A 55,136-nucleotide genomic window follows, 5' to 3' on the forward strand; every position below is an offset into this window, starting at 1 on the left:
AGCAGCGGTAGCGGTACACGCCCTTGTGGGCAATGGCCGGCACCATCAGCGTGGGTTCGCCCACGATGCAGGCCAGGGGCTGGATCTGCGCGTCACGCAGGTCGGCGATCAACTCCTTCACCCCCAGGCAACCCACTTCTTCATCAAAACTCAGCGCCAGATGGATGGCGAACGGGGCCGGGCTGTCCAGAAAGTGCTGGGCCTGGGCCAGGGCGATGCCGATGAAGGCCTTCATGTCGGCCGAGCCCCGCCCATACAGGCGGCCATCGCGCACCATGGCCGACAGCGGGTCTGCGCTCCAGGCCTGGCCGTCCCAGGGCACCGTGTCGGTGTGGCCCGACAGAATCACCCCGGCCGGCTTGCCCTCACCCAGGGTGGCAAACAGATTGGCCTTGGTCTTGTCGGCGTTCCAGGTCAGGCGGCTGGCCACACCCAGGCGCAACAGCTCGTCGCGCACGAAGTGGATCAGTTCCAGGTTGGAGTTTCGGCTCACCGTGTCCATCCGGACCAGGGTCTGTGCCAATGCAAGGGCTCGATCGGAAATCATGGTTGGCATTGTGGATGATGTGCGCAGATGGCGCAGAACTTGCGGCAAAGCCCTGCCCATTGCTAGACTGATTCATTCAGCGCCCACTACATCACCATGCAAATCCTTGATTCCATCGTGGCCCAGGCGGCCGGCATCGCGGCTGTGCGCCGCGACATCCATGCTCACCCCGAGTTGTGTTTTGAAGAGCTGCGCACCGCCGACCTGATCGCGGCCAAGCTCACCGAATGGGGCATCCCGGTGCACCGCGGCCTGGGCAAGACCGGTGTCGTCGGCATCGTCAAGGGCGGTGACAGCCCGCGCGCCATCGGCCTTCGGGCCGACATGGACGCGCTGCCCATGCAGGAGTTCAACACCTTTGCCCATGCCAGCCGGCACGCCGGCAAGATGCACGCCTGCGGTCACGATGGCCACGTGGCCATGCTGCTGGCGGCGGCCCAGCACCTGGCCCGCCACCGTGATTTCGATGGCACGGTCTACCTGATCTTCCAGCCGGCCGAAGAGGGCGGTGGCGGCGCCCGCGAGATGGTCAACGACGGCCTGTTCGAGCAGTTTCCCATGCAGGCCGTGTTCGGCATGCACAACTGGCCCGGCATGCCGGTGGGCACCATGGCGGTCAGCCCCGGCCCGGTGATGGCCTCGACCAGCGAATTCAAGATCACCGTGCGCGGCAAGGGTGGCCATGCCGCGCTGCCGCACACCGGCATCGACCCGGTGCCGATTGCCTGCCAGATGGTGCAGGGCTTCCAGACCATCATCACCCGCAACAAGAAGCCGGTCGACGCGGGCGTGATCTCGGTCACCATGCTCCACGCGGGCGAGGCCACCAATGTGGTGCCCGACAGCTGCGAGATGCAGGGCACGGTGCGCACCTTCACCACCGAGGTGCTGGATCTCATCGAGCGCCGCATGTCCGAGATCTCGCACGGCGTGGCGGCGGCCTTCGGGGCCGAGTGCCATTTCGAATTCGTGCGCAACTACCCGCCCACCATCAACCACCCCGCCGAGGCCGAGTTCGCCCGCAGCGTCATGGTCGACCTGGTCGGTGCCGACAAGGTGTTGCCGCAAGAGCCCACCATGGGGGCGGAAGATTTCGCCTACATGCTGCAGGCCAAGCCAGGCGCCTACTTCTTCATTGCCAACGGCGACGGCACGCACCGTGAGATGGGCCATGGTGGCGGCCCCTGCATGCTGCACAACCCCAGCTACGATTTCAATGACGACCTGATCCCCTTGGGTGGCTCGCTGTGGGTGCGGCTGGTCCAGAAGTGGTTTGCCCAGCAGCCTGAAGGGGTTTGACCATGCTGGTGGTGCCCCAGGCCTTTGCCAGCCGTTATGCCGAGGCGCGCGTGCGGTTTCTGGAGGCTGCGGCCCAGGCCGGCCTGCCGATCGAGTCGCACCCTCACCCCTTGCCGGGCCGCGATGGCGAAGCCCTGGCCATGGACGTGGTGCGTGACGGCCCGGCGGACGCCCAGGCCCTGTTGATCGTCAGCAGCGGCTGCCACGGGCTGGAAGGCTTTTGTGGCTCAGGTGTCCAGGTGTTCGCTTTGCACGATGCCGAATGGCGTGAGCGGGCCCACGCGGCCGGCGTGGCCGTGCTGTATGTGCACGCACTCAACCCCTACGGTTTTTCGCACCTGCGTCGGGTCACGCATGAAAACGTCGACCTGAACCGCAATTTTCAAGACTTCAGCCAGCCTCTGCCGCTCAACGAGGCCTACCGCGAACTGGCCCCCTTGCTGCTGCCCGAGGTGTGGCCACCCGATGCCGCCAATCAGGCGGCCATTGCCGACTTCATGGCCCGGCGCGGCGAGGCCGCCTTCCAGGCCGCGGTGGCGCGAGGCCAGCACGAGTTTCCCCAGGGCCTGTTCTTCGGCGGCCAGGCCCCCACCTGGAGCCACCAGACCCTGCGCAACGTGCTGCGCCAGCACGGCCGTCAGGTTGGCCGCCTGGGCTGGATCGACTTGCACACCGGTCTGGGGCCCAGCGGCCTGGGCGAGCGCATCTTTGCCGGCCGCAACGACCCGGCCGCCGTGGCCCGGGCCCGCGCCTGGTGGGGCGGCGCCGGCGCCACGCCGGTCACCTCGATCTACGACGGCTCCTCCAGCTCGCCCTTGCTCACCGGCCTGATGTGGGAGAGTGCCTACCAGGAATGCCCGCAGGCCGAGATCACCGGCATCGCCCTGGAGTACGGCACCCAACCGGTGTTGCAGGTGCTGCACGCCCTGCGTGCCGAGCATTGGCTGAACGGGCACCCCGAGGCCCCGGCGCCCCTGGCCGAGGCCATCCGCCAGCAGGTGCTGGCAGCCTTCTACACCGACACCGACGCCTGGAAAGGCCAGATCATCAGCCAGGCCCGCCAGGCCTTGTTCCAGGCTGTCGATGGTCTGGCCTGAGCCGAGCGCCCGCCTTTCACCTTCACCGCCCTGATCCGCCATGAACCTGATGAACCCTGGTGGCCTTCATGCCACCCGCCGGGCAGCCTTGCTGGCCCTGAGCCTGCTGGCCGCCCAATGGCTGAGCCCTTCGGCGCAAGCCGATACCGCGATGCCACCTGCCGCCCAGGCCCCGCTGTGGGTGGCTGCCGGCCAGGAGCAGCCCGCCCTGCTGGAGACCTTGCGCGCCTTGGTCGGTATCGAAAGCGGCAGCAGCGACCGCGAAGGCCTGGACCAGATCTCCGAGCTGATCGCCGGCCGCTTGCGCGAACTGGGGGGCGAGGTGAACTTCATCGACGCCGCACCGGCCGACCTGTACCGCATGGAGGACACGCCCCCCCGGCCAGGCCGAATGGTGCATGCGGTGTTCAAGGGGGCCGGGCAGCGCCGCATCCTGCTGATTGCCCACATGGACACGGTCTATCCCCGGGGCATGCTGGCCCAGCAACCGTACCGTGTGGAAGGCAACCGCGCCTATGGCCTGGGCATTGCCGACGACAAGCAGGGCGTGGCTACCGTGTTGCACACCGTGGCCCTGCTCAAGCGCCTGGGCGTGAACGATTACGGCCAGTTGACCGTGCTCATCAACGGCGACGAGGAGATCAGCTCGCCCGCCTCGCGCAAGACCCTGGCGCGCCTGGGGCGCGAGCACGATCTGGTGCTCTCGTACGAAGCCACCCGTGTCGGAGGCGACAAACTGTCGCTGGCCACCAGCGGTATTGCCATGGCCTCGCTCAAAGTGGTGGGGCGGGCCTCGCACGCGGGCGGCGCCCCTGAGGCGGGCGTCAACGCGCTGTATGAGCTGTCGCACCAGCTGCTGCAATTGCGGGATCTGTCGGTGCCCGAGCGTGGCCTGAAGGTCAACTGGACGATCGCCAAGGCTGGCGTGGTGCGTAACATGATCCCGCCCGAGGCCAGTGCCCAGGCCGATGTGCGCCTGCTGCGCGTGAGTGATTTGCAGGCCCTGGACAAAGAGCTGCAGTTGCGCACCCAGCGCCGCCTGTTGCCGGGCTCGGAGGTCAGCGTCACGCTGGAGAACCGCCGTCCGCCCCTGGAGCCCACCGATGCCGCGCGCCGCGTGGGGGCCCATGCCCAGCAGCTTTACCGCGAGATTGGCCATGCCTTGCAGATCGACGACCGACCGGAGGGCGGCGGCACCGATGCCGCTTTTGCCGCACTCGACACCCGGGCGCCCGTGTTGGAACGCCTGGGCTTGCAGGGCTTTGGCGCGCACTCCGACAAGGCCGAATACGTGCTGCTCGACTCCATCCAGCCGCGGCTTTACCTGGGGCTGCGCCTGATCGCCGACTTTGCCGCAGGCCGGGTGGCGGGCGCAGATTGAACAGTTGGCGACACTGTGGACGCGGATGGGCTGTCCAGCCCGTCGGCGTGGGCGTGCGCCGCTTAAGATGGGTGCTGACCGGGCCAAGCCCATGAAGACCCCCTTAACCAGGAAATCCGAGACATGTCCGACCTGAACACCTTGTTTGAAGCCGCTGTGGCCAACTCCAAGAACCTCAGCGAGCGCCCTGACAATCCCACCCTGCTGAAGATCTACGCCCTGTACAAGCAGGCCACCCAGGGGGACAACACCGAGAAGAAGCCCGGCTTCACCGATCAGGTGGGCCGCTTCAAGTGGGACGCCTGGGAAAAGCTCAAGGGCAAAACCCAGGACGAGGCCAAGCAGCTCTACATCGACCTGATCCAGTCGCTGAGCTGAGCGGTACCCAGCCCAGGGAGCTGCTTCACCAAGTGGTGACATTCGCGGGGTACTCCGGTCGCAGGGGCGAGACACAATGCCTCAGCCGTTCTCTTCCGAGGTGCCCATGTCCCTTCATTCGTCCCATTCCAACCCCTTGGGCCGTCGCTACGCCTTTGCCCTGGTGGGCACACTCGGTGCCCTGGCCTTGAGTTCCTGTGGCGGCGGAAGCAGCAGCACGAGCAGCACCACCTCCTCGGTGGCCACGCTGGCCGGCCTGAGCCTGTCCGCCGGTAGCCTGTCACCGGCCTTTGCCAGTGCCACCGCGGTGTACGCCGCCAGCGTTGGCAACGCGGTCAGCAGCTTCACCGTCAGCCCTACGGCCACCGACAGCGGCGCCACCGTTCAGGTCAACGGCAGCACGGTGGCCAGCGGCAGCGCTTCGGCCGCGATCAATCTCAGCGTGGGCACCAACACCGTGACGGTGGTGGTCACCGCCAGCGATGGCAGCACCACCAAGACCTACACGGTGGTGGTGACCCGTGCGGCGGCCACTTTGTCGTCCGATGCGACGCTCAGCGCGCTCACCCTGTCTGCGGGCAGCCTGTCGCCGGCCTTTGCCAGTGCCACCACGGCGTACACGGCCACCGTGGCCAACAGCGTGAGCAGCCTCACGGTCAGCGCCACGCTGGCGGGGGCGGGCACGCTCAAGGTCAACGGCAGCACGACCAGCAGTGGCGCGGCCTCCAGCAGCGTGGCACTCTCGGTGGGCAGCAATACCATCACGGTGCTGGTGACGGCGGCCGATGGCGTCAGCACCCAGACCTACACCGTGACGGTCACCCGCTCGGCGGCCGGCAGTTGCACGCTGACCGCTACCGAAACCGATGGTCCTTACCCGCTGTACGCCATCCTGACCAATTCGGCCATCGCGCGCAGCGACATCCGCGAAAGCAAGACCGGCATCCCGTTGACGCTCACCCTCACGGTGTTGAGCGCAGGCAGCAGCTGTGCACCCATCAGCGGTGCGGGCATCTACATCTGGCATTGCGACAAGGATGGGCTGTATTCGGGCTACAGCACCAGCACCAACGCAGGTCAGAGTGGCCTGACCTATCTGCGCGGCATCCAGGTGACCGACAGCAACGGACAGGTTACTTTCACCACGATCTACCCCGGTTGGTATGCGGGCCGCATCACCCACATCCACGTGCAGGTGTACCTCAACGACAACCTGGCGGTTTCGGCCACGGCCACCACCCAGTTGGCCTTTCCGCAGACCATCACCACGGCGGTGTACAACAGCGCGCTCTACACCAAGGGGCAGAACACGTCGATCACCAGTTTCTCGGCCGACAACGTGTTCAGTGACGGCACCAGCACCGAGATGCTCACGTTGAGCGGTGACATCAGTGCTGGCTACAGCGCCAACATGACGATCACCATCGCCTGAGCGCCGCTTTGGCACCCGTACCTCACAGGTGCCGGCTCATGAACAGGCTGTGCGGGTCGGAGCGGTAGTCTGCAAATGGCCCGCAGGGCAGAAAGCCGTTGCGCCGGTACAGCGCATGGGCCGGCGCGAACGAGGGTGCGGTGCCGGTCTCCAGGCTCAGGCGCAGCAGGCCACGTGCCCGACCCTGCGCCAGGATGTGGTCGAGTACGGCCTGACCCACGCCCTGGCGCAAGAACGCGCCGTGGGTGCGCATCGACTTGAGCTCGCCATGCCGGGCATCCAGCGTCTTGAGCGCGCCGCAACCGCACAGGCGGTCACCGCGCCAGACCGACCACAGCGTGATGCCGGGTTGGCGCAGCGCCGCCAGCGGCAGCGCGTGCACGCTCTCGGGTGGGGTGTCGGCCTGCATGCCGGCCAGGTGCTCGCGCAGCAAGGCCTGGATCTCGGGGCCGCTGAGGTCGTCCTGACGGATCTCGAAACTCATGGAGGTGCTCCGGCTGGGGCGGCCCGGGGCGGGCCACTGGCCTGGACTTTAAGCCATGGCCCGGCAGGGGGCCGGGGCGGGCTCATTCGAGCGTGATGTGGGCGGTCTGGATGATCTGGCCCCAGCGCTTGAGTTCGGATTGGGTGAACTCGGCCAATTGACGGGGGCTCATCTGTTCGACATCGGTGCCGGATTCTTCGGCCTTCTTGCGGGTGTCGCCGCTGGCCAGGATGCGGTTGATCTCGGTGTTCAAGGTCTGCACCACGTCGGACGGCGTGTTGGCGGGGGCGTACAGCGCAAACCAGGAGTCCAGCTCATAGCCCGGCAGCCCGCCCTCGATGGTGGTGGGCACATCGGGCAGCGAGCTCAGGCGCTTCTTGCTGGTCACGCCCACACCCTTCAGGCGGCCCCCCTGGATCTGGCTCACCACGCCGGCGGGGGTGGTGATGAAGATGTCCACCTGGCCGGCCATCAGGTCTTGTACCGCGGGGCCCGAGCCCCGGTAGGGAATGTGGGTGATGAAGGTGCCGGTGAGCTGCTTGAACAACTCGCCCGCAATGTGCTGGATCGAGCCGTTGCCCGAGGACGCAAAGTTCAGCTTGCCCGGGTTGGCCTTGGCGTAGGCGATCAGTTCCTTGAGGTTGTTCACCGGCAGCTTGGGGTTGATGGCGATCACCTGGGGTGCGCGGGTCATCATCGCCACGGGGGTGAAATCCTTGATCGGGTCCCAGCCCGCCTGCTTGAACAGGTGGGGGTTGCCCACGTGGTAGCCGCTGTACGACACCAGCAGGGTGTAACCATCGGGTTTGGCCCGTGCCACGATCTGGTTGCCGATGTTGCCCGAGGCGCCGGGCTTGTTGTCCACGATCACGGGTTGGCCCAGCGCCCGACCCAGGGGTTCGGTGATCAGCCTCGCCGTGAAGTCGGTGGTGCCGCCGGGGGCGGTGGGCACCACCAGGGTGATGGGGCGTTGCGGGAATTTGCCCTGGGCCCAGGCCTCTCGGCCCAAGCCCGATACAGCCGCGAGTGAGGCGAGCTGCCCCAGAAGCTGACGTCGTTGCATGGTGTTGTCTCCGTTGTAATTGGGGGGTCGAGGCCTGGCTCTTCAGGCCAGTTCGGAAATCTCGATCAGGTTCAGGTCCGGGTCGCGCACATAGACCGAGCGGATCTTCTGCGTGGCACCGGTGCGCATCACCGGGCCTTCGATGATGGGCCAGCGGGCAGCTTCCAGCCGCTCGATCACCTGGCTCAGCGGCATGGTGGCGATGAAACACAGGTCCAGCGCCCCGGGCACCGGCAGGTGGGCCTTGGGCTCGAATTCGCGGCCCCGCACATGCAGGTTGATCTTCTGCAGGCCAAACTTGAAGGCCTTGCGTTCGACCGGTGGGGTGCCGCCGATGAAGCTCTCCAGTTGCATGCCCAGCACCCGGGTGTAGAAGTCGATGCAGGCGGCCTCGTCGTGGGTGGTCAGCACCAGGTGGTCCAGGTGGTCGATCATGCTGTCCTCTTCAGTCACAGGTTGAAGTCAAGTTGGTGCGTCTGCCGCCGCCGGGCCGCCCCAAGGCGGCAGGGGCCCCCTCGGGGGGCAGCGACCACACGAAGTGAGGGAGCGTGGGGGCCACTCATATCGGGGCAGGGTGCAGGTCGGCGATGCGGCCGGCCTTGGCCACCTGGCCCGGCACCTCGTGGCCCACGATGGTGGGCATCTGGCGCGCCACGGCCAGCAGGCGTGGCAGGTCGATGCCGGTGTCGTAGCCCATGGCGTCCAGCATGTGGATGGCGTCTTCGCTGCTGATGTTGCCGCTGGCACCCGGGGCATAGGGGCAGCCGCCCAGGCCGCCCAGCGAGCCATCAAAGCGGGTGATGCCGCTTTGCACGGCGGCCAGCACATTGGCCAGGCCCATGCCGCGGGTGTTGTGAAAGTGAAGCGTCAGCTGCAGATCCGCAAAGCGCGCCTGCAGGGCCTCGCACACCGCCTTCACCTGGGCTGGGTGCGCCATGCCGGTGGTATCGCAGATCGTCAGGCCACGCACCCCCAGATCGGCAAACCGATCGGCAAAGCGCAGCACCTCGGCCAGCGGCACCTCGCCCTCCATGGGGCAGCCGAAGCAGGTCGACAACGAGACATTGATCGGCGTGCGCCCGTCCACCCGCCGCACCACCTCGGTCAGCGCGGCCAGGCTGTGCTCGCGCGGCATGCGCAGGTTGGCCAGGTTGTGCGTCTCCGAGGTCGACATCACCAGGTTCAGCTCGTCGGCCCGCGATTCCAGGGCACGTTCGGCCCCGCGCAAGTTGGGCACCAGCACGGTGTATTCCACCCCAGGAGCCCGGCGGATGCGGCCCATCACCTCTTCGGCGTCGCGCAGCATCGGGATCGCCTTGGGCGAGGTGAACGAGGTCACCTCGATCTTGGCGTAGCCACACTCGCTGAGCGCGTCCACCAGCGCCACCTTGGTGTCGGTGGGGATGAATTCGGGCTCGATCTGAAAGCCGTCACGCGTGGCGACCTCGTTGAAATGGATGCGTGTCATGGGGCGTGTCACCGGGTGTGTCATGCGGGGTCTCCTGCCACGATGCCCCGGTCTTTCAGGGCCTGGATCTGATCGGCGCTCAGGCCGATGTCGCGCAGCACGGCGTCGGTGTCCTGCCCGATGCCCAGCGGTGCGTTGCGGCGGTGTCCGCCGGGGGTGCGCGACAGTTTGGGGATGATGCCGGGCACGGCCAGTGTGCTGCCGTCGTCCATCTGCACCTGTTCGATCATGCCGCGGGCCTGGTAATGCGGGTCGGCGGCGATGTCGGCCACCGTGTAGATGCGGCCCGCCGGCACCGAGGCCCGGTCGAGTGCGGCCAGCACCTCGTCCACCGTCAGCTTCGCCGTCCAGGTGCCGATGGCCGCGTCGATCTCGGCCACCCGGGCCACTCTGCCGGCGTTGTCGCCCAGGGCCGCGTCCTGGCCCAGGTCGTCACGCCCCATCTCGTGCATCAGGCGCTTGAAGATGCTGTCGCCATTGCCCGCGATCAGGGCGTAGCCCCCGTCGGCGCAACGGTAGGCATTGCTGGGGGCGATGCCCGGCAGGGCGCTGCCGGCCGGGCCCCGCACCGCACCAAAGGCGCTGTACTCGGGCAGCAGGCTTTCCATGCAGTTGAACACCGCCTCATACAGGGCCACGTCGATCACCTGGCCCTGTCCGCTGCGGTGGCGTTCCTGCAAGGCCATCAGGATGCCGATCACGCCATGCAGCGAGGCCAGCGTGTCGCCGATCGACACCCCCACGCGCACCGGCACGCGGCCGGGTTCGGCGGTGAGGTGGCGCAGCCCGCTCATGGCCTCGGCCACCACGCCGAAGCCGGGCTTGTCACGGTAGGGGCCGGTCTGGCCGTAGCCGCTGATGCGCAGCATCACCAGACGCGGGTTCAAGGCCAGCAACTCGTCCGGCCCCAGGCCCCAGCCTTCCATGGCGCCGGGGCGGAAGTTCTCGATCAGCACATCGGCCTCGGTGGCCAGTTGGCGCACGATGGCTTGGGCCTCGGCCGCTTTCAGATCAAGGGCCAGCGAGCGCTTGTTGCGCGACTGCACCTGCCACCACACCGAGGTGCCGTCCTTGAGCAGACGCCATTTGCGCAGCGGATCGCCGCTGCCCAGGGGTTCGATCTTCACCACGTCGGCGCCGAAGTCGGCCAGTGTCTTGGCCGCAAACGGGCCGGCGATCAACTGGCCCAGCTCCAGCACCTTCAAGCCGGCGAGCGGGCCGGTGGCCGGGAGGAATTCAGAGGGGCTTGTCATGGCGGGCAGTTTGCCGCTGTCCGCGCCCGCCTGTCCATTTCTGTTGCCGCAAGCCCTGTTCGCATTTTGCGAAGTCAGGGGTGGGCGTCAGCCCGGGGGACGTCGCCGGCCCAGGTGCCGGGCGGCCTTGGGGCTGTCGGGTTCCTGGGCCTGGTTCAGCACCAGGGCTTGCTGCTGCAGGCGGGCCAAGGCCTGATCCAGGGCATCGACCTCGGGCGTGCTCAGCACCTGCAGCAACTGGGTGTTGAGCAGGCGCACCTGGGGCATCAGTTCCGTCACCAGGGCCTCGCCTGCAGGCGTCAGCCAGAGCAGGGCGCGGCGGTGGTCGCCGGGGCGGGGCTCGCGCCGCACCAGTTGCTTGGCCAGCAACTGCCCCAGCGCCTTGGAGGTGCGCGCCCGGTCGAGTTGCACCCGATCCGCCAGTTCGGACGGGCCCAGGCCCTGCTGCTGCCACAGCAGCGACAAGACCGACCATTCGCGCCGGGTGATGCCATAGCGCCCTTCGCACAGTCGCACCACCGCCGCGCCCCCGACCGCCAACAAGCGGCTCAGGCGAAACAGCAACATGTCGTCGATGGCCTGGGGCTGGCGCAGGCGGGAGGGGGGATGGATCATGGTGCGTTCAGCGTAGCGAGGTGGGGCAGGTAGTGCTGCAGCAGTGTGGCTGTCACGGTGGCCTGCAAGGCATCCCGGCGGCGTTTGAGGGGGTCTCGTTCGGGCAGTTCGCTCATCCAGCGCTTGAACTGGATGAAGGTGGCCGGGTGCATGGTGTTCATGCGGGCCATCCGCCCGTTGCTGGCCACGATGACGGCTGAAAAAGGCGGGCTGTCCATCAGCACCTGAGCGCGTCGAGCCTGTGTGACCCAGAAATCGTCCTCGTCGTCGCTCAATCGCAGTGGGTGGGGGTCGTCTCCGGCCTGCATGCGACGCAGGATGTCCACCTCGAAGCCATCTTGGTTCACGGCGGTGTAGCGCTGCAGGCTCCGGATTTGGAAGCTGGGGTCCACCTTTTGCAGCACGCCCAGCATGGAGCTGTCTACCCGGGCCAGGGCGGTGGCAAACCGCAGGCGTCGCCGCACATCCCACAGCAAATCGATGTCGCGCGTGGCCACGGCGTCGCTGTCCACCATCACACCCGCCGCGGCTTCATAGGCATACAGCGCATGGGTACCCACCACCCTGAAAAAGTCGTGCAAATGGGTGTGGGCCAGTCGGTCCAGCACCGCCACCACCAGGGGGTCTACCCGCCCCACACGCAAGGCCCGGTTTAGCCGTTGCTGTTCGGTCAACTTGGTCTTCAGGGCGCTCAGGCGCGCGGTGGATGCCGCCTTTCGGTCCTGAAACTGCCGATAGATCTGCTCCGTCTCTGCATTGCGTGGACCCAGGCTTTTCTCGCCTCCGCCGGTCTGCGTGCGAACCAGATAGCTCGACTCGGGCGCCCTGGCTGGGCCTTTGTGCCAGTACATCCCGCCGCGCAACTGGTCTGCTTGTGACCGTGCTTCTTCATGCGCCTCGAAAACGGCCAGCGCGTCGATGTACTGGCGTGCCTGAGAAGCATTGAGTTCGCGCATTTCGGTTAAAAATCAGAAAATTTGAAAATATACCGAAATCTTATATAAATCAATAGCTTAATTGTTTTTGAAAGAGGTCTTCGAGAGCGGCGTGACGCTGGATTTATGGACCTCAGGGTTTTCCGGGGCATGGATTGATTTCAACAACTGATGGGCTGCACCCTACAGTCTCTGCATGTGGTTTCACACCCCGTGAAGTTGTTCCAGCCCAGTTCTGTCATGTCGCCCTCACCTTGCACCTTGTCTCGATCCGTTCTGAATCGCCGCCAGTATCTGGCCCTGAGCGGGCTGGCCTGGGGAGGCGCCCAAGCGCAAGCTTTTCCAAACCGTGCCATCAAACTGGTCAACAACTTTCCGGCAGGTGGTCCTTCCGACATCCTGGCGCGGGGTGCGGCAGATGTGCTGCAGCAGCGCTTTGGCCAGCCCGTGATCGTGGACAACCGGCCTGGGGCGGGCGGCAATCTGGGCGCCGACGTGGTGGCCAAAAGCCCTGCTGATGGGCACACGGTGCTGGTTTGCATTGACAGCCTGTTCACCGTCAACCCGCACATCTACAAGTCCATGCCGGTCAAACTGGCTGATTTCAAGCCCTTGCTCACCCTGGCCTCATCGGGCCTGTTGATCGGGGTGCACCCGGGCACCGGCATCAAGAGCCTGGCCGAACTGGTGGCGCAGGGAAAGAAGCGCACGCTCAACTTCAGCTCGGGCGGCAGCGGTAGCCCGGGGCACTTGGCGGTTTCGGTGATGAGCGAAGCCACCGGCATGAAGATCCAGCACATCCCCTACAAGGGCAATTCGCCTGCGGTGACTGCTGTGCTTGCCGGCGAGGTGGATGCGGGCGTGCTGGCCACTCCAGGCATGCTGCCTTATGTGAAAGCGGGCAAAATCACACCGCTGGCCGTCACCAGTCGCCAACGCTCTGCCCTTGCCCCCGAGGTGCCCACTGTGGCCGAGCTCGGCTTGCCGGGCCTGGAGCAGGAGGTGCTTTACCTGACCCTGGTGCCGGCCGCCACGCCGGCAGATGCCTTGCAGGCGCTGCAGGCGGGCTGGGTCGAGGCCATGGGCCGCCCCGAGACGAAAGCCCGCATGCAACAGCTGGATCTGCAAGCCGAGAAAGACAGCGGTGACGCCTTGCGCGATCGCCTGATGCGCCAGTCGGCGCGCTATGCCCGCATCATCCAATCCACCGGAATGACCGTCGAATGAGCTCCCAACGCCCCAACATCATCTTCATCGTGGCCGACGACCTCGGCTACGCCGACCTCGGCTGCTATGGCGGCCGTGAGCCCGTCTCGCCGGTGCTCGACAGCCTGGCCGAGCAGGGCCTGCGCTTCACCCAGGGCTACTCGAACTCGCCGGTGTGCTCGCCCACGCGCTTTGCCATGATCACGGCGCGCTACCAGTACCGGCTGCGCGGCGCCGCCGAAGAGCCCATCAACAGCAAGAGCCGCGGCAGCACCACCCTGGGCCTGCCCACCGAGCACCCCACGCTGCCCTCTCTGCTCAAGGCCAGCGGCTACAACACCGCGCTGATCGGCAAGTGGCATCTGGGCTATCCACCCGCATTCGGCCCTTTGCGTTCGGGTTACGACGAGTTCTTCGGGCCCATGTCGGGCGGCGTCGACTATTTCACCCACTGCGATTCGCGCGGCACCCACGATCTGTGGTTCGGCGAAGAGGAGCACCAGCAAGAGGGTTACCTGACCGATCTGCTGTCTGACCGGGCGGTGGACTGGGTGAACCGCATAGCCCCGGCAGCCCAGGCCGGCCAGCCGTTTTTCCTGAGCCTGCATTACACGGCGCCGCACTGGCCCTGGGAGACCCGCGACGACGAGGCCCTGGCGCAAGAGGTCAAGGACAACCTGTTCCACCTGCATGGCGGCAACATCCATACCTACCGCCGCATGATCCACCACATGGACGAGGGCATCGGCCGCGTGATGGCCGCGCTGCGCGCGCAGGGGTTGGCGGACAACACCCTGGTGGTCTTCACCAGCGACAACGGCGGCGAGCGCTTCTCGGACAACTGGCCCTTGGTGGGCGGCAAGATGGACCTCACCGAGGGCGGCATCCGTGTGCCCTGGATCGCCCACTGGCCTGCAGCCATCGCCCCGGGGCGCGTCAGCGATCAGCATTGCCTGACCATGGACTGGTCGGCCACCATGCTGGCTGCGGCTGGCGTGGCGGCGCACCCGGATTACCCGCTCGATGGGGTTTCTCTGTTGCCCGTGTTGCGCGAGGAGGCCCCGGCCTTCGAGCGGCCCATGTTCTGGCGCATGAACCACCGCGGCCAGCGGGCCGCCCGCCTGGGCGACTGGAAGTACCTGCGCGTGGATGGGCACGACTACCTGTTCAACATCCCGGCCGATGAGCGCGAACGCGCCAACCATGCCAGCCGCCAGCCCGAACGCCTGGCCGAACTGCGTGCCGCCTGGACGGCCTGGGAGGCCACCATGCCCCCCATCCCCGACGACGCCACGGTCAGCCTGGGTTACGGCGCCAAGGACATGCCCCAGCGCTGAGCGACCGGCCTGCGCTTCAGCTTGGGGTGAGGGCTGCCAGCAAGCGCTCCAGCCCCGCCAGCGCCTGTTCCACGGCCACACCGCCGGTCTGGGCGCGCACGATGGCCCCATCCGCCGCCAGGCCGGCCGCCTCGGCCAGGGCGCGGGCGTCGGGGCGCCCGACCAGCAAGGTTTCAATCGCGCCCACCATGTCCTGCTTGTGGGCGGCCGAGATGGCCAGCGCATCGCCCAGCCCCCCACCCAGTTCCGCCACCGCATTGATGAAGGCACAACCCCGGAAGCCTGGCTCGCGCAGCCATTCGCCCAGGGCCGCTGCCAGGGGGTGCAGGGGGTGGCGAAGGCGTTCTGCCGGGCTCTGAGCCTCCCGGTGTCTCGCCAGGGCGGCCTGGAACCAGCCCATCCAGCGTTCGTGGCGATAGGCCAGAAAGGCGCGGATCAGTTCGTCCTTGGCCGGAAAGTGCCGGTAGAACGTGACCTTGGTGACCCCCGCCGCCGCAATCACCCGGTCCACCCCGGTGGCGCGCAGGCCGTCGCGGTAGAACAGCTCATGGGCGGCCAGCAGAATGCGCTCGCGGGCCGGCAAGCTGGGGTCGAGCACGAAGGGCGCTGAAAAAGAATCTTCTGTCATGTCGATGATTGTAGACAGGTCTGTCTACATGGATTAGAGTTGCGGGTAGACAGATCTGTCTACATGCAGGATTTTCTGCCCCAACCTTCCTTTGACGGAGCCCTTTCATGGAAACCAAGCCCCCGCTGCCCCCCTTCACCGCCGAGACGGCGGTGCAAAAAGTCCGCCTGGCCGAAGATGCCTGGAACTCCCGCGACCCGGCCCGCGTGGCCCAGGTCTACACCGAGGACACGGTGTGGCGCAACCGGGCCGAGTTTCCGGTCGGGCGTGAGCAGGCCCGCCAGCTCCTTGAGCGCAAGTGGGCTCGCGAGTTGGACTACCGCCTGATCAAGGAGCTGTGGGCGTTCACCGGCGAGCGCCTGGCCGTGCGCTTTGCCTACGAGTGGCATGACGATTCCGGCCAGTGGTACCGCAGCTACGGCAATGAAAACTGGGAGTTCAACCCCCAGGGCCTGATGCAGCGGCGCTTTGCCAGCATCAACGACATGCCGATCCGGGCGGACCAACGCCTGTTCCACTGGCCACTGGGCCGCCGGCCTGACGATCACCCGGGCCTGAGCGAGCTGGGCCTCTGAGCAGGCAAGAGGTCAAGCGGCCATGCACCAAACTGGCACAGGCGTTGCTTGATGCCGGGGCATGGTCGCCCGCTTCAACATCCCCCCCGGTACCGATGCCTTGTGGCAGCAGCGCCTGAGCCTGCTGCTCGATTCGACCGACGAGGGCATGTTCGGCATTGACCTGCAGGGCGATTGTGTCTTCATCAACCGGCCCGGGGCCAGCCTGATCGGCTACGAGCCCGCCGAACTGCTGGGGCGCAACATGCATGCGCTGACCCACCACAGCCATGCCGATGGCCGGCCCTACCCGGACCGCGACTGCCCGATCTTCAACGCCTTCCGCCAGGGCTTGCCCTGCCGCATCGACTCCGAGGTGTTCTGGCGACGCGACGGCAGCAGTTTCCCGGTCGAGTACTCCAGCCAGCCCATCCTTGACGGGACCGAGGTGCGCGGTGCGGTCATCACCTTTGTCGACATCACCGAGCGGCGCCGTGCGGCCCAGGCCTTGCAGCGTGCCCACGACGCCCTGCAGCGCAGCAACGATGTGCTGGAGCAGCGCGTGCAACAGCGCACCCTGGCGCTCAGCGACGCCCTGGTGCGCCTGCGCGAACTCTCGGCCTACTCCGAGCGCGTGCGGGAGGACGAGCGCACCCGAATCGCCCGCGAGGTGCACGACGAACTGGGCAGCCTGCTGGTGGCCCTGAAGATGGACGTCAACTGGCTGCACAAGCGCCTGGGTGAGCAGGCGGCCCGCGAGCCCGAGGCGGCGCAGGACATGCGCGGCCAGATGCGCTGCAAATGCCAGAACATGAGCCGCCTGATCGAGAACGCCGTCGACAACGTGGGTCGCATCATCACCGACCTGCGCCCCAGCATCCTGGACCACCAGGGCCTGTGGGCGGCGCTGGAATGGCAGGCCCACGAGTTCGCCCAATCGGCCGAGCTGGCGCTGGAGTGGTGCATGAGCGTGCCCGAAACGCTGAGCCTGCCTGAGCCGGCCGCGATGGCGGTGTTCCGCATCTTCCAGGAGATGCTGAGCAACGTGGGCCGCCATGCCCATGCCAGCGCGATCGACATCCTGATCGAGCAGCGCGATGCCCAGCTGCACCTGCGCGTGCAGGACAACGGCGTGGGCGCCAGCCCGCAGGCCCTGGAGGCGCCCACTGCCTACGGCGTCATGGGCATGCGCGAGCGGGCGCGCCACCTGGGCGGCCTGCTGTTGATCCAGAGCGCACCGGGCGAAGGCTCGTGTTTTCACTTGCAGATTCCGCTGGAGACCCCATGAACCTGGCTGCGACCGCCCCCGCCCCGATCCGCTTGTTGCTGGCCGATGACCACCTGATCGTGCGCCAGGGGCTCAAGCAGGTGCTCGGCGATCCGGCCAATGGTCAGCCCGAGATCACGGTGCTGGCCGAGGCCGCCACCGGCCCCGAGGCCCTGACCCAGATCGAGGCCCTGCAGGGCCCGGCCGGGCTGGACCTGGTGCTGCTGGACATCGCCATGCCCGGGTTGGACGGGCTGGAGGTGCTGCAGCAATTGCGCCGCCAATGGCCCGCCTTGCCGGTGCTGATGCTCAGCACCTACCCCGAGAAACAGTACGCCGTGCGCTGCATCAAGCTGGGGGCGGCTGGCTACCTCAACAAGAGCGCCGACCCCGACGACATGGTGGTCGCGGTGCGCAAGGTGGCCGCCGGTGGCCGTTACCTCAGCGAGGCCACGGCCGAAGCCCTGGCCGGTGCCCTGTCACGCACCACCCTGGCGCCCAGCACGCCGGCCGCGGTCATGGCCGCCATCGATGCCCTGTCGCACCGCGAGCACCAGGTGTTCCGCCTGCTCACCAGCGGGCATTCGGTGAGCGAAATTGGTGCACAGCTCAAGCTGGCGCCCAACACCGTGAGCACCTACCGGGCCCGCATCCTCGAAAAGACCGGGGCCCGCAACGATGTCGAGCTGGCCTTGCTGGCGCGCAGCGCTTCTGGAGCCTGAAAAGCCGTTGGCTGCAATTGATTTGTAGGGCTGGCCCTACAGGGTGTCGACATGCCGGGCACGAAATGCAGTGGATCCCCGTCAACGCGCCACTTGGGCGGCAACTTGGCCCGCGCTTTGCGTAGCGCATCACATCCTGATCAACGAGGTGTGCCATGTCCGAGTTCTTTTCGCCCTACGATGCCGACCGCCCCCTGATGCTCAAGTGCAGCTGCGGGCGTGAGCACACGGTGGCCGACCATCAAGCAGAAGTCACTGCCGAAGCGGCCGCCGCCACACTGCGCCAGCGCAGCCTGAGCAGCGAGTTCGAGGCCTACAGCAACGAGTTCATCGAAGCCACCCTGGTCAAGGCCTTGTTTCCGCAGGATGCCTTGCGGCGCCGCTTCCTGCGCGCGGTGGGCAAGGGCACGGCCATGGCCGCCATCAGCAGCGTGCTGCCTGTGGCCAGCCTGCAGGCCATGGCCCAGGAGGCCGGCAAGGGCGGCACCAACCTCGAAAAGAAAGACCTGAAGATCGGCTTCATCCCGATCACCTGCGCTACCCCGCTGATCATGGCCCACCCCCTGGGCTTCTACAAACAGCAGGGTCTGAATGTGGAGGTCACCAAGACCGCGGGCTGGGCGCTGATCCGCGACAAGATCATCAACAAGGAATACGACGCCACCCACTTCCTCAGCCCCATGCCGCTGGCCATGTCGCTGGGCCTGGGCTCCAACGCCACCCCCATGAACGTGGCCACCATCCAGAACATCAATGGCCAGGCCATCACCCTGGCCCTGAAGCACAAGGACAACCGCGACCCGAAGAACTGGAAGGGCTTCAAGTTCGCCATTCCTTTCGAGTTCAGCATGCACAACTTCCTGCTGCGCTACTACTTGGCCGAGGCCGGCCTCAACCCCGACACGGACGTGCAACTGCGCGTGGTGCCGCCGGCCGAGATGGTGGCCAACCTGCGGGCCGGCAACATCGATGGCTTTCTGGGCCCGGACCCCTTCAACCAGCGCGCCGTGTACGAAGAGGCCGGCTTCATCCACCTGCTGACCAAGGACCTGTGGAACGGCCACCCCTGCTGTGCCTTCGGCACCAGTGCCGAGTTCATCCAGAAGAACCCGAACACCTTCGCCGCCCTGTACCGTGCGGTGCTGACTTCGGCGGCCATGGCCCGCGACCCCAAGAACCGCGAACTGATCGCCAAGGTGATTGCCCCGCAGGCCTACCTGAACCAACCCGAGGTGGTGCTGCAGCAGGTGCTGACCGGCAAATTTGCTGACGGCCTGGGCAACATCCGCAACGTGCCCGACCGGGCCGACTTCGACCCCATGCCCTGGCAGAGCATGGCCGTCTGGATGCTGACCCAGATGCAGCGCTGGGGCTACATCAAGGGGGCGGTCAACTACAAGCAGATCGCCGAGAAGGTGTTCCTGCTGACCGATGCCAAAAAGCAGATGAAGGCCCTGGATCAGAAGGTGCCCGAAGGCGGCGCCTACCCCAAGTTCAACATCATGGGCAAAGAGTTCGACGCGGCCAAGGCCGAGGCCTATGCCAAGAGCTTTGCCATCAGCAAGGGGACCTGAGCCATGAGCCCCTTCAAATCCCTGGGCTTCCGCGCCGGCGTGCTGTCGGTGCTGATGCTGCTGGTCCTGCTGGCGGTGTGGCGCACCGCCACCCTGCCCGATGCGCCGGCGGCGGCACCGACCAAGGCCTTGAGCGCCGAACAGATCGAGTACCTCAAGATGATGGGCAAGGACCCGGCGGCCGCAGCCCCGGCCGAAGCCGGCGGCAGCGCCAAGTCGGGGGGCTTTCCGACCCCGTTGCAGACCGCCACCGCGGCCTGGCAGCACCTGCGTGACCCGTTCTACGACAAGGGTCCCAACGACAAGGGCATCGGCATCCAGCTGGCCTACTCGCTGGCGCGGGTCGGCCTGGGTTTTGGCCTGGCTTGCCTGGTGGCCATCCCGCTGGGCTTCGTGATCGGCATGTCGCCCCTGCTGCGCCGGGCCTTTGACCCCTTCATCCAGGTGCTCAAGCCCATCAGCCCGCTGGCCTGGATGCCGCTGGCGCTCTACACCATCAAGGACTCGTCGATCTCGGGCATCTTCGTGATCTTCATCTGCTCGATCTGGCCCATGCTGGTCAACACCGCCTTCGGCGTGGCTTCGGTCAAGCGCGAATGGCTCAACGTGTCGGCCACCCTGGAGGTCAACCCGCTGCGCCGGGCCCTGCTGGTGATCCTGCCGGCTGCGGCCCCCACCATCCTCACCGGCATGCGCATCAGCATGGGCATCGCCTGGCTGGTGATCGTGGCGGCCGAGATGCTGGTGGGCGGCACCGGCATCGGCTACTTCGTCTGGAACGAGTGGAACAACCTGTCGCTCACCAGTGTGATCTTCGCCGTGCTCGTCATCGGTGTCGTGGGCATGCTGCTGGACCTGGCCTTTGGCCGGCTGCAGAAGGCGGTGACCTATGTGGAGTGATCTCGGCAGCCGTGTCGCTCGGGCGGGGCTGGCCAGGCCCCAAGCAGAAGAAAGGAACCCCAAGGTGGATGGATTTCTGAAAGTCGAAGCATTGAGCAAGGCCTACGATCCGGCCCGCCCGGTGTTCTCGGACGTGTCCTTCTCGCTGGCGCGGGGAGAGTTCGTCTGCATCATCGGCCATTCGGGTTGTGGCAAGACCACCATCCTGAACGTGCTGGCCGGCCTGGACCAAGCCAGCTCGGGCTATGCCTACATGGACGGGCGCGAGATCGCCGGCCCCAGCCTGGAGCGGGGCGTGGTGTTCCAGAGCCATGCCCTGATGCCCTGGCTCACCGTGCGCCAGAACATCGCCTTCGCGGTCAAGTCGCGCTGGCCCGAGTGGAATGCCGCCAAGGTCAACGTGCACCTCGAGAAGTTCGTCGAGATGGTGGGCCTGAGCGCGGCCATCGACAAGAAACCCTCGGCCCTGTCGGGGGGCATGAAGCAGCGCGTGGGCATTGCCCGGGCCTTCAGCATCAGCCCCAAGATGTTGCTGCTCGACGAGCCCTTCGGGGCGCTGGATGCACTGACCCGCGGCACCATCCAGGACGAGCTGATGGGCATCGTGCGCCAGACCCAGCAGACCGTGTTCATGATCACCCACGATGTGGACGAGGCCATTCTGCTGGCCGACCGCATCCTGCTCATGAGCAACGGCAACGACACCCCCCAGGGCTACCGCCCCGGTGGGCTGGCCGAGGTGGTGGTCAACCCCTTGCCGCGTGAGCGCAGCCGGGCCAGCCTGCACCACCTCGATGGCTACTACGAACTGCGCAACCACGTGGTCGATTTCCTCGTCAGCCGCGCCCGGGCGCACTGAGCTTCCACCCCGAACCGGGTGCTTCAAGCCGCGGCCTGCCGGTCGCGGCGGGGCAGCGCTCGGCCCGGGACTTCCAACCTGTTTCCCCGTGTTCTTCAAAGGAGCCAACATGAACCGCAACGACATCACCGAAAAAATCATCACCACCAAGGTGCAAAAAGGCATCAAGTGGGAGGCCGTGGCCAAGAAGCTGGGCCAGTCCAAAGAGTGGACCACCGCCCTGTGCCTGGGCCAGATGACCGCCACACCCGAGCAGGCCAAGGTGCTGGGCAAGATCTTCGGCTTGACCGCCGACGAGCAGAAATGGCTGTGCGTGGTGCCTTACAAGGGCTCGCTGCCCACCCCCGTGCCCACCGATCCGCTGATCTACCGCTGGTATGAGATCGTGAGCGTCTACGGCAGCACCATCAAGGAGCTGATCCATGAGGAGTTCGGCGACGGCATCATGAGCGCCATCGACTTCAGCATGGACATCCAGCGCCAGGCCGACCCCAAGGGCGACCGCGTGAACGTGGTGCTGTCGGGCAAATTCCTGCCCTACAAGACCTACTGAGGCGCCCCGCGGGGCGGGCGCAGGCGTTAAGCTCGGGGCCGTTTTCCTCTGAGGCCCCGGTTTTCTCCATGCGCATCGAATCCATCCGCCAGCAACTGCGCGCCCATGGCGCCGGCCCCGCCCACGAGCAGCGGGTGCTGCGCCTGTGGGCCCAGGCCAAGCCGCAGGACAGCGGCCGGCGGCGGCTGGAAGACTTCATGCCGACGACGGTGCGTGAGTTGCTGCCAGCCTTGAGCGCCGAGCTGGCCGGCCTGGCCACGCTGCGTTCGCAACACCCAGGCGAAGACGGCTCGGCCCGCCTGCTGGTGGCGCTGGCCGATGGTCAGACCGTGGAGAGCGTGCTGTTGCCGCGCGACGGCCTGTGCGTGTCCACCCAGGTGGGCTGTGCGGTGGGTTGCGTGTTCTGCATGACCGGGCGCGAGGGCCTGCTGCGCCAGGTGGGCAGCGCCGAGATCGTGGCCCAGGTCGCCCTGGCGCGCACGCTGCGGCCGGTCAAGAAAGTGGTGTTCATGGGCATGGGCGAGCCCGCCCATAACCTGGACAACGTGCTCGAAGCCATCGACCTGCTGGGCACGGTGGGCAACATCGGCCACAAGAACCTGGTGTTCTCCACCGTGGGCGACCCGCGGGTGTTCGAGCGCCTGCCCCAGGGGCGGGTCAAGCCGGCGCTGGCCTTGTCCTTGCACACCACGCGCGCCGAGCTGCGCGAGCAACTGTTGCCGCGCGCCCCGCGCATCAGCCCCGATGAACTGGTGGACCAGGGTGAGCGCTATGCCCGCGCCACCGGCTACCCGATCCAGTACCAGTGGACACTGATTGACGGCGTCAACGACAGCCAGGAAGAACTCGATGGCATCGTGCGCCTGCTGCAAGGCAAGTACGGCGTGCTCAACATGATCCCCTACAACAGCGTGCCCGATCTGCCCTTTCAACGCCCCAGCTGGGAGCGTGCCGCCGAGATTGCCCGCCACCTGCATCGGCGCGGTGTGTTGACCAAGCTGCGCCAGTCGGCCGGGCAGGATGTGGAGGGGGGCTGTGGCCAGCTGCGGGCGCGCAGCCAGGCTGAAGCGCCGCAGCAGCCTGTGCATTGGGCGCCCCGGCCTGAGAACGTCAACACGTTCTGAAGGCCTGCTCAGTGGCGCGATGACTGCATCGGGTCCAGCCGCTCGCCGCGCAGCAGGGCCAGGGGCGAGCGCCAGTAGATCTGCACGTTGTGGATCGGATCGGTGATGATCTTGAAGGCCCAGGCCAGGCCCCAGGCCGGGCTGCGCAGCACGAACAGGTGCAGCGTGCGCAGCAGCAGCCCCGTCACCCCCAGGGCCAACCACAACAGGCCCACGTCGTGGGCATGGCCGGCCAGGCCAGCGCCCGGGTGGATCAGCCCGAACAGGTCAGGCCGCAGGGCCAGCAGCACCGGCAGCGCCAGCCACACCCCGATCAGGATGGCCTTGCGGCGCATGTTGTAGCCGACCTTGATGGCTTCCTTGTGGGCATCGCTGGCCTGGTTCACGGTGTCGTAACCGCGGGGCTCGAAGAAGATGTGCCCCGATTGGCGCGTCACCATGCCGACCAGCCAACCCACCATCGCGGCCGCCGCCGGGTCGACGAACAGCAGGCCGTAGGCGCACAGAAAGCTGATCGCGCTGATCAGGTGCAGCGTCTGGTTGATGCGGCACCGGTGGTAATAACGGTGGTCGTCCCAGCGCAGGGTGTCGACTTTCTGCAGGAAATCATGCACGGCAAACTCCTAGGTCATGAAAAAGGAATGACCGCAGCGTGACCGGCCCGCATGAAAGTGAATTGACAGCGGGGTGACCGGGCGATGTCACATGGCCTTTCCTTGATCTGGATCGAATCCCGAGCGGGTGGGCGTTCAGTGCAGGGTCAGCGGCTGTGAGCTGGTCTTGACCCGCACCACCGCGGGCCGGGCTTCGTAGCCCACGGACGTCCGGCCCAGCAGGGCCGCCGTCAAGGTGCTGACCTGGCGGGCGATCGGTTCGATGTAGCGGCTGGCCGCCCCGTCGACCGTGATGCAGTCGCCCAGGGCGTGGATGCCGGGCTGGCTGGTGGCCAGCGTGGCCGGGTCCACTGCAATCCCGTCGCGCCAATGCAAGCCGGCGCTGCGTGCCAGCCGGCCGGGCGTTTGCAGGCCTGCGGCCACCACCACCTGGTCCACCTCGTGGTGCTGGCCGCCAGCGGTGTGCACCTGGTAGCGCCCGCTGGTGGCCGAGCGGGTCACTTGGGCCACGGTCTGGGCACCCTCGAAGGTGATGGGCAGGCCCTTCCAGGCGGCCAGCAATTGGGCCCCGGCTGCCTGGCTCTGCCAGCGGGCCAGGGGTTCGCGGGCCGCGTCGAGCAGGCGCACCCGGTGGCCGCCCAGGGCCAGGTCGTTGGCCAGTTCGCAACCGATCAGCCCGGCGCCCAGCACCAGCACGTCGCGCGGGCCGTCGCCCAGGGCCTGGCGCAGGCGCTGGTAGGCCGCCAGGTGGTTGATGCGCCAGCACAGACCGGGCGACAGCCCCGCCGGCAGCGCGGCCTCGGCCCCATGGGCCAGCACGAGTTGACGGTAGGGCAGGTTGCCCCGGGTGGTGCGCAGTTGTCGCGTCTCGACGCAGACGCGCACCGCGTGGGTGTGCGGGAGCAGGCGCAGGTTCAGTCGCCGGGCCGCTTCGGCCCCGCTTTCCTTGACCAGGCTCTCGGGGGCCAGGTGGCGTGCCAGTGCCACCGAGAGCAGCGGCTTGTCGTAGCGGTCGCCGCTGCAGGCACTGACCAGGGTGATGGGCAGCCCGGCATCGTGCTGGCGCAGGCTTTCCGCCAGTTGCCAGCCGGCCTTGCCAGCGCCCACGATGACAACGCCCGCATCGCCCCGGTGCACACGCACCAGGGGCGCCGAGGTGTTGGGCAAGGGCTGTCGATCGGTGCCCGGGCCGGGGGGCGTGTAGGGCGAGAAGTCGCTCTTGGTCACGCCGCACAGGGGGCAGGCCCAGTCCTCTGGGATGTCGGCAAAGCGGGTGCCCGGGGCCAGGCCGCTGTCCGGGTCGCCCAGGGCTTCGTCGTACAGGTAGCCGCAGGCGTGGCAGATGTAGGTCTGCCAGGCCGGGGCCAGGGCGTCGACCGCCAGGCCCACGGGGCTGGGGCGGGCATCGGGCTGGCGGGTTGGGGTGTTCATGCGGGCAACTCCTCGGCACTCAGGCGAGCGATTTCCTTGCGCAAGTGCTTGATGGCGGGCGTGACGATGGCCACGAAGTGCGATTCACGCACCCGGCGTTGCACCTCCGAGCTCATCAGGTAGCCCCGTGCGCCCTGGTGCATCAGGGCCGACTGGGCCGCACGCAGGCACAGTTCTGCGCCGTGGGCGCGGGCGTCCAGCACGTCGATGAAGAAGTCTTTGTCGGTGCTGTAGGGGGTGCGGGCCAGCTGCATGACGCGCGCGCTCAGCTCGTCGAGCTCGGCCTGCAAGGCGTCGGGCCGGTCTTCCAGGTACTGGTTGACGTGGCCCAACTGAGGTTCCACCGCCCACATCGAGTCGATGGCACCCTGGGTGATGCCCACGGCCATGCCGCATTGCAGCATCACGAAGGCGGCCCGGATGCGGGCAATGAAGGGGCGTGCCGGATCGGCCATGAGTTCGGCCTCACCCACGAACAGGTCTTTCACGCGCAGGGCATAGGTGGCCGTGCCCTCCATGCCTGAGAACGAGGGGCATTCGCGCAGCTCCACCCCGGGCGCGTCGCAGCGCAACAGGAACATGATCTCGTGCGTCGGGGCGGCGCCGTCCTGGGGCGATACGGCGGCAATGGCGCCGCAGTAGTGGTCCGGCCCCAGGTTGCTGACCCAGGGCAGGGTGCCACTGACCCGGTAGCCGCCGGCCACCGGGGTCGCCTTGAGCAACAGGCTTTCGATCTGCGCAAAGCTCTTCATGGGGTTGGACAGGGCGGTGCCGCCCAGGCGTTCACCGCGCACATGGGCGGCCAGCACCTCGGCACCCAGCGCGGGCTGGCCCGACTGTTGAAGGTACAGGCCGGCCACCGCCTGGCACCACATCATGAAGCCGGTGGCGCCGCACACCCGGGACACCTCGGCCATGGCCTGGATGGCCAGCGCGTAGTCGCCCGGCCCGTGCTCGCTGTCCAGGTGGGCACTCATGGCGCCAGCGGCGGCCAGGGCCCGCAGCACGTCGCGCGGGTACAGGCCCTCTCGATCAATGGCCTGCACCTGCTCGCGCAGGGGGCCCTGGGCCAGGGCGCGGGTGGCCGCCAGCAGGTCGCCGGCTCGAATTTCGGGGGGCAGGTCAGCGGGGTTCATGCTCAAGTCCTTGAGGTGGCTGCAGGGGCTGCGGAGCGGGCCGGTTCAAACCGTCAGTCAGCCAGGCTGATGGTGAACGGGATCGGGTTGCGCAAGGTGTTGGCCACCGGCGAGTAAAAGTTGGCGTGCTGCACGATGTCGTCCAGCACCTCGCGTGGGGCGTCGCCCTCGATCACCACCTTCACGCGAATGGCCTGGAAGCCCATTTCAGGCGGTGTCTTCTCAAGCGCGCCACCGGCGCCCCAGGCGGCCGGGTTGCCGATGTCGCCCTCCAGAAACACTTCCAGCTTGCTCAGCTTGATTTGCTTCCAGGTGGCCACGGCGGTGATCCCCACCGCCAGACAGCCGCCCAGACCCGACAGCACGATCTCACCCGGCGCGGGGGCGGTGTCCTGGCCGAACAGGTGCAGGGGCTCGTCCACCACCACCGGGGTGTGCGTGCCCACGGTGCTGAGCGAGCGGTACTGGCCCTCCATCACCGTGTGGACTTTGTTGGTGCCGCGGCTGGCGGGGTTGGCCCGGCCCTTGGCGGCGAAGGCGGCCAGGCCCTCGCTGTCGATGGGGCGCAGGTAGGCCTTGACGGTGGTGGGGGTGGCGAGGGCGGAAGCGTCGGTCATGGGGTGGGTCCTTGATGGGGTGGGGGCAGGGCCATCGGCCCCGGCCTGCCTGCTTCATTGCAACCCACGTGCCAAGACCGGTTTGACACGATCAGAACGCTTGAAACCAATATCCTGATTGAATTGTTTGCTCTGGATATGAGAGCGAATTGAACGGCGATTGCGAATCGGCCAGGCCGCTTGTGTCGACCCAATGTCGACAATTTGTCGACCTGTTCAGCGCAGGCCGGCCTTGCGCAGACGGTAGGCAAACTGGCGCAGGGTCAGGCCCAGGCTCTGGGCCGCGCGGGACTGGTTGCCGTGGTGTTGTTGCAGGGCTTGTTGCAACTGGGCCACCGGGTGGGCGTGCACGCTCTGGTAATCGCGCACCAGCGGGGCGGGTGAGGCCTCATCGGCGGCGGCCTCGGGCCAGCCCGCGGGGCCCGGCGGCCTGACCCGCATCGGCGGGGCGCCGGCCTGGCCACTGTTCTGGCTTTGGCGCAGCAGGCGCAGCAAATGGGGCTGGGTCACGGCACTGTGCTCGCTCAACAGGACCAGGCGCTCGATGAAATTGCCCAGCTCGCGGATGTTGCCGGGCCAATCCTGGTGCGTCAGGGCTTGCAGCGCCTCGGGTGTGAGGTTCACATTGCGCTGGTGGGCCTGATTGGCCCGGCTCACGAAATGCAGGGCCAGGGCCTGGATGTCCTCGCGCCGCTCGCGCAGCGAAGGCAGGCGGATCGGGATCACGTTGAGCCGGTAATACAGGTCCTGGCGGAAGCGGCCTGCCTGCACATCGGCCGACAGGTCGCGGTGGGTGGCGGCGACCAGGCGCACGTCCACCCGTTGTTCGCGGCGCCCACCCAGGCGCACCAGCGTGCCCTCTTGCAGCGTGCGCAGCAGCTTGGATTGCAGGCCCAGGGGCAACTCGCCGATCTCGTCGAGAAACAGGGTGCCGCCGTCGGCCTGCTCGAACCAGCCCGGGCGGGCCGCCACGGCGCCGGTGAAGGCCCCCTTCTCGTGCCCGAACAGCTCGGACTCGAACAGCGTCTCGGGGATGGCGGCACAGTTCACCTTGATGAAAGGGTGGTCACGTCGCCCGCTGGCCAGGTGCACCGCGCGAGCGAACAGCTCCTTGCCGGTGCCCGATTCACCCAGCAGCAGCACGCTCACGCTGGCCTGAGAGACCTGCTCAAGCTCGCTCAGGGCCTGCAGCAGGGCGGGCGAACTGCCGATCAGCCCATAGCGTGCCGCATGGGTTTGCAGGGCGTGTGCCAGCTGGGTGTTGCGGGCTTCAAGCTGGCTCGTCTGCTCGCTCACCAGTTGCTGCAACTGCAGCAGTTGCCCGGCCAGGGTGGCCAGCACGCGCAGCAGCGCCAGGTCGTCGTTCAGGTGGCGCTGCCGGCTGCGGATGCGGTGGCAGGCCAGCACGCCCAGGGTCTGGCCCTTGGCCGTGATCGGCAGGGCGATGAAGGCGACGGTTTCGGGCGGCAGCTCGGCCCGGCGTACCGAGCGGAACAGAAACAAAGGCTCGTTGTCGATGTCCTGCACGAGGGCGGGTTGCCCGGTGGCCAGCACGCGCCCGGTGATGCCTTCGCCCACCGCATATCGGCCGCGCTGGGCTTCGGCACGTGTGAGGCCATAGGCATGCTGGATGCGGGCCTGGGCCGACTCGGGCTCGCGCAGCACGATGCGGCCCCGGTTCAGGCCCAGCAGTTCGCTCATCAAGTGCAGCATCTCGCGCAACACGGTCTCGGGGCTGAGGCTGCGGCCGACCAGGCGCATCACTTCGTGCATCAGCAGCAGCTCCTGGGCGCGCCAGTCGGTGGTCGGCATCCGGGCGGAGGGCGGGTTCTGATCAGGGGGCTGGGCCATGCCGGCGGCCATGCAGTTGCCGTGCCAGCCCGAAGGAGGCGGTGTCCGAGGTGGGGTCAGAGCAGGATGTCGCTGCTGCCCGGGCACAGCAGGCGCGGAAATTCGCGCATGGGCAGCCAGGCAGCGGTGTGCTCCGGGCTGTGCCAGGGGGGCTGGCGGCTGAGGTCCGGCGGTGTTTCGAATTCGCGGTACTGGCCCTGGCCCAGGTAGATGGCCCAGCGTCCGCCGATGGGCCGCCGGGTATCCAGCATCCCGGGGCTGGGTGGTGGGCGCAGCCAGACGCGGTCGCCCGGCACCGCAAAGCCCGAGGGCAAGGGGGCTTCAGGGCTGCCGATCTGGCGCATCAGAGCCTGATGGAATTCGCAATCGCGCACCGGTCGGTGCTGGAAGCGGGCCTGCAAGCGGCTGTACAACGCCGGGTGGTGGCGGCGCGTTTCCTCGGCCAGACCCAGCAGCAGCACGTATTCCGAGGCGCGGTAGGGCGAGAGTGCAAACCCCGGGCCCTGGGCGGGTTGCAGCAGGGCCTGCAAGGCCGCCGTCAGGGGGCGCTCGGGGCGCAGCAGTGGGGGGTGGCCCGTTTGCAGCTGCCAATCTTCGGGCGGATGGCGCGGCCCGGTCGGGTCGGGGTGGAGCCGGGTGTCGCGTGCCGCCTGCACAATGCCCTGGCGCACCCGCACGGCGGCCGCCCATTCGGCATGGCTGGGAAACGTGAACGCCACCGGGCTGAGCAGCAGCGCCACCACGATCTCGCGCGCCAGATCGTCCGCGTGCCGGGGGTCCAGGGCCAGGGTTCTGGACAGGGCCCGGGTGTCATGGCCCGGCGCCCAGTGCTCGATCAGGGTGGGCTGCAGTGCCACCTGCATCGCGGGTGCCGTGGTGGCATCGCCCGCCAACAATTGAACATCCACCAGGCTGGCCAGGCCCAGCTGCTGCAACTGCTCCATCAACTGCCAATGGCCTTGCTGCAAGGCTGCCTTGCTGCTTCCCTGAAACACCACGCCGCAGGCCCCGGGCGGTGACGCCAGGGGAGGCTGCCCGGAGGGCGGAGGGTGGAGTTGGGTGGGCGCGCTCAGCATGTCCTCAGTATCGACAGGCTGATCGCAGCCATACAACCGTGAAAACCCGCCGCCGAGCACCGGCATCCCCCCTGGAAACCCGGAGCCCATGCTCAAGCGTGGGTGATCCAACTGGCGTAGTCGGGGTGGTCCAGATGGGGCAGGGTGTTGTAGGTGACCAACGAATGCCGCTTGGGGTTGAAGTGGAATTCGGTCACCGAACTGTTGCGGATGCGCAGGTTGAGTTCGATCGTGGCTTCAGGGGTGGTGCCCAGGATGTGGCCCACCGCAGTCGAGATGGGCCCACCGCTGGAGACCAGCAGGACGTTGCCCTCGCAGTTCTGGCGCACGTGGTCCAGGGCGCTGCTCACACCGTGCACGAAATCGTTGTAACTGGGCATGCCGCGGGGGCTGACCACCCCAGCCATCCATTGCGTCAGGCCGTCACGCAGCAGGCGAAAGTGGTGCCGATACAGTTCGGGGGTGTCCGGCTTGGGCAGGGGCATGGGGTGGATGGCCTGGATCACCGCCTCGCTGTCGTACTCGTTGAGGCCGGGCCACAGAACGGGCTGGGCCTGCCAGTCCAGGCCCCGGGCGATGCCGGCAAAGGTTTCCTGGTGGCGGCGCAAGGTGCCGGTGATGACGGCCTGGAACTCCAGACCCTTGCCTTTGAAGTACTCGCCCAGGCGTTCGCTCTGGCGGTGACCGAGCTCGCTGAGTCGGTCGTAATCATCGGCGCCAAACGAGGCCTGGCCATGGCGCACAAGGTAAAGGGTTCCCATGGGCGGATTCTGTCAAGCGCCCACAGACCGCACAGTCGCCGCGGCGACCGATTCGTCGGAAAACCGTCACATGGGTGACGGCACTGGGTGGCGTGGGTGCCTCAGGCGCCCGCCAACACCCCTGCCATCACGCCCGCATCGACATTGCCCCCCGACAGGGCCAGGCCCACGGTCTGGCCGCGCAGGGCGCTGCGCTCTTGCAGCGCGGCCGCCAGGGCGGCGGCGCCGGCACCTTCGGCCACGTTGTGGGTGTCGGTGAACAGCGCCCGCATGGCCTGGGCCACTTCGGCATCCGTGACCTGCACCAGGTGGTCCAGGCCCGGGCCCAGCACGGCCAGGGCGGCGGCATCGGCGACGCGGCAGGCCATGCCGTCGGCCAGCACGGTGCTGACCGGGGCTTCGACCACGCGGCCGGCCGCGATGGAGTCGGCGTAGGTGGTGGCATGGGCACTGACCACGCCGACGATGCGTGCGCGGTGGCCCAGGGCCTGTTTGGCGGCAATGGCCGAGCAGGCGCCCGAGCCCTGGCCGATGGGCACGTAGACCACGTCGAGCTCGGGCACGGCGCGCAGGAACTCCCACCAGTAGGTGCTGACACCGCGCAGCAGATCGCGGTGGAAGCTGGGCACCATGTGGGCCCCGCGGTCCTGGGCCAGTGCGATGGCGTGCTCGCGAGCGGCCTGGAAGTCGTCGCCGTGCTCGATCAGGTTCACCCCCAGGCAGCGCATGGCGGCGTTCTTTTCGGTGGAGTTGCCGTGCGGCACGACGATGGTGCAGGTCACGCCATGCGCCCGGGCGGCCCAGCCGATGCTTTGGCCATGGTTGCCCCGGGTGGCGCTGATCACCTCGCGCGGCAATTCGCCGCGCCGGGCGAGTTGGTCGAAGTAGGTCAGGCCGCCGCGGATCTTGAACGCGCCCACGGGCGTGTGGTTCTCGTGCTTGAGCCAGCAGGGGGTGCCCAGGCGCTCGCTCAGCAGTCCCCATTGATATTGAGGGGTGGCCGGGAAGGCGCGGTAGACCACCTCGGCGGCGGCTTCGATGTCAGCCAGGCTGGGCAGGCTGGCCTGGGGCAGTGCGGTGCTCACAGATCCACCGTCCCTTCGATGCAGGTCACGCTGGCGCCGCCGACCCAGACCTGTTGCTGGTCGTCGCAGTCGATGTGCACCCGGCCTGCGCGGTCCAGGCAGGTGCCCTGGGCGGCCACGTAGTGGCGGGGGGCATGGCCGTCGGCGATCAGCCATTGGGCCAGGCTGGCGTTCAGGCTGCCGGTGACGGGGTCTTCCAGGATGCCGATGGGCGCGGCAAAGGCGCGCACCTCCAGCGTCGGGGCGGTGGGGTCTCCGGCGGGGGCGCTGCTGCTGCGCGGGGTGGCGCCGAAGGCCCGAGCCTCACGGTTGGAGTGTGCGATCAGGCCGGTGCGCACCTCGGGGTGGTCGATGGCCACCACGCCGACCTTCTGGCCCAGGGCCTTGAGTTCCAGGTGATCGGGCTGCAGGCCCAGCACCGTCTGCGGGTGGTCCAGCAGCAGGCCCATCCAGACCGGGCCGTTGTCCAGCACCTGGGCCGCCAGCACCTGCTGGGGCTTCAGGCCCAGGGCTTTGGCCACCTGGGACAGCACGGTGGGGCTGGGGTCGCTGCGCCGCAGCGTGGGGGCGGCAAAGGCCAGGCGCTGCCCGGCGCCGCTGCCTTCGCGCCGGATGCGCACGAGGCCGACGCGGCATTCCTGCACCACGTGGGCGGCCGAGCGCGGTTGCCCGCCGGCACGCAGCCAGGCGTGGCAACTGCCCAGCGTGGGGTGGCCGGCAAAGGGCAGCTCACCGCCGGGGGTGAAGATGCGCACCTGGTAGTCGGCCCCCTGGGCGCGGCCCGCTTCGGTGGGGGGCAGCAGGAAGGTGGTTTCGGACAGATTGGTCCAGCGCGCAAAACGCTGCATGGCTTCATCGTCCAGGCCGCTGGCATCCAGTACCACGGCCAGGGGGTTGCCGTAACCGGCCGTTTGGGTGAAGACGTCGACTTGTTGGAAAGGGCGTTGACTCATGGGGCACTCGGGGATTCTTGGGGTGAGAGGGCGCCTGCCTCGGGGCAGGGGCTTCATCCCCGAGGCCAGGTGGTCGCGTCAGCCCAGCGCCTGGCGCAGGGTCTTGGCGAGGGCAGCGACGCCGATGTTGATCTGCTCGACGCTGGCGGTCACGAAGGACAGGCGCAGGGTGCGCGGGTCTCCGTGGTCGGCATAGAAGGGGGCACCGGGCACGAAGGCCACGTTGTTCTCCACCGCCAGGGGCAGCAGCTTCACGCTGTCCAGCCCCTCAGGCAGGCGCAGCCACAGGAACATGCCACCCACGGGGCGGTTCCACTGCACACCCAGGCCAGCGAACTCGCGGTCCAGGGCGGCCAGCATGGCCTCGCACTGGGCCTTGTAGAGGGCGCGGATCTTGGGCACGTGGGTGTCCAGGAAGCCGTCCTTGATCACCTCGGCCACCATGCGCTGGTTGAAGGTGGGGGTGTGCAGGTCGGCCGCTTGTTTGGCTTGCAGCAGCTTGGGGTAGATGGCCTTGGGCGCCACGATGTAGCCCAGGCGCAGGCCTGGCGCCAGCACCTTGGAGAACGAGCCCAGGTAAATGGTGTTCTCGGGGTTGCGCGCGGCCAGGGGCAGGGCCGGCGGGGCGTCGAACCACAGGTCGCCGTAGGGGTTGTCCTCGACGATGGGCAGACCGATCTCGGCGGCCTTGGCGGCCAGGGCGGCACGGCGCTCCTCGGTCATGGTGCGGCCGGTGGGGTTCTGGAAGTTGGGCAGCAGGTAGACGAAGCGGGCGCGGTCGGCCGCGCTGCCGTCACCGATGGCCTGGCGGGCCAGGTCTTCCGGATCCGGGCCTTGCTCGTCGCAGGCCACGTTGGCCACCCGGGGTTCCATCGGCGTGAAGGCCTGCAGGGCGCCCAGGTAAGTGGGGGTTTCCACCAGGATGCGGCTGCCGGTGTCGATCAGGATCTTGGCCACCAGGTCCAGACCTTGCTGGCTGCCGGTGGTGATCAGCACCTGGTCGGGATCGACGTTCCAGGGCAGGTGGTCGGCGATGAACTGGCGCAGCACCGGCAGGCCTTCGCTGGAGGCGTATTGCAGCGCGGCGGCACCATCTTCGCGCAAGACCTTGGCGCTGGCGGCCGCGAAGGCCTCGATCGGGAAGGTCTTGGGCGACGGCAGCCCACCCGCAAAGCTGATGATGCCGGGCTTTTCCGTGACCTTCAGGATTTCACGGATGGCCGAGGGATTCATCTTTTGGGCGCGTGTGGACAGCGTCCAGCTGGGGGTGCTCATGAGGCGTTTCCTTTCGTTGGCAGGGAGCTCAAAACGTGATTGTCGGTGTTTGTGGGCGCGTTCACCGGCGACTTGCGTCCCAGGAACACGGTCAGCACCACGGCAGCGGCGAACAGCGCGGTGCCCAGGTCCAGTCGCTCGCCGAGCAAGGGCACGGCAAACAGCATGGACAAAAAGGGTTGCAGCAGTTGCACCTGGCTGACCCGCACGGTGCCCCCGAGGGCCAGCCCCCGGTACCAGGCAAAAAAGCCCAGCCACATCGAAAACAGGGCCACGTAGCCGAAGGCCAGCCAGGCCGAGGCAGGCAAGGCCTGTTCGGGGCGGCTGCCCCAGGCCAGCGGCAGCGTCAACGGCAGGCCCAGCAGCAGTGCCCAGCAGATCACATGCTCGGCCGGCATCTCGCGTGACAGGCGCCCGCCATAGGCGTACCCCACGGCGGCGCAGGCCATGGCCAGCAACAGCAGCCCGTCGGCCGGGCTCAGGCCCAGGCCCGTCCCCCCCGCATGGGTCAGCGCAAACACCACCACCAGGGCGCTGCCCAGGCCGGCCCAGGCCCAGAACTGCCACGAAGGCCGTTGGCGATGCAGCACGGCGCCCACGGCGGCGGTGGCCAGGGGCAACAGGCCCACGATCACGCTGGCGTGCACGGCCTGCACGTGGCGCATGGCCAGCGAGGTGAACAACGGAAAGCCGAACACCACGCCCAGCGCGGTCAGCAGCAGGGGCAGACGCTGCGCGGCGGTCGGCCAGTGCGCCCGGGTGGCCAGCAGGTAGCCGGCCGAAAGGATCGCCGCCACCACGGCGCGGCCCATGGCCACGAACAGGCCTGACATCAGGGGAGCCTCGGGGCTGCCCACGGCCAGCCGGGTCATGGGCAGGGTCAGGGCGAAGATGGCCACTCCCAGGGCACCCAGCCAGAGGCCGCGGCGCAACAGAGGGTCGGATCCCGTGCTGAGGTTGTTCACAGTGCGCTCCAGAGCAGCCAGGCCGCCGTGCCCGCCAGGGCGGCGGCCATGACGCGGTTGAACACCAGCAGGCGCTGGCCCTGGGCCAGCCAGTGCCGCAGCATCGAGCCCACCAGGGCGTAAGCCAGGTTGCTGAAGAACGCAAAGCACAGCATCACCGGCAGGATCAGCAAAAAGCGTTGCATTGGCTCCGCCTGGCCGGCCACAAAGCCGGCCACGATGGACAGGGCCAGCATCCAGGCCTTGATGTTGAGGAACTGCAGCATCACGCCCTGGCCGAAGGTGACTTGCAAGCGCGAGGCATCGGCCTGGGCCAGTTGGCGGCTGTTCATGAGGCGCGAGGCCAGCCACAGCAGGTAGGCGACACCGGTCGCCAGGATGGCCCAGCGCAAAGCTGGCAAGGCCAGGATCACGGCGCCCACCCCGGCCGAGCACAGCGCCAGCAGCAGCGACCAGCCCACCGGCACCGCCAGCACGAAACGCATCGCCCGGCGCAGGCCGAAGTTGGCCGCCAGGGCCGTCGACAGCGTGGTGTTGGGCCCGGGGGTGAAGCTGCTGGCAGTGGCCAGCAGCAGCAATGCGGAAAATTCTTGCCAGCTCATGTCGGTCACTTTATAGTTTTTGACCAACACAGGGCCAATACAGTTTGTTCGACATTTTCACAATCTGTATTGGCAAAACCTTCAATACAGTTTTGCCCATGCTGACGCGTCACGCCCAACAATCCCTGACCGAACAACTGGCCGAGCGCTTTGCCGAACGCATCCGGGCCCGTCTGCTGGCACCCGGGGCACGCCTGCCTTCGGTGCGTGAATGCGCCCGCCAGCAAGGCGTGAGCGCCTACACCGTGGTGGCGGCCTACGACCAGTTGCTGGCCCAGGGACTGGTGGAGGCGCGGCGTCAACGCGGTTTCTTTGTGCGCGATCTGGTCAGCCCCGAGCCGCCGGGCCCGACGCCTCAGCGCAGTGCCGCTGCCGGGGTGCTGGGCGAGGCCCTTCATGCCCTGCCTTCGGGCTCGCATGTGAACGCTGCGGCGCTGATCCGGGGCATGTTCCACCAGGCCTCGAACAAGCCACAGCCCGGCTCGGGGGTGCTGCCGCCGGACTGGCTGGAGACCACCTTCATGCCGGCGGCGGTGCGCAAGGTGACCAGCACACGGGCGCTGCAGGAGAGCTCCTTGCGTTACGGCGATCCGATGGGCGACGCCGAGCTGCGCCGGGTGCTGGCGCAGCGCCTGGCCGGCCTCAACATCCGGGCCCAGCCGCAACAGCTCATCACCACCGTGGGGGCCACGCACGCCCTGGACATCGTGAGCCGTACCCTGCTCAAGGCGGGTGATCCGGTGATGGTGGAGGAGCCGGGCTGGTCGGTCGAATTTGCCCGGCTCGATGCCCTGGGCATGCGCATCCTGCCCGTGCCGCGCCTGGCCGATGGCCCGGACCTGGCGGTGATGCAGCGCTACTGCGAGGTGCACGCCCCCAAGCTGTTCGTGAGTGTGAGCGTATTCCACAACCCGACCGGTCACTGCCTGACCCCGGGCAGTGCTCACCGGGTGCTGCAACTGGCGACCCAGCATGATTTTCACATCGTCGAAGACGACACCTATGGCCACATTGCACCCGACCATGCCACCCGGCTGACCGTGCTCGATGGCCTGCAGCGCAGCATTTATGTCAGTGGCTTTGCCAAGATCCTGGCGCCCAACTGGCGGGTGGGATTTTTGGCGGCGCCACCCGATCTGGTGGAGCGCTTGCTGGACACCAAGCTGCTGGCCACGCTGACCACGCCCTCGCTGCTGGAAAAGGCCCTGGCCCTGTGCATCGAGCAGGGGCAACTGCGCCGCCATGCCGATCGCATCCGCACCCGGCTGGATGCCGCCCGGGCCCGCACGGTGAAGCTGGCGCTGCAGGCTGGCTGCACCTTTGTGGCCGAACCGGCCGGCATGTTCGGCTGGGTGGACACCGGGGTGGACACCGATGTGCTGGCGCAGCGCATGCTGGACGAGGGCTATCTGCTGGCACCGGGCGCGTTGTTCCACGCCAGCCGCAAACCGGGCACGCTGATGCGCATCAACTTTGCCACGGCGCAGGACGCCGCGTTCTGGAAGGTATTTGCCCGGGTGGTGGGCGAAAGCCGCTGAGGCGGCGGGCCGCCGGCTTGCTGACGCCTCAGCTGCGGGTGGCCGCATTGGCCGGCACGTGCTGGCTCAGCAAGGTGTGCAGCAGGGCGCGGTTCAGGTCTTCGGTGTCGAGCTCATGGGCGTGGCGCAGCGCCCGCACGGTGGCTGTGTCGGCGCTGTCGATGGCGCGGGCCAGATCGAGTGCCGGCAGGTAGGGGCCGGACTGAGTGACGTTGGCCGAGTAGATGCGTTCGGACAGCGGCAGGCGGTGCAGGATGTTGCCCAGGGGCTCGTTCATCAACACGTCGAGCTGCGAGAACAGGCCGCACAGGTAGACCTCGCGGCGCAGGTCTTCTTCGATGCCGGCGTCCAGAATGTGCTCCATCAGGCGGGCCCGCAGCACCATGCCCTGGCGCACCGGTTGCAGGTTGAGGTCGGTGCCGGCGTGGGGCAACTGGCCGACCAGCCAGCGCTCCAGCTGGGTGTAGCCCATCATCATCAGCCCTCGGCGCAGTGAGTCGATGCCGGTGCGCAGGCCTAAAGCGGCCGAATTGGTCAGGGTCAGGAAGCGGTAACTCAGAATGGGTTCTTCGCTCAGGATGTCTTCGATGACGTCCATGGACTGGTCTTGCCCGATGGCGCGCAGCAGGCGCTCGATGATGCTGCGTGCCGGGGCCAGTTCGCGCCCGCGGTGGCCGTACAGAACGTCGTCGTCGGGCCAGCCCAGCAAGGCCAGGCCGTGTTTCTGGTCCAGGCAGTGGTCGATCAGGGCGGCGCTGGCGATGTTCTCGTAGTAGTGCCCAGGCTGCACCGGGCTGCGCAAAAAGGCGGTGGAAGGCGCGTTGGGCTGGCGTTTCTGCTGCAGTGCGGCCTGCAGGGCGGCAGCAGCGTCTTCGGGTTGCAGATTCAGCAGGCAGCGGTGCACCGGGCGGTCGGGGGCGGGCGGCGGCATGTGGCGCACATCGCCGCGCCAGATCACACGCAGGCCACGTCGATGGGCTTGAACCACCCGGCTCTGCAAGCCGCCGTCGGCCTCCAGCCAGTCACCGGGCACCTCGATCTGGGGTGACTGGGCGTCGCCGTGTTCCAGCAGGCCTGCCAGCAGGGCCGGGGTCTCGGCACACAGCAGCAAGGGTGGCGCGTCAGCGGTCCAGAGCTCGTCGAGCGTGCGCAGCAGGTGGGGGGCGTCGACCGGCATGGCCGGCTCGGGGGCCACGCGCAGCTGGACACCGGCCAGTTCGCGGTTGCGACCCCACAGAGGGCGGTAGCCGAGGGTGATGCTGCCCAGGACGGATTGGACCATTCGATGTGCTACTTCAGGAAATCAAACAGGGACATGCTCTGGATCTGAGCATAGGACTTCAGAGCCGCCTGGTAGCCCGTGGTCTGGTTCTGGAAGTCCGAGATCCCCTGAAGCATATCCAGATCTTCGGCTCTTGAGCGGTCGCCTTCGAGTTGGACCGCCTTGGTCTGCTGGTTCGAGTCAATCACGTCGGCCTGGTTCAGGTAGTCACCGGCCAGGCCCCGTGCCGCCTGCACCGAGACGTAGGCGTTGTCGAGCGAGGCGAGTGAGCCGCTGACCGAGGCCTGGGCACTGGTGCCGCTGCTGGCGTTCTTGATGCCCGCGATGGCGCTGTCCATGACGTCGAAGATCGAGGCCTTGGGCTTGACCGTGAAGCTGTCACCGGCCGCGGGGGTGCCGGTCAAGGTCATCTGTTGATCGGCGTTGCCGGCGCCGCCAAAGGTCACGGTGCTGCCGGACATGGTCAGGCTGCCCGAGGTGGTCGGTGGGGTGGCCGACAGGTTGGTGACGGTGTAGGTGGTCCCGGAGGTGAAATTGATCTGGTAGTTGTTGCCGGCCAGCACATTGGGCGAGGTGGGGACCAGGATGGTGCCGGCACTGGCGGTGGCCGTGCCCGTGTTGGCCGACTGTGCACTGATGGCGAAGGCACCGGTGGTGGGGCTGACATTGGCAAAGGCCGCCTGACCATCGATGGTGTTGGGAATGGTCAGGTCGGTGCCATTGGTCTGCCCGCCCAGGCCTGCGAACACCACGCCCGCCGTGGCATTGGGCTCGATGAAGGGGGTGTTGGTGCTGCCCAGGCCGCCAAACAGGGCCTGCCCGTTGGCATCGGTGGTGTTGGCGTAGGTCAGCAGTTGGTTGCGCAGGGTGGTCAGCTGCGAGGTGATGGTGCCCAGGTCGCTGGCGGTGTTGGCGCCATTGCCGGCCTGCACCAGCAGTTCACGAAAGGACTGGATCGCATCGCTGGCTTGGCCAAGCACGGTTTCTGCGTGCGACATATTGTCTTTTTGCAGTGACAGCGCGCGTTGCTGGATGGTGACCTGGGCCGAGCGGGTGATGGCGCGCTCGGCCTGGGCGGCCGCTGTGGGGTCGTCGCTGGGTTTGAGCACGCGCTTGCCGGACGTCAGATTGCCCTGCAACTGGGTCAGCCGCGACTGGCGGCCACCAATGTTGTTGATGGCGGAGGCATAGGCGTCGGCCGATCCGACGCGGGCGAAGAAGTTGGACATGGGGTCTGCCTTTCAGCCACTCAATGGGTTGGGTCAGTGCATGACCTGCAGCAAGGTGTCGAAGATGCTCTGGGCGGTCGACACGATCTTGGCCGAAGCCTGGTAGGCCTGCTGGTATTGAAGCAGGTGGGCGGCTTCTTCGTCCAGGTTGACCCCCGAGACCGAGGTGCGGGCGGCTTCGGCGTTGGCCGCGATCGAGCCCGAGACATCGGCCGCGTACTGGGCACTCTGGGCCCGCACACCGACTTGGGCCATCAGGCCGGCGTACAGGTCGGACATCGGGGTCTGGTCGGCCGTGACGCTGCGCGAGGCCAGGCCCAGCATGGACTTGGCATTGCCGCCGTCGTTTTTCTGGATGCCCGTGGTGGGTTGTTTCACCGTGACGCTGTCACCGGTCTGCGGTGTGCCGGTGAGGGTCAGGTTCCAGCCATTCCAGCTGATGGCCTGGCCTGGCGTGTAGTTGGCGCCTGTGGCCAGTGTGGTGCTGGTGGTGGTGTCCACCACGTTGTACTGGTTGGCACTGGTGAAGGTGATCTGCACCGTGTCGTTCAGGTTGGCGTTGTTGGCGTAGTAGGTGGCCGGGCTGCCGGTCTGCAGGGCCCAACTGGCGGGCGATGCCGGTGCGGCAGCAATGGCCTTGACGGACAGCGTGCCCTGGTTGGCCGCCGCCGGTGTGGCCACGACCGGGTTCGACATGGCCAGCGACGCCGGCGACGACAGGGCCACGCTCATGGTGCTGGCGGCCGTGTCGTAGGGGCGCAGCAAGAAGGTGTCGCCAGCGGCGCCACCGGCACTGCTGGGCAGGGCATTGATGGACAGGCCCCCCACGGTGTAGGAGGGCGGCGGCCCGGCGGTGGTGACCATGCTGCTGGTGACGTCGATGGGCCCGTTGGCCGTGTTGGCCATCACCTTCGCAATGGTCGGGCTGCCGCCCGAGGGCGCCCCCAGGGTGATGGTGTAGGTGGCCACGTCCAGGGCCTGGTCGTTGGCCACATAGGCCCCCAGAGCGGCTGCGGGGGCACTGTTGGTGGCGCCGGCAATGGCGGTCATGCTGATCGGTGCGAACAAGGCCTTGCCGGTGTTGCCATTCAGGTCGACACCTGCAAAGTGCTGCTCGTTCATGTCCGTGGTCACCGCCACCGCCATGCGCCCGAGCAGGTTGCGGGCTTCGGCCAGGTCGGTGTTGTGAAAGCGCAGCAGGCCCACGGCTTCGCCGCCCCCCAGGGCGTTCTCGTCAACCTCTGTGGTCTGACCGTTCCCGGCCTGGGTGATCGTGAGCTTGAGGGTGTTGCCATCGCCCGGAAATTCAATCGGCTGGGAGAAGTTGACGGTCGCGGCCTGGGCGCCCAGCACCAGCGGCTGGTTGGCCAGGAAGATGCTGAGGGTGCCGTCGTTCACCTTGACGGTGGTGGTCTGCACCTTCTGGTTGAGCTGGCTGAGCAGGTTGTCCCGCTTGTCCAGCAGGTCGTTGGGCGGCTGGCCCGAGCTTTGAGCGAAGGAGATCTGTGCGTTCAGGCTGGCCAGCTGCTGGGCCAGCGAGTTGATCACGGTCTGGTCGTCCTTGAGCTGCAGTTGGGTGTTTTGCTGCAGGTCGCTGAGCTGGGTGCTGGCGCTCTGGAAGCGCGAGGTCATTTCCTGCGCCTGGGTGATGGCCACCGTGCGTGCGGTCAGGTCGGTGGGCGCGTTGGCCACGTCCGAGAACGCGTTGATGGTGTTGTTGATGGACTGTCCCAGACCATTGGTGCCCCCAAGGAAGATGTTCTCCATCTGGGCCACCTTGTCGGCCCGTGCAGCGTCCAGCGACTTGATGGACGCGGTGGCGGTGGCCTGTTTGGTGAGGAACTCGTCGTACACGCGCTGCACGGTCGAGACTTCGACGCCTTTGCCGATGTAGCCGCTGCCGGTGAAGTCGCCCTGCACCGCACTCATCACCGCGGTCTGGCGCGAATAGCCAGGGGTGTTGACGTTGGAGATGTTGTTGCCGGTGACCTGCAGGGCCACCTGGTTGGACATCAGGGCGCGCGCGCCCAGGTTGAGCAGGCCGCCACTCATGCGACACCTCGCCAGGGTTGGTTGCGCTGCAGTTGCTGCGTGGTGTTGATGGCCTTGCTGAGCTTGCTGGCGTAGGACGGGTCGGTGGCGTAGCCGGCGCGCTGAAGTTCGTTGGCAAACGCGACCACCGAGCCGGTCTGCTGGCGGGCATTGGCGTAGCGAGGGCTCTGGTTGATCAGCTTCGCGTAGTCCTGGAACGACTGCTCGTAATTGTCGTAAGCGCGGAACTTGGCGGTGGTCTTGCGCGCTTCGCCGTTCACGTACTCGGTGGTGGTCACCGTGGCGACCTTGCCCGTCCAGCCCGGCCCGGCCTTGATGCCGAACAGGTTGTAAGAGGGGCTGCCGTTGGCATTCTTGATCTCGTGCTTGCCCCATCCGGTCTCATGGCCGGCCTGGCCCAGCATGTAGCTGGCCGGGATGCCGCTTTGCTGCTCGACCTTGGCGGCGGCGCCTTGCAGGCGCTGCACAAAGGCGGCCTGGCTGGCGGTGGTCTTGACCGGCGTGGCCGATGTGGCCGCGGGGGTGGCCTGCGACTTGGCGGGCAGCACGGTGCTGAGTCGATTGCCCAGCGACAGCGTGCTGGGGGTCTCGAAGGCCGGTGTCTCGGGCACGCCCATCTGGCGCGACAGTTGTTTGGCGATCAGGTCGGACAGGCCGCCGGGCTTGCCCGACATCTGCACCGAGAACTGCTGGTCGAGCATGTCGGTGCCCATGTTTTCCTGGGCGCTGTCGAGCATGCCCGACTTCATGGTGGCCTCGCGCATGCTCTTGAGCATCTCGCGCATGAACAGCGATTCGAACTGCTTGGCCGCCTCCTGGATCGCGGCGGGATCTTTTTGCCCGGCCTGGAGCTTGAGGTTGTCGAGCGACCTCGAGTCCGTGGCGAGCTGGTTGTTGACCAGCGGCGAGAGTGCCATGTCAGATCACCTCCAGCTCCGCGTTCAGAGCGCCTGCAGCCTTGATGGCCTGAAGAATGGCCAGCAGATCCTGCGGGGTGGCGCCCAGCGCGTTCAGGGCGCGCACCACATCGGCCAGTTGCGGCGAGGCCGGCAGGTTCATGATGATGCCCGGATCCTGCTTGATCTGGATATCGGCCTTCTGGGCCACCACGGTCTGGCCGCCCGACAGGGCATTGGGCTGGCTGATCACCGGGGTCGAGCTGATGGTGACCGAGAGGTTGCCGTGCGCGATGGCGCAGGGTCCCAGGGTCACGGCCTGGTTGAGCACGATGGAGCCGGTGCGCGTGTTCATCACCACCTTGGCGGCTGGCACCATGGCTTCGATGGGCAGCTCTTCCAGGTCGGCAATGAAGTTCACCCGGGCGTTCGGGTCGTTGGGGGCCTTGACCTGCACGGTGCGGCCATCCAAGGCGCGGGCAATGCCATTGCCGAGCTTGTTGTTGATGGCGGCGGCCACGTGGCGGGCGGTCTGGAAGTCGGAGGCGTTCAGGCCCAGGCTGATGGTGTCGCCCTCCTGCAGCGGTGTGGGCACCGAACGCTCGACCTGGGCGCCAGCCGGGATGCGGCCTGCGCTCAAGTGGTTGATCTGCACCTTGCTGCCGCCGGCTGAGGCACCGGCGCCACCCACGACCAGGTTGCCCTGGGCCAGGGCGTAGATCTCGCCATCCACGCCGCGCAAGGGGGTGGTGACCAGGGTGCCGCCCTTGAGGGACTTGGCGTTGCCGATCGAGGAAACGTTGATGTCGATGGTCTGGCCGGGCTGGGCGAAGGCTGGCAATTGGGCGGTGACGATCACCGCGGCCACGTTCTTGAGCTGCAGCTGGGCCGAGCCGGGGGGCAGGGTGATGCCCAGTTGCTGCATGTAGTTGGACAGGCTCTGGGTGGTGTAGGGCATCTGGGTGGTCTGGTCACCCGTGCCATCCAGCCCCACCACCAGGCCATAGCCCGTCAGCGAGTTGCTGCGCACGCCCTGGATGGCGGCCACTTCCTTGATGCGGATCGCCTGCGCAGGCGTGCCGGCCAGCGCCAGGGCCATGAGGACCAGGGTCGCCAGGCACCGGACCCAGGGGCGGGTGTCTTGCCTGGCGCTTGTGAATGCGAGCATGGAGTTCATGCTTCACATTCTGGAAGTTTTCAGAACGGGCTAAGCGTCGAAAAGAATCGGGACAACCAGCCAATTGTCTGGGCTTCGTCGGCGCCGCCGCGACCGCGCGAGTGGATGCGCACGTTGGCCACCTGGGTGGAGGCCACGATGGAGCCCGGCTGCAGCGAGCGCGGATCGACCGTGCCCGAGAACTTCATCACATCCACGGTCTGGTTCAGGCCGATCTGCTTTTCACCACTGACCACCAGGTGGCCGTTGGGCAGCACCTCGATGACGGTGGTGGTGATGGCGCCGGCGAAGGTGTTGGCGGCCTCGACATCGCCCTTGCCCGAGAAGGTGTTGCCGGTGGTAGCGCCCAGGTTGAGTTTGGCCGCGGTGGCCGCCGACAGGAGCGGAAACGCGGTCATGCCTGACGAGGTGGCGGTGGTGCGCGCCGTGTCGGTGGACACCTTGGTGCTGGCCGTCACGCTTTCCACGATCTGGATGGTGACCACGTCGCCCACCAGGCGGGCGCGCCGGTCTTCGAAGGCTGGGCGGTAGGCCGAGGTGCGGAACAGGCTGCCGGCCGAAGCCGGTGCAGCGTGGGTCATCGGGGCCAGGTCGGGCGGGGTGGTGGGCAGCACGTCGACCTTGGGCACGGGGGCCAGCGTTTCGCAGGCGGTGCACAGGGCGGTCGCGCAGGCCAGCAAGGTCAGTCGCACGACAGGGCGGGCAACCCAGGCGGAAAGTGAGGTGTTCATGGCAATCCTTCAGTCGAGAGCTCAGTCCCGGGTCAGGCTCAGATCTGGCTGAGCTTTTGCAGCATCTGGTCCGAGGTCTGCACGGCCTTGGAGTTCATTTCGTAGGCACGCTGGGTCTGGATCATGTTGACCAGCTCCTGCACGATGTTCACGTTCGAGGTTTCGACAAAGCCCTGCATCACGGTGCCCAGCCCGTTGGCGCCCGGGGTGCCGGTGGCGGGTTGGCCCGAGGCAGCAGTCTCGGCGTACAGGTTGCCGCCCTTGGGCTCCAGGCCGGCCGGGTTGACGAAGTTGGCCAGGGCGATGGTGCCCATGGGTTGGGGCGCGGTGTTGCCGGGGATGGTGGCGGTGACGATGCCGTCGGCGCTGATGGAGACGCTCTGGGCCGTGGCCGGGATGGTGATGCCGTTGGCAATGGGCAGGCCGGCCGAGGTGACCAGGCGCCCCTGCGAGTCGAGCTGGAACGAGCCGTCGCGGGTGTAGCCGATGGTGCCGTCGGGCATGGTGACCTGGAAGAAGCCATTGCCCTTGACGGCCACGTCCAGCGAGTTGCCCGATTGCTGCATGCTGCCCTGGGCAAAGGAACGGGCGGTGGCCACCGTGCGCACCCCCAGGCCAACCTGCAGGCCCGTGGGCAGTTGCGACTGCTCGGTGCTGTTGGAACCGACCTGGCGCAGGTTCTGGTACATCAGGTCCTCGAACACGGCATTGGCGCGCTTGAAGCCATTGGTGGAGACGTTGGCCAGGTTGTTGGAAATCACGTCCAGCTGGGTTTGCTGGGCTTCCATGCCGGTCTTTGAAATCCAGAGCGAGTTGATCATGAGGGTTCTCCTGGGGCGCTGTCGGCTCAACCTTGCACGTTGAGTAACTGGCTGGCGGCCTTGTCGTTGCTCTCTGCGCTGGTCAGCAGCTTCATGTTGTTTTCGAACTGGCGGGCGGCCTGGATCAGGCCCACCATGGCTTCCACCGAGTTGACATTGGAGCCTTCAAGGGCGCCGGTCTGCAGTTTGGCGGTGGCATCGGTGTTCAGCGGGTTGCCCGAGGCGGCGCGAAACAGGCCGTCGGCCCCGCGGCGCAGCGGGTCGTCCGCCGTGGGGGTGACCAACTTGAGCCGGCCCAACGTGTTGGGGGGCTGGCCGGCCGTCTTGGCGGTGATGGTGCCGTCGTTGCCGATCGACAGTTCGGCATTCGGGGGCACGTCGATGGGCGCCCCGCCATCGGACAGGATGGGCAGGCCAGCTGTGTTGACCAGGGTGCCGGTGGACGAGATCTGCATGGCGCCGTTGCGCGTGTAGGCCTCGGTGCCATCGAGCCCCTGAACCGAGAACCATGAATTGCCCTGGGTCATGGCATCCATGGTGTTGTTGGTACGCTGGGCCGGGCCGGCGCTGTTCTTGTAGCCCGTGGTGGCCTCCAGGGCGAACACCCGGGTGCTGGCCCCCGACCCTTCCAGAGGCACCGAGCGGTACGCCGTCATCTCGGCCCGGAAGCCGTTGGTGGAGGCGTTGGCCAGGTTGTTGGACAGCACGCTGGTCAACTGCGTGGCCGCGTTGGCGCCAGTCATCGCGGTGTAGATCAAACGGTCCATGGGGTGCTCTCAGGGGTTCGGGGTGGCAGCGCTGAGTTCAGGATCAGCGCAGGTTGACCAGCGTGTTCATGATCTGGTCTTCGGTCTTGATGGTCTGCGCGTTGGCCTGGTAGGAGCGCTGCGCCGTCATCATGTTGACCAGTTCCTGGGTCAGGTCGACGTTGGACTCTTCCAGGGCACCGGCCTGCAGTGCGCCGAAGTTGCCGCTGCCGGGTGTGCCCTGGGTCGGGGGGCCGGAGGCGAAGGTTTCCTTCCAGTCGCCGCCATTGACCTGCATCAGGCCCTGGTTGTTGCGGAAGCTGGCCAGCGCCAGTTGACCAGCCGACTGGGTGGTGCCGTTGGAGTAGCTGGCCGTGAGGGTGCCGTCGGCGCCGATCTTCACGCCCGTGAGCTTGCCGTCGGCATAGCCCGTCTGGGCCACGTTGTTGGTGGCAAAGGCCGATGCGAACTGGGTGGTGCCGGTCAGATCCAGCGTGAACTGCACCTGATTGGCCCCGTCAGTGGGGGTGGTCGGGCCGCTGATGCTGATCTGTCCGTTGCCGGCCACGGTGGTGTCCAGCGCACCGCTGGCGGTGAACTTCAGGGTGGCCGGCGTGGCCGCGGTGATCGCACCGGTGTCGGTCTTGGTGTAGACGTTCCAGGTGCCGGCGGTGGCGGTCTTCTGGAAGTAGACAGAGACAGGCACCGTGTTGCCCAGCGAGTCGTAGGCATTGAAGGTGGTGCTGTACTGGCCCAGCAGGGGGTCGGCTGCGGTCAGTGTGGTGTCCACCGTGGCGTTGGCCGGCAGGTTGAACTGGGCCGTGGCGCCATAGGTGGTGGGCGAGGTGGTGGTGTCGTCCGCCGTGGCCTTGGCTGCGATCGAGCCCGAGGTGGGCAGGGTCAGCGGGGTGGGGCTGGTGCTCAGGGGCTTGCCGGTGGTGGGGTTGGTCTGGTAGCCCAGCACCTTGGCGCCATTGTTGGTGACGATGTAGCCGTTCTTGTCGAGCTTGAAGTTGCCGGCGCGGGTGTAGCCGGCCGAGCCATCGGCCTCCTGCAACTGGAAGAAGCCGTTGCCATTGATGGCGGCATCGAGGTTGTTGCCGGTGATGTTCAGCGTACCCTGCGAAAACTGCTGGGACACGGCGCCCACGGTGACGCCGATGCCCGCGTTGTCGCCACCGGCCACGCCAATGGCCGAAGACACCAGCTCCGAGAATTCGGCGCGTGAAGCCTTCATGCCGTAGGTGTTGGCGTTGGCGATGTTGTTGCCGATGACGTCAAGGCCCTTGGAAGAGGCGTTGAGTCCCGAGAGTCCTGCTTGAAAGCCCATGTTGTGCTCCTTGGATGCGAGAGAAGGGGACGTGGATCAATAGACCGAAACGATCTTGTCGTAGCTCACCGTGCCGCCGTTCTGCAGCGAGATGGCCAGGGCGCCGTTGCTGGTGCCCACTGAGCTGACCACGTCATGCGAGTAGGTGGTGGGGGTGACGCTGGCGCTGCCGTTCTTGGCCGTGACCGAGAACTTCAGCGGCCCGGTGCCCTTGTAGGACGAGGCATCCCAGGTCACGTCGTGGCGGCCGGCGCTCTGCGTGCCCATGGGCACGGTGGCGACCAGCGAGCCACTGGAATCAGTGATCTGCACCTTCACGTCAGCAGCATTGCTGGGCAGATCGAAGGTGCCGGTGGCGGTGGCCTTGCCTGCGCTTGTGCCTGTGCCGGCGGTGATCGTCATCGTGTTCCCGGCGGTCAATACCTCGTGGCCGATCAGACCGCCACCCTGCATCAGCTGCATGGAGGAGAACTGGCTGGCCATGGTCTGCATGGTGGTGTTGAGCTGCTGGATGCCGGTGACGGTGTTGATCTGTGCGATCTGCGAGGTCATCTGGGCGTTGTCCACCGGGTTCATCGGGTCCTGGTGGGTCATCTGGGCCACCAGCAGTTTCAGAAAACGGTCCTGCTGGTCGGCGGCACTGGTGGTGCCGATGCCATTGGCGCTGGTGCTGCTCGATGTGCTGGAGGCGCCGCTGGTGGCATTGGCCCCCGTGCTGGTGGTGTAGGAGTAGCCGTTGGTGGCGTCAAAGGAGATGGTCATGGTGAAAGTCCTGTTGGCCGGTAGTTAGGAGCCCATCTGCAGGGTCTTGAGCAGCAATGACTTGGCGGTATTCATCACTTCCACGTTGTTTTGGTAGGCGCGCGAGGCCGAGATCATGTTGACCATCTCCTCCACCGGATTGACGTTGGAGTGCGCGACAAAGCCTTCGGCGTCGGCCATCGGGTGGTAGGGGTCGAAATCCTTGCGGCCCGGGGTGTTGTTCTCGGTGACGGCGGTGACCTTGACGCCTGCGGTGGTGCCGTTGTCGGCCATGGGCACGGTCTGGAACACCACCTGCCTGGCCTTGTAGGTCTGGCCATCGGGGCCGGCCACGGCGTCGGCGTTGGCCAGGTTGCTGGCCACCACGTTGAGGCGCTGCGACTGCGCACTGATGGCGCTGCCGGAGACATTGAAGATCGAGAACATCGACATGGGGGGCCTTCCTGTTCTGTTCAGCCGTTCACTGGCCCTGGATGGCGCTCAGAATGGTCTTGGTGTAACCATTGATGAAACGCAGCGTGGCCTCGTACCGGACCGAGTTGTCGACAAAGTTGGCGCGTTCACGATCCAGGTCCACCGTGTTGTTGTCCATGGCGGGCTGGGAGGCCACCGCGTAGCCTTGTTGCAGCGAGGTGGTCGACAGCACCGGCAACGGGATGTGGCCGGGCTGGCTCATGCCCGCGGCGGCAGCGGAGCTGCCGGCACTGGCCGAGGCGTCACTGGACGGGCTCATCTTCAGCGTCAGGTCCGACAGAGCATTGACGTCACGCATGGCATCGGCGAACTTGAAGTCGCGCGCCACGTAGCCAGGGGTGTCTGCGTTGGCGATGTTGCTCGCGATCGTCCGCTGACGTTCGGCGCGCAGGGACAACGCCTTGGCCTGAAAGTCGATGGGTTGGGTGATCTTGTTGAGCATGTCGGGTCTCGCGGGGCTGGCGGTCTGGGTGGCGGGTGGGTTCTCCGGGTTGCTGTCGATTATGGAAATCCGGCCTGTTGCCGATCAGCCGATGAAGCCGCGGAAAGACCGGTTGTTTGATCGATCCGTGTCGGGGCGGCGCCCTACAGTTGCCCATGTCAAAAGGCCGTCAGGCCGTGTCCGGAGAACGCCATGAACCCATCCCAAGCCCGCATCCCCCAAGCCATCCGCAGCCGTTTGCATCGGTTGGCGGCCTGTGTGCTGCCCGTGGCCGGCCTGTTGCTGGGCACGTGGAGCGCCCCGGTCGTGGCCCAGCAGGCCAACCTGGACAGCGAGGCCACCCGCCTGACCCAGCAGTGGATCGATCAGGAGTTGGCGCGCAGCCAGTCCACCCAGGCCATGCCTTTGCGCATGGAGGTGGTGGTGGGTTCGCTGGACGAACGCCTGCGTCTGGCGCCCTGCGCCAAGGTGGAGCCCTATCTGCCGGCGGGGCAGCGGCTTTGGGGGCGCACCCGCCTGGGTTTGCGCTGCACCGAAGGCAGCGTGCGCTGGAATGTGTTCCTGCCGGTGCAGGTCAAGGCCTTCGGGCCGGGTTGGGTGCTCAAAGGCAATGTGGCTTCGGGCGCGGTGCTCAACCAGGGCGACGCGATGGAGGCCGAGGTGGACTGGGCTGCCGAGAACGCGGCCATCGTTTCCGATCCTGCGCAGTGGGTGGGCCAGGTGGCGGCCCGCATGTTGTTGCCTGGGCAGGCGCTGCGCCAGTCCATGGTCAAGCCGCCGCAGGCCTTTGCCGCAGGCACCCAGGTGCGCGTGGTGGCCCAGGGCCCGGGTTTTCAGGTCACGGCCGACGGCCAGGCCCTGGGTGCCGGCGTGGTGGGGCAATTGGTCCGCGTTCGCATGGAGAACGGTCGTATCATGAATGGCACAGTGTTGGATCGAAACACCGTTCAGGTCGAGATCTGAGTGTGTTGCGCACTCTTTTTTGAGTCAACTTTTGCAATTGGGCTAAAGTTTCTCTGCCGCAGGTCGAAGAAAAGGCCACGGTACTCCATCAATAGGGGTCTTGGAGAGAACGATGAAAATTGGTCAAACGCCAGACATCCCTGTTGCAGTCACATCAACAGGGACGCAAGTCACAGGTCAGGGGTCGGCGGCCCCACCGGTCAAGAAGACCAGCAATTCGACAGCAGGCACCTCGGTTTCGGTGTCCAGCTTGGCCCAGACGTTGGGTTCTGGCTCGACCGACAGCGACATGGACATGGACAAGGTCAACGCCGTGCGTTCGGCGATCGACAATGGCACGTACAAGGTGAATGCTGGCGCCATTGCAGACAAGCTGTTGTCCAACGCGCAGGAAGTCCTGCAGCGTGGAACTTCCCAGTAAGCACGCGCTTACTTAATTTGAATTGGAGTCATGGTGACGAATCGGGTTGCGTTTGAGGCCTTGCTCTCCGGTGTGGAGTTGCAACTGGACGCGATTGCCCAGGCCTTGGGCGGGCAAAACCCCGATGAGCTGGAGGCCGGTTCGCAGGCCTTGCGCGATGTCACCCTGCAGTTGACCCGGATTGCCCTGCCGTCTGCGCAGGACACAAGCCCGGAGTTGCGCCAGCGTGTTCAGGCCATCAGCGCTCGCCTGGCGGTGTTGCGGGAAAGTCTGCAGCGTCTGGCCGTTCACGCAGATCGGGCTGTGACCACCTTGCTGCCCCGTGCGGGTGACGGTGCCACCTACGGCAAATCCCTGGGCCGAGGTGGCGCGGGCTTGGCCAAAGCCTATAAATCCTGAAATTCGAGGGTGCGCGCTCGGGTGCAAACCCGTTCAGGCGTGGCCTGAATCGCGTCGGTGCGCCGTGGGCGTCTTGCGGGGGGCTTGTTGTCGTCGCCTCAGTGGCTGCGCATCTTGGCGCGCAACCGGGCGATTGACTGGCTGTGCAGTTGGCAAACACGCGACTCGGTGATGCCGAGCACGGCGGCGATTTCCTTGAGGTTCATGTCCTGCTCGTAGTACATGCTCATGATGTACTGCTCGCGTTCGGGCAGACCTTCGATCGCACTGACCAGGGATTGGCGCAGGCGCTGGTTGCGCAGCAACTCAAGTGGGTTGGCCTCGTCGTCGGCCACGTGGCGGTCGAGAAAACTGTCGTCATCGTCATGCCCGCCGGTCATGTCTTCGATGTAGACCAGTTGCGTGCCACGGACCTTGCCCAGCAGGCTCTGGTAATCGGCCAGACTCATCTCGAGTTCGGCGGCGATTTCGGATTCGATCGGGCTGCGGCCCAGCTTTTGCTCCAGCCGGTGCACGGCATGCTCGATGTCTTTCTGGCTCTTGCGCGAGCCGCGCGACATCCAGTCGCCTTCGCGCAGTTCATCGAGCATGGCCCCGCGGATGCGCTGGGTGGCAAAAGTCTCGAACTGCACGCCCTGACTGGCCTGGTAGCGTGTCAGGGCCTCGGTCAAGCCGATCATGCCGACCTGGATCAGGTCGTCTACCTCAACATTGGGGGGCAGCTTCGCAATCATGTGGTGCGCCAGCCGGCGCACCAGGGGTACGTACTGCTTGAGCAGTGCGTCCCGGTTGAGCTGACCTTTTGCCGTGTACATCAATGGCTCCGAACCAAATGAACCTCTTCGTCTGCAGGGCGGTGAAGCAGGGAGGCCGGGGCTGCGCCAAGGGGAATCGCATTCTCCATCAGTCGCAGGGCCAGCATCTGGATATCGCGCCCTGCCACCTCATCGTCAGTGAAAGACTTTACTGTCATTGAATCGAGGTAGCAACCCATGTGACGGGTGAAGCAATTCTGCAGTGTTTTGCGGGCCTGCAAGGCGCGCATGACCACAGTTTGTGTCGGTTCCGTCACCATGATGGCCACGGAGGGCATCAGCAATGCCTGCTCCATCAGCACTTTCATGGCCTGGTAGGCGCTGAGCATGTGACGCGGCTCGGGCGCCACCGGCACCAGGGGGCGTACGCCTGTGTTGGCCAGCGCGGGACCCAGTCTGGCCGCGCTGCCATAGGCCAGCAGCATGCCAAAGGGGCTGAAATGCTCGCCCAGGGTCTCGCGCCCGTGGGCATCGAGCTGGCCCGTGCGGGTGAGTTCGCGCCAACCCAGGGCCGCGGGCACGATGGTCCAGGGCAACGCCAGATCGGCCACCTCGGAGGGGCTGCACTGGTCGCTCAGGATCTGCAGCAGGCCGGGCGTCTCGTCGGTTTCGGGGCTGTCCGTGTCCAGCACCGCCACCGACAGACCTTGTTCGACAAAGCCCTGGCAGAGTTGCCACAACAGGCGCAGTTCGGGCTCGCCGCTGCTGTGCCGGATCACCGGGACCAGGCGCAGCACCGGTTGGGGCATCTGCCGGCGCAGACCGGCACTTTGATCAAGACCCGCTTCAAACATGGGCACTCTCCGAGACGGCCATGTTGCTGTTGGAGAAGAAGTAGTTCAGGTCGACGGCCTTGGGGTCGAACGCGGACTTGCCCGGGGTGCGCATGGAGGCGCGCACCAGCTTGCCGGCGTCTGCGGCTTCCCAGTCTTCGGGTACGCGCTGGCCATTGGTGACCCCGCGCAGCACCACCTGGTGGCGGATCAGGGCGTCGAGGGCCGGGCCGAGTTTCACGGCTTCATCGACCTTGGACAGGATGGTCTGTTGCACGCCAGTGGTCTTGAAGCACGACAGGGTGTCGTCGATGGTGTCGCCATGGCTGCCGGCATTGACCACCAGCAGCTTCTGGATACCGGGCAGGTCGAGCACATCGAGCATCTCGCGCTTGCGGGGATCGCGCGGGGCCAGGCCGGTGGTGTCGATCAACACCATCTTCTTGTTGCCCAGCAGGCCCAGCAGGTCTTGCAGGGCGGCGCGGTCATGGGCCAGGTGGGCCACCACGCCGAGCATGCGGCCGTAGGTGCGCAGTTGTTCGTGCGCGGCGATGCGGTAGGTGTCGAGGGTGATCAGGCCCACGCTGCCCGGGCCATGCACGCGTGCGCACAAGGCGGCCAGCTTGGCGGTGGTGGTGGTCTTGCCCACGCCGGTGGCCCCCACCAGGGCGAAAATGCCGCCTTCTTCATACAGGGGGTAGCTGTCGGCGTCGGTCTTGAGGTTGCGCTCCAGCACTTCCATCAGCCAGCGCACCGCTTCGGCCGGGCCGGTCTCGGCCGGCAGGCGTTCCAGGATGGCACGGGCCAGGGCGGGCGAGTAGCCGGCGCGGATCATCTTGAGCATCAGGTTGGACTGGATCGGGTCCTGCTTGGCCTGGCCCAGCCAGGCCAAGGTGTTGAAGCGCTCTTCGATCAGCTCCTTCATGGCCTGCAGTTCATTGACGATGCCCTGCTGGTTCACGGCCGGTGCGGCGGCCTGGGCCACCGGGGCCTTGGCGCGGGCCGGCGTGACGTCTTCGAACACCGGGCGGGTGACGGCCGGGCGAGGGGCCGGGGCCTTTTTGAAGGCGATCGGCTGGATGTCCCTGGGGGCGGGGGCGGGCATCTCGCGCTGGGTGCGCGGGGCCATCTGGGCCATGGGGGCCTGGTCTTCGGCGGCCATGGCTTCCTGGCGGCGGCGCAGCATGCGTTCGCGCACATAGTCCTGGAAGGACAGGGTGCTCATGGCCAGCTCGGCGGTGTCTTCGCGCACACCACGTGGGCCCAGTTCGGGCGGGTTCATGGTCGCCAGCTTGCGGCTCAGGCTGGAGCCGGGCACCTGGGTCAGGCCGTGGCCTTGCGACGGGGCGCCTTCGGTGTGCTGCTCCAGGGCCGACAGGGCATCTTCGCCCGTGGCCATCACCTCGACGCCATTGGCCGTGGGGCGGTTGGACAGGATCAGGGTTCCCTCACCAAAAGCCATTCGTGCCTTGGCCAGTGCTTCGCGGGACGTTGCGGCGTGAAAGCGCTTGATGTTCATGATGCGGCACCTCTCAGGATGGGACCAATGCGGATCGTGTGTGTTTCAGGGATTTCGCTGTGCGCCAGGACTTGCATGCGGGGCGCCAGCCGGCGCACCAGGCGAGCCATGGCGCCGCGGATCTGGTCCGGGACCAACAGGCAGGCGGGCAAGCCCATCTCTTCTTGCTTGTTGGCGATTTCGGCAGCGCTGCGGGTCAGCGCGTCGGCCACACCCGGGTCGAGGGCGGTGCCGTTGTTGTTGCCCAGGGCCTGCACCAGCAGGCGTTCCAGGCCGGGCTCGATGGCGATGACATTGAGTTCACGCGCCGGGCCGTAGATCTGTTGCACGATGGCCGGCGACAAGGCGATGCGCACGCGGCGGGCCAGCTCGACCGGGTCGGTGATGGTGCCGGCGAACTCGGCCAGGGTTTCGATGATGGTGCGGATGTCCCGGATGTGCACAGCCTCTTCCAGCAGCAGCTGCAGCACTTTCTGGAAGTTGGCGATGGTGACCATTTTGGGGACGACTTCTTCAATCAGTTTCGGGGCCAGTTTGCTCACATGCTCGACCAGTTGCTGGGTCTCTGTCCGGCTCAACAACCTGGCGGCCTGTGTTTGCATCAAGTGTGACAAATGAGTGGCCACCACGGTTTCTGAATCAACCACGGTAAAGCCTGCCATTTGCGCCGCTTCCTTCTGGCGATCGTCGATCCAGTGTGCTGGGAGGCCAAAGGCCGGGTCGGTGGTGGCGGTGCCGATCAAGGGCGTGGTGATGCCGCCCGGATTGATGGCCAGGAACATGCCGGGGAAGGCTTCGCCCTCGCCGACCATCACGCCACGCAGGGTGATGCGGTAGGCGCTGGGCTTGAGTTCGAGGTTGTCGCGCACGTGCACGGCCGGGGGCAGAAAGCCCACCTCCTGGGCGAACTTGCGGCGCACCCCCTTGATGCGGGTCAGCAGATCGCCCTGGCGCTTCTTGTCGACCAGGGAGATCAGGCGGTAGCCCAGTTCCAGCCCCAGCAAGTCGATGGGCTGCAGATCGTCCCAGCTGGCCTCGCCGTCGTTGGTGGCGGGCGGCGGCGGCGGCGGCACATTCTTTTCGCGTTCCAGACGGCGCGACAGGCGCCAGGCCCCATAGCCGATGGCTGAGCCCATGCTGAGGAATACCACGTGGGGCATGCCCGGCACGATGCCCAGCAGCGCCAGGATGGCCGCAGTGATGCCCAGCACGCGGGGTGAGCCCAGCATCTGGCTCATGATCTGCTTGCTGACGTCGTGTTCCTTGCCCACGCGCGAGACCACCATGGCGGCGGCCACCGAGATCAGCAGGCCGGGAATCTGGGCCACCAGCGCGTCGCCGACGGCCAGCAGGATGTAGGAGTCAGCGGCCTGACCGGCGCTCAATCCATGCTGCACCACCCCCACCGTGAAGCCTCCGACGATGTTGATGAGCAAGATCAGGATGCCTGCCATGGCATCGCCGCGCACAAACTTGGAGGCACCGTCCATGGCCCCGAAGAAGTTGGCTTCTTCGCCCACTTCGAGACGGCGGCGACGTGCTTCGGCTTCGTCGATCAGGCCGGCATTGAGGTCGGCATCCACCGCCATCTGCTTGCCGGGCATGGCGTCCAGGGTGAAGCGGGCCGACACTTCGGCAATCCGCTCGGCGCCCTTGGTCACCACCACGAAGTTGATCACGACCAGGATGGCAAACACGATCAGACCGACCGCAAAGTTGCCGCC

At 66.8% G+C, this 55,136-nt stretch carries 56 protein-coding genes (2 of these 56 running past the window's edge); 19 read left to right on the forward strand and 37 right to left on the reverse strand.

Translation table 11 applies throughout. The annotated features are described in order from the left end of the window. Positions 1 to 547: the 5' portion of an acetylornithine deacetylase gene (gene argE, locus AC07VS_RS20060; RefSeq protein WP_494751794.1), read on the reverse strand. The gene continues 611 nt to the left of window position 1, outside the view; 547 of the gene's 1,158 nt are visible here — the first part of the coding sequence; the start codon lies at positions 545 to 547; the stop codon falls past the left edge of the window. 96 nt (positions 548 to 643) lie between these two features. Between argE and AC07VS_RS20065 the strand changes: the two genes are divergently transcribed. The 5 genes from AC07VS_RS20065 to AC07VS_RS20085 all read left to right on the forward strand — a co-directional run bounded on the left by AC07VS_RS20065 (position 644) and on the right by AC07VS_RS20085 (position 6,134). Then, entirely contained in the window at positions 644 to 1,846 is a 1,203-nt protein-coding gene (locus tag AC07VS_RS20065; protein ID WP_492349269.1) for a M20 aminoacylase family protein, read from the forward strand. A gap of 2 nt (positions 1,847 to 1,848) precedes the next feature. Then, positions 1,849 to 2,943, forward strand: coding sequence for a M14 family metallopeptidase (locus AC07VS_RS20070; protein WP_494751795.1), 1,095 nt, complete (start codon positions 1,849 to 1,851; stop codon positions 2,941 to 2,943). Between the two features lie 40 nt (positions 2,944 to 2,983). Then, a complete protein-coding gene (locus AC07VS_RS20075; protein WP_494751796.1) occupies positions 2,984 to 4,324 on the forward strand; it encodes a glutamate carboxypeptidase in 1,341 nt (446 codons plus the stop codon). Between the two features lie 123 nt (positions 4,325 to 4,447). Beyond that, a complete protein-coding gene (locus AC07VS_RS20080) occupies positions 4,448 to 4,702 on the forward strand; it encodes an acyl-CoA-binding protein (RefSeq protein ID WP_492349266.1) in 255 nt (84 codons plus the stop codon). Positions 4,703 to 4,808: 106 nt separating this feature from the next. Beyond that, positions 4,809 to 6,134, forward strand: a complete 1,326-nt coding sequence (locus tag AC07VS_RS20085; RefSeq protein ID WP_494751797.1) for a cadherin-like beta sandwich domain-containing protein — start codon at positions 4,809 to 4,811, stop codon at positions 6,132 to 6,134. Positions 6,135 to 6,156: 22 nt separating this feature from the next. Here AC07VS_RS20085 and AC07VS_RS20090 read toward each other — a convergent pair whose 3' ends face one another. From AC07VS_RS20090 to AC07VS_RS20120, 7 genes are all read right to left on the reverse strand, one after another. Further along, on the reverse strand, positions 6,157 to 6,618 hold the full coding sequence (locus AC07VS_RS20090) for a GNAT family N-acetyltransferase (protein WP_492349264.1): 462 nt from the start codon (positions 6,616 to 6,618) through the stop codon (positions 6,157 to 6,159). Between the two features lie 82 nt (positions 6,619 to 6,700). Then, positions 6,701 to 7,681, reverse strand: a complete 981-nt coding sequence (locus AC07VS_RS20095; RefSeq protein ID WP_494657733.1) for a Bug family tripartite tricarboxylate transporter substrate binding protein — start codon at positions 7,679 to 7,681, stop codon at positions 6,701 to 6,703. A gap of 42 nt (positions 7,682 to 7,723) precedes the next feature. Continuing rightward, a complete protein-coding gene (locus tag AC07VS_RS20100) occupies positions 7,724 to 8,116 on the reverse strand; it encodes a VOC family protein (protein ID WP_494751798.1) in 393 nt (130 codons plus the stop codon). 124 nt (positions 8,117 to 8,240) lie between these two features. Beyond that, positions 8,241 to 9,149, reverse strand: a complete 909-nt coding sequence (locus AC07VS_RS20105; RefSeq protein ID WP_494751830.1) for a hydroxymethylglutaryl-CoA lyase — start codon at positions 9,147 to 9,149, stop codon at positions 8,241 to 8,243. Positions 9,150 to 9,169: 20 nt separating this feature from the next. Next, a complete protein-coding gene (locus AC07VS_RS20110) occupies positions 9,170 to 10,402 on the reverse strand; it encodes a CaiB/BaiF CoA transferase family protein (protein ID WP_494751799.1) in 1,233 nt (410 codons plus the stop codon). Positions 10,403 to 10,489: 87 nt separating this feature from the next. Continuing rightward, on the reverse strand, positions 10,490 to 11,017 hold the full coding sequence (locus AC07VS_RS20115) for a MarR family winged helix-turn-helix transcriptional regulator (protein ID WP_494751800.1): 528 nt from the start codon (positions 11,015 to 11,017) through the stop codon (positions 10,490 to 10,492). Further along, a complete protein-coding gene (locus tag AC07VS_RS20120; RefSeq protein WP_494657736.1) occupies positions 11,014 to 11,973 on the reverse strand; it encodes a GSU2403 family nucleotidyltransferase fold protein in 960 nt (319 codons plus the stop codon). The genes AC07VS_RS20115 and AC07VS_RS20120 overlap by 4 nt, the downstream gene beginning before the upstream one ends. Before the next feature lie 219 nt (positions 11,974 to 12,192). Here AC07VS_RS20120 and AC07VS_RS20125 point away from each other — a divergent pair, with 219 nt between their 5' ends. Both AC07VS_RS20125 and AC07VS_RS20130 read left to right on the forward strand, forming a co-directional pair. Beyond that, positions 12,193 to 13,179 carry a Bug family tripartite tricarboxylate transporter substrate binding protein gene (locus AC07VS_RS20125; protein ID WP_494657737.1) on the forward strand — a complete coding sequence of 329 codons (987 nt, stop codon included), beginning with the start codon at positions 12,193 to 12,195 and terminating at the stop codon, positions 13,177 to 13,179. Next, a complete protein-coding gene (locus AC07VS_RS20130) occupies positions 13,176 to 14,495 on the forward strand; it encodes a sulfatase family protein (protein WP_494751801.1) in 1,320 nt (439 codons plus the stop codon). The genes AC07VS_RS20125 and AC07VS_RS20130 overlap by 4 nt, the downstream gene beginning before the upstream one ends. Before the next feature lie 16 nt (positions 14,496 to 14,511). On the opposite strand, the gene AC07VS_RS20135 is transcribed toward AC07VS_RS20130, so the two are convergent. Beyond that, positions 14,512 to 15,123, reverse strand: a complete 612-nt coding sequence (locus AC07VS_RS20135) for a TetR/AcrR family transcriptional regulator (RefSeq protein WP_494751802.1) — start codon at positions 15,121 to 15,123, stop codon at positions 14,512 to 14,514. Between the two features lie 107 nt (positions 15,124 to 15,230). On the opposite strand from AC07VS_RS20135, the gene AC07VS_RS20140 reads away from it, so the two are divergent. From AC07VS_RS20140 to AC07VS_RS20175, 8 genes are all read left to right on the forward strand, one after another. Next, entirely contained in the window at positions 15,231 to 15,698 is a 468-nt protein-coding gene (locus tag AC07VS_RS20140) for a nuclear transport factor 2 family protein (protein WP_494657740.1), read from the forward strand. A gap of 61 nt (positions 15,699 to 15,759) precedes the next feature. After that, a complete protein-coding gene (locus AC07VS_RS20145) occupies positions 15,760 to 16,965 on the forward strand; it encodes a sensor histidine kinase (protein WP_494751803.1) in 1,206 nt (401 codons plus the stop codon). Then, positions 16,962 to 17,666 (forward strand): response regulator, encoded by a 705-nt coding sequence (locus AC07VS_RS20150; RefSeq protein WP_492349253.1) that lies wholly within the window; start codon positions 16,962 to 16,964, stop codon positions 17,664 to 17,666. Before AC07VS_RS20145 ends, AC07VS_RS20150 begins: the two co-directional genes overlap by 4 nt. A 155-nt stretch (positions 17,667 to 17,821) precedes the next feature. After that, positions 17,822 to 19,240 (forward strand): CmpA/NrtA family ABC transporter substrate-binding protein, encoded by a 1,419-nt coding sequence (locus tag AC07VS_RS20155; protein WP_492349252.1) that lies wholly within the window; start codon positions 17,822 to 17,824, stop codon positions 19,238 to 19,240. A 3-nt stretch (positions 19,241 to 19,243) separates the two neighbouring features. Continuing rightward, positions 19,244 to 20,140, forward strand: coding sequence for a nitrate ABC transporter permease (gene ntrB / locus AC07VS_RS20160; protein ID WP_494657742.1), 897 nt, complete (start codon positions 19,244 to 19,246; stop codon positions 20,138 to 20,140). Further along, the gene (locus AC07VS_RS20165) at positions 20,130 to 20,999 is read left to right on the forward strand and encodes an ABC transporter ATP-binding protein (RefSeq protein WP_494751804.1); all 870 of its coding nucleotides are present in this window, start codon (positions 20,130 to 20,132) and stop codon (positions 20,997 to 20,999) included. The genes ntrB and AC07VS_RS20165 overlap by 11 nt, the downstream gene beginning before the upstream one ends. Positions 21,000 to 21,108: 109 nt before the next feature. Then, on the forward strand, positions 21,109 to 21,552 hold the full coding sequence (cynS, locus tag AC07VS_RS20170; protein ID WP_492349249.1) for a cyanase: 444 nt from the start codon (positions 21,109 to 21,111) through the stop codon (positions 21,550 to 21,552). 68 nt (positions 21,553 to 21,620) lie between these two features. Beyond that, positions 21,621 to 22,676, forward strand: coding sequence for an RNA methyltransferase (locus AC07VS_RS20175; protein WP_494657743.1), 1,056 nt, complete (start codon positions 21,621 to 21,623; stop codon positions 22,674 to 22,676). An 8-nt stretch (positions 22,677 to 22,684) separates the two neighbouring features. Here AC07VS_RS20175 and AC07VS_RS20180 read toward each other — a convergent pair whose 3' ends face one another. The 12 genes from AC07VS_RS20180 to AC07VS_RS20235 all read right to left on the reverse strand — a co-directional run bounded on the left by AC07VS_RS20180 (position 22,685) and on the right by AC07VS_RS20235 (position 35,042). Continuing rightward, positions 22,685 to 23,290 (reverse strand): hypothetical protein, encoded by a 606-nt coding sequence (locus tag AC07VS_RS20180; RefSeq protein WP_494751805.1) that lies wholly within the window; start codon positions 23,288 to 23,290, stop codon positions 22,685 to 22,687. Between the two features lie 135 nt (positions 23,291 to 23,425). Beyond that, positions 23,426 to 24,721 (reverse strand): FAD-dependent oxidoreductase, encoded by a 1,296-nt coding sequence (locus AC07VS_RS20185; protein ID WP_494751806.1) that lies wholly within the window; start codon positions 24,719 to 24,721, stop codon positions 23,426 to 23,428. Next, positions 24,718 to 25,857: an acyl-CoA dehydrogenase family protein gene (locus AC07VS_RS20190; protein WP_494751807.1), complete on the reverse strand. Its 1,140-nt coding sequence runs from the start codon at positions 25,855 to 25,857 to the stop codon at positions 24,718 to 24,720. Before AC07VS_RS20190 ends, AC07VS_RS20185 begins: the two co-directional genes overlap by 4 nt. A 53-nt stretch (positions 25,858 to 25,910) precedes the next feature. Further along, positions 25,911 to 26,474, reverse strand: coding sequence for an OsmC family protein (locus tag AC07VS_RS20195; protein ID WP_492349244.1), 564 nt, complete (start codon positions 26,472 to 26,474; stop codon positions 25,911 to 25,913). Between the two features lie 216 nt (positions 26,475 to 26,690). Next, complete coding sequence (locus AC07VS_RS20200; RefSeq protein ID WP_494751808.1) at positions 26,691 to 28,325, reverse strand: sigma-54 interaction domain-containing protein; 1,635 nt, start codon at positions 28,323 to 28,325, stop codon at positions 26,691 to 26,693. A 56-nt stretch (positions 28,326 to 28,381) separates the two neighbouring features. Next, entirely contained in the window at positions 28,382 to 29,401 is a 1,020-nt protein-coding gene (locus AC07VS_RS20205; RefSeq protein ID WP_492349242.1) for a TGL-type protein-glutamine gamma-glutamyltransferase, read from the reverse strand. Between the two features lie 92 nt (positions 29,402 to 29,493). Next, a complete protein-coding gene (locus AC07VS_RS20210; protein ID WP_492349241.1) occupies positions 29,494 to 30,162 on the reverse strand; it encodes a histidine phosphatase family protein in 669 nt (222 codons plus the stop codon). Between the two features lie 101 nt (positions 30,163 to 30,263). Continuing rightward, positions 30,264 to 31,247, reverse strand: a complete 984-nt coding sequence (locus AC07VS_RS20215) for a threonine dehydratase (protein WP_494751809.1) — start codon at positions 31,245 to 31,247, stop codon at positions 30,264 to 30,266. Further along, a complete protein-coding gene (locus tag AC07VS_RS20220) occupies positions 31,244 to 32,200 on the reverse strand; it encodes a PhzF family phenazine biosynthesis protein (RefSeq protein ID WP_494751810.1) in 957 nt (318 codons plus the stop codon). Before AC07VS_RS20220 ends, AC07VS_RS20215 begins: the two co-directional genes overlap by 4 nt. Positions 32,201 to 32,278: 78 nt before the next feature. Further along, positions 32,279 to 33,475 (reverse strand): aminotransferase-like domain-containing protein, encoded by a 1,197-nt coding sequence (locus tag AC07VS_RS20225; RefSeq protein WP_492349238.1) that lies wholly within the window; start codon positions 33,473 to 33,475, stop codon positions 32,279 to 32,281. Beyond that, a complete protein-coding gene (locus AC07VS_RS20230) occupies positions 33,472 to 34,440 on the reverse strand; it encodes a DMT family transporter (protein ID WP_492349237.1) in 969 nt (322 codons plus the stop codon). Before AC07VS_RS20230 ends, AC07VS_RS20225 begins: the two co-directional genes overlap by 4 nt. Continuing rightward, entirely contained in the window at positions 34,437 to 35,042 is a 606-nt protein-coding gene (locus AC07VS_RS20235; protein ID WP_494751811.1) for a LysE family translocator, read from the reverse strand. Before AC07VS_RS20235 ends, AC07VS_RS20230 begins: the two co-directional genes overlap by 4 nt. A 98-nt stretch (positions 35,043 to 35,140) precedes the next feature. On the opposite strand from AC07VS_RS20235, the gene AC07VS_RS20240 reads away from it, so the two are divergent. Further along, on the forward strand, positions 35,141 to 36,580 hold the full coding sequence (locus tag AC07VS_RS20240) for an aminotransferase-like domain-containing protein (protein WP_492349235.1): 1,440 nt from the start codon (positions 35,141 to 35,143) through the stop codon (positions 36,578 to 36,580). A 28-nt stretch (positions 36,581 to 36,608) separates the two neighbouring features. Here the strand turns inward: AC07VS_RS20240 and AC07VS_RS20245 are convergent, their stop codons facing one another. The 12 genes from AC07VS_RS20245 to flgB are packed head-to-tail and all read right to left on the reverse strand — an operon-like array spanning position 36,609 to position 48,522. Next, a complete protein-coding gene (locus AC07VS_RS20245; RefSeq protein WP_494751812.1) occupies positions 36,609 to 37,862 on the reverse strand; it encodes an HDOD domain-containing protein in 1,254 nt (417 codons plus the stop codon). A gap of 8 nt (positions 37,863 to 37,870) precedes the next feature. Further along, positions 37,871 to 39,091: a flagellar hook-associated protein FlgL gene (flgL, locus tag AC07VS_RS20250; RefSeq protein WP_494657754.1), complete on the reverse strand. Its 1,221-nt coding sequence runs from the start codon at positions 39,089 to 39,091 to the stop codon at positions 37,871 to 37,873. A gap of 33 nt (positions 39,092 to 39,124) precedes the next feature. Further along, on the reverse strand, positions 39,125 to 41,143 hold the full coding sequence (gene flgK / locus AC07VS_RS20255; protein ID WP_494657755.1) for a flagellar hook-associated protein FlgK: 2,019 nt from the start codon (positions 41,141 to 41,143) through the stop codon (positions 39,125 to 39,127). Beyond that, on the reverse strand, positions 41,140 to 42,060 hold the full coding sequence (gene flgJ, locus AC07VS_RS20260; protein WP_492349231.1) for a flagellar assembly peptidoglycan hydrolase FlgJ: 921 nt from the start codon (positions 42,058 to 42,060) through the stop codon (positions 41,140 to 41,142). The genes flgK and flgJ overlap by 4 nt, the downstream gene beginning before the upstream one ends. Before the next feature lies 1 nt (position 42,061). Further along, positions 42,062 to 43,216, reverse strand: coding sequence for a flagellar basal body P-ring protein FlgI (locus AC07VS_RS20265; RefSeq protein ID WP_494751813.1), 1,155 nt, complete (start codon positions 43,214 to 43,216; stop codon positions 42,062 to 42,064). A 20-nt stretch (positions 43,217 to 43,236) separates the two neighbouring features. Continuing rightward, positions 43,237 to 43,947, reverse strand: coding sequence for a flagellar basal body L-ring protein FlgH (locus AC07VS_RS20270; protein WP_494751814.1), 711 nt, complete (start codon positions 43,945 to 43,947; stop codon positions 43,237 to 43,239). 38 nt (positions 43,948 to 43,985) lie between these two features. Beyond that, positions 43,986 to 44,768, reverse strand: a complete 783-nt coding sequence (gene flgG / locus AC07VS_RS20275; RefSeq protein ID WP_494657757.1) for a flagellar basal-body rod protein FlgG — start codon at positions 44,766 to 44,768, stop codon at positions 43,986 to 43,988. Between the two features lie 26 nt (positions 44,769 to 44,794). Continuing rightward, positions 44,795 to 45,535, reverse strand: a complete 741-nt coding sequence (locus AC07VS_RS20280) for a flagellar basal body rod protein FlgF (RefSeq protein ID WP_494657758.1) — start codon at positions 45,533 to 45,535, stop codon at positions 44,795 to 44,797. A gap of 43 nt (positions 45,536 to 45,578) precedes the next feature. Continuing rightward, positions 45,579 to 46,844, reverse strand: a complete 1,266-nt coding sequence (gene flgE, locus AC07VS_RS20285) for a flagellar hook protein FlgE (protein WP_494751815.1) — start codon at positions 46,842 to 46,844, stop codon at positions 45,579 to 45,581. A gap of 36 nt (positions 46,845 to 46,880) precedes the next feature. Further along, on the reverse strand, positions 46,881 to 47,606 hold the full coding sequence (locus AC07VS_RS20290) for a flagellar hook assembly protein FlgD (protein ID WP_494657760.1): 726 nt from the start codon (positions 47,604 to 47,606) through the stop codon (positions 46,881 to 46,883). A gap of 24 nt (positions 47,607 to 47,630) precedes the next feature. Next, the gene (gene flgC, locus AC07VS_RS20295; RefSeq protein ID WP_492349225.1) at positions 47,631 to 48,038 is read right to left on the reverse strand and encodes a flagellar basal body rod protein FlgC; all 408 of its coding nucleotides are present in this window, start codon (positions 48,036 to 48,038) and stop codon (positions 47,631 to 47,633) included. 28 nt (positions 48,039 to 48,066) lie between these two features. After that, the gene (gene flgB / locus AC07VS_RS20300) at positions 48,067 to 48,522 is read right to left on the reverse strand and encodes a flagellar basal body rod protein FlgB (RefSeq protein ID WP_494751816.1); all 456 of its coding nucleotides are present in this window, start codon (positions 48,520 to 48,522) and stop codon (positions 48,067 to 48,069) included. A 192-nt stretch (positions 48,523 to 48,714) separates the two neighbouring features. On the opposite strand from flgB, the gene flgA reads away from it, so the two are divergent. From flgA to AC07VS_RS20315, 3 genes are all read left to right on the forward strand, one after another. Next, entirely contained in the window at positions 48,715 to 49,485 is a 771-nt protein-coding gene (flgA, locus tag AC07VS_RS20305) for a flagellar basal body P-ring formation chaperone FlgA (protein ID WP_494657762.1), read from the forward strand. Between the two features lie 112 nt (positions 49,486 to 49,597). Then, entirely contained in the window at positions 49,598 to 49,906 is a 309-nt protein-coding gene (flgM, locus tag AC07VS_RS20310; RefSeq protein WP_494657763.1) for a flagellar biosynthesis anti-sigma factor FlgM, read from the forward strand. A 30-nt stretch (positions 49,907 to 49,936) separates the two neighbouring features. Further along, positions 49,937 to 50,305, forward strand: a complete 369-nt coding sequence (locus AC07VS_RS20315; RefSeq protein WP_492349221.1) for a hypothetical protein — start codon at positions 49,937 to 49,939, stop codon at positions 50,303 to 50,305. 98 nt (positions 50,306 to 50,403) lie between these two features. Here AC07VS_RS20315 and AC07VS_RS20320 read toward each other — a convergent pair whose 3' ends face one another. The 4 genes in view from AC07VS_RS20320 to flhA are tightly spaced (each overlapping or abutting the next) and all read right to left on the reverse strand, a layout consistent with a single transcriptional unit that may run on beyond the window. Next, positions 50,404 to 51,120: an RNA polymerase sigma factor FliA gene (locus tag AC07VS_RS20320; RefSeq protein ID WP_492349220.1), complete on the reverse strand. Its 717-nt coding sequence runs from the start codon at positions 51,118 to 51,120 to the stop codon at positions 50,404 to 50,406. After that, positions 51,120 to 51,914 (reverse strand): hypothetical protein, encoded by a 795-nt coding sequence (locus AC07VS_RS20325; RefSeq protein ID WP_492349219.1) that lies wholly within the window; start codon positions 51,912 to 51,914, stop codon positions 51,120 to 51,122. Before AC07VS_RS20325 ends, AC07VS_RS20320 begins: the two co-directional genes overlap by 1 nt. Further along, a complete protein-coding gene (flhF, locus tag AC07VS_RS20330; protein ID WP_492349218.1) occupies positions 51,907 to 53,412 on the reverse strand; it encodes a flagellar biosynthesis GTPase FlhF in 1,506 nt (501 codons plus the stop codon). Before flhF ends, AC07VS_RS20325 begins: the two co-directional genes overlap by 8 nt. Continuing rightward, positions 53,409 to 55,136, reverse strand: the 3' portion of a protein-coding gene (gene flhA / locus AC07VS_RS20335; protein ID WP_492349217.1) for a flagellar biosynthesis protein FlhA. The gene runs 357 nt beyond the window's last position; only the last 1,728 of its 2,085 coding nucleotides appear in the window; the start codon falls outside the window, past its right edge — the gene reads right to left on this strand; its stop codon occupies positions 53,409 to 53,411. The genes flhF and flhA overlap by 4 nt, the downstream gene beginning before the upstream one ends.

The organism is Curvibacter sp. GW821-FHT01G03 (genome assembly GCF_059422285.1).

Coding starts and splice junctions, on each gene's coding strand:
- flgA (WP_494657762.1), top strand. CDS start 48,715: ATGAACCCATCCCAAGCCCGCATCCCCCAAGCCATCCGCAGCCGTTTG.
- flgB (WP_494751816.1), bottom strand. CDS start 48,522: ATGCTCAACAAGATCACCCAACCCATCGACTTTCAGGCCAAGGCGTTG.
- flgG (WP_494657757.1), bottom strand. CDS start 44,768: ATGATCAACTCGCTCTGGATTTCAAAGACCGGCATGGAAGCCCAGCAA.
- AC07VS_RS20225 (WP_492349238.1), bottom strand. CDS start 33,475: ATGAGCACCCCCAGCTGGACGCTGTCCACACGCGCCCAAAAGATGAAT.
- AC07VS_RS20120 (WP_494657736.1), bottom strand. CDS start 11,973: ATGCGCGAACTCAATGCTTCTCAGGCACGCCAGTACATCGACGCGCTG.
- AC07VS_RS20245 (WP_494751812.1), bottom strand. CDS start 37,862: ATGGTCCAATCCGTCCTGGGCAGCATCACCCTCGGCTACCGCCCTCTG.
- AC07VS_RS20270 (WP_494751814.1), bottom strand. CDS start 43,947: ATGAACACCTCACTTTCCGCCTGGGTTGCCCGCCCTGTCGTGCGACTG.
- AC07VS_RS20175 (WP_494657743.1), top strand. CDS start 21,621: ATGCGCATCGAATCCATCCGCCAGCAACTGCGCGCCCATGGCGCCGGC.
- AC07VS_RS20280 (WP_494657758.1), bottom strand. CDS start 45,535: ATGGACCGTTTGATCTACACCGCGATGACTGGCGCCAACGCGGCCACG.
- flgK (WP_494657755.1), bottom strand. CDS start 41,143: ATGAGTGGCGGCCTGCTCAACCTGGGCGCGCGCGCCCTGATGTCCAAC.
- AC07VS_RS20065 (WP_492349269.1), top strand. CDS start 644: ATGCAAATCCTTGATTCCATCGTGGCCCAGGCGGCCGGCATCGCGGCT.
- AC07VS_RS20265 (WP_494751813.1), bottom strand. CDS start 43,216: ATGAACTCCATGCTCGCATTCACAAGCGCCAGGCAAGACACCCGCCCC.
- AC07VS_RS20085 (WP_494751797.1), top strand. CDS start 4,809: ATGTCCCTTCATTCGTCCCATTCCAACCCCTTGGGCCGTCGCTACGCC.
- AC07VS_RS20165 (WP_494751804.1), top strand. CDS start 20,130: ATGTGGAGTGATCTCGGCAGCCGTGTCGCTCGGGCGGGGCTGGCCAGG.
- cynS (WP_492349249.1), top strand. CDS start 21,109: ATGAACCGCAACGACATCACCGAAAAAATCATCACCACCAAGGTGCAA.
- AC07VS_RS20185 (WP_494751806.1), bottom strand. CDS start 24,721: ATGAACACCCCAACCCGCCAGCCCGATGCCCGCCCCAGCCCCGTGGGC.
- AC07VS_RS20210 (WP_492349241.1), bottom strand. CDS start 30,162: ATGGGAACCCTTTACCTTGTGCGCCATGGCCAGGCCTCGTTTGGCGCC.
- AC07VS_RS20130 (WP_494751801.1), top strand. CDS start 13,176: ATGAGCTCCCAACGCCCCAACATCATCTTCATCGTGGCCGACGACCTC.
- flgM (WP_494657763.1), top strand. CDS start 49,598: ATGAAAATTGGTCAAACGCCAGACATCCCTGTTGCAGTCACATCAACA.
- AC07VS_RS20320 (WP_492349220.1), bottom strand. CDS start 51,120: ATGTACACGGCAAAAGGTCAGCTCAACCGGGACGCACTGCTCAAGCAG.
- AC07VS_RS20220 (WP_494751810.1), bottom strand. CDS start 32,200: ATGAGTCAACGCCCTTTCCAACAAGTCGACGTCTTCACCCAAACGGCC.
- AC07VS_RS20325 (WP_492349219.1), bottom strand. CDS start 51,914: ATGTTTGAAGCGGGTCTTGATCAAAGTGCCGGTCTGCGCCGGCAGATG.
- AC07VS_RS20075 (WP_494751796.1), top strand. CDS start 2,984: ATGAACCTGATGAACCCTGGTGGCCTTCATGCCACCCGCCGGGCAGCC.
- AC07VS_RS20195 (WP_492349244.1), bottom strand. CDS start 26,474: ATGACCGACGCTTCCGCCCTCGCCACCCCCACCACCGTCAAGGCCTAC.
- AC07VS_RS20190 (WP_494751807.1), bottom strand. CDS start 25,857: ATGAACCCCGCTGACCTGCCCCCCGAAATTCGAGCCGGCGACCTGCTG.
- AC07VS_RS20140 (WP_494657740.1), top strand. CDS start 15,231: ATGGAAACCAAGCCCCCGCTGCCCCCCTTCACCGCCGAGACGGCGGTG.
- AC07VS_RS20080 (WP_492349266.1), top strand. CDS start 4,448: ATGTCCGACCTGAACACCTTGTTTGAAGCCGCTGTGGCCAACTCCAAG.
- flgC (WP_492349225.1), bottom strand. CDS start 48,038: ATGTCGATGTTCTCGATCTTCAATGTCTCCGGCAGCGCCATCAGTGCG.
- AC07VS_RS20135 (WP_494751802.1), bottom strand. CDS start 15,123: ATGACAGAAGATTCTTTTTCAGCGCCCTTCGTGCTCGACCCCAGCTTG.
- AC07VS_RS20125 (WP_494657737.1), top strand. CDS start 12,193: ATGTCGCCCTCACCTTGCACCTTGTCTCGATCCGTTCTGAATCGCCGC.
- AC07VS_RS20150 (WP_492349253.1), top strand. CDS start 16,962: ATGAACCTGGCTGCGACCGCCCCCGCCCCGATCCGCTTGTTGCTGGCC.
- AC07VS_RS20235 (WP_494751811.1), bottom strand. CDS start 35,042: ATGAGCTGGCAAGAATTTTCCGCATTGCTGCTGCTGGCCACTGCCAGC.
- flgJ (WP_492349231.1), bottom strand. CDS start 42,060: ATGGCACTCTCGCCGCTGGTCAACAACCAGCTCGCCACGGACTCGAGG.
- AC07VS_RS20145 (WP_494751803.1), top strand. CDS start 15,760: ATGGTCGCCCGCTTCAACATCCCCCCCGGTACCGATGCCTTGTGGCAG.
- AC07VS_RS20110 (WP_494751799.1), bottom strand. CDS start 10,402: ATGACAAGCCCCTCTGAATTCCTCCCGGCCACCGGCCCGCTCGCCGGC.
- AC07VS_RS20095 (WP_494657733.1), bottom strand. CDS start 7,681: ATGCAACGACGTCAGCTTCTGGGGCAGCTCGCCTCACTCGCGGCTGTA.
- AC07VS_RS20115 (WP_494751800.1), bottom strand. CDS start 11,017: ATGATCCATCCCCCCTCCCGCCTGCGCCAGCCCCAGGCCATCGACGAC.
- AC07VS_RS20070 (WP_494751795.1), top strand. CDS start 1,849: ATGCTGGTGGTGCCCCAGGCCTTTGCCAGCCGTTATGCCGAGGCGCGC.
- flgL (WP_494657754.1), bottom strand. CDS start 39,091: ATGTCCAACTTCTTCGCCCGCGTCGGATCGGCCGACGCCTATGCCTCC.
- ntrB (WP_494657742.1), top strand. CDS start 19,244: ATGAGCCCCTTCAAATCCCTGGGCTTCCGCGCCGGCGTGCTGTCGGTG.
- flgE (WP_494751815.1), bottom strand. CDS start 46,844: ATGGGCTTTCAAGCAGGACTCTCGGGACTCAACGCCTCTTCCAAGGGC.
- AC07VS_RS20200 (WP_494751808.1), bottom strand. CDS start 28,325: ATGGCCCAGCCCCCTGATCAGAACCCGCCCTCCGCCCGGATGCCGACC.
- AC07VS_RS20240 (WP_492349235.1), top strand. CDS start 35,141: ATGCTGACGCGTCACGCCCAACAATCCCTGACCGAACAACTGGCCGAG.
- AC07VS_RS20100 (WP_494751798.1), bottom strand. CDS start 8,116: ATGATCGACCACCTGGACCACCTGGTGCTGACCACCCACGACGAGGCC.
- AC07VS_RS20205 (WP_492349242.1), bottom strand. CDS start 29,401: ATGCTGAGCGCGCCCACCCAACTCCACCCTCCGCCCTCCGGGCAGCCT.
- AC07VS_RS20290 (WP_494657760.1), bottom strand. CDS start 47,606: ATGACCATCTCCTTTGACGCCACCAACGGCTACTCCTACACCACCAGC.
- AC07VS_RS20315 (WP_492349221.1), top strand. CDS start 49,937: ATGGTGACGAATCGGGTTGCGTTTGAGGCCTTGCTCTCCGGTGTGGAG.
- AC07VS_RS20155 (WP_492349252.1), top strand. CDS start 17,822: ATGTCCGAGTTCTTTTCGCCCTACGATGCCGACCGCCCCCTGATGCTC.
- AC07VS_RS20090 (WP_492349264.1), bottom strand. CDS start 6,618: ATGAGTTTCGAGATCCGTCAGGACGACCTCAGCGGCCCCGAGATCCAG.
- AC07VS_RS20105 (WP_494751830.1), bottom strand. CDS start 9,149: ATGACACGCATCCATTTCAACGAGGTCGCCACGCGTGACGGCTTTCAG.
- flhF (WP_492349218.1), bottom strand. CDS start 53,412: ATGAACATCAAGCGCTTTCACGCCGCAACGTCCCGCGAAGCACTGGCC.